At 46.2% G+C, this 57671-nt stretch carries 59 protein-coding genes (1 of these 59 running past the window's edge); 35 read left to right on the top strand and 24 right to left on the bottom strand.

The window, feature by feature from the left end; all coding sequences use genetic code 11:
* On the bottom strand, positions 1-1734 hold the 5' portion of the coding sequence (locus ACE1CM_RS10590; protein WP_374877379.1) for a tetratricopeptide repeat protein. The gene continues 87 nt to the left of window position 1, outside the view; 1734 of the gene's 1821 nt are visible here — the first part of the coding sequence; the start codon lies at positions 1732-1734; its stop codon lies beyond the left edge, outside the window.
* 108 nt (positions 1735-1842) lie between these two features.
* Here ACE1CM_RS10590 and rpiA point away from each other — a divergent pair, with 108 nt between their 5' ends.
* From rpiA to ACE1CM_RS10565, 5 genes are all read left to right on the top strand, one after another.
* Positions 1843-2556, top strand: coding sequence for a ribose-5-phosphate isomerase RpiA (rpiA, locus tag ACE1CM_RS10585; protein ID WP_374877378.1), 714 nt, complete (start codon positions 1843-1845; stop codon positions 2554-2556).
* A gap of 46 nt (positions 2557-2602) precedes the next feature.
* Positions 2603-3223, top strand: coding sequence for a hypothetical protein (locus ACE1CM_RS10580; protein WP_374877377.1), 621 nt, complete (start codon positions 2603-2605; stop codon positions 3221-3223).
* 273 nt (positions 3224-3496) lie between these two features.
* The gene (locus tag ACE1CM_RS10575) at positions 3497-7450 is read left to right on the top strand and encodes a beta strand repeat-containing protein (RefSeq protein WP_374877376.1); all 3954 of its coding nucleotides are present in this window, start codon (positions 3497-3499) and stop codon (positions 7448-7450) included.
* Positions 7451-7685: 235 nt separating this feature from the next.
* Positions 7686-8858 carry an aldo/keto reductase gene (locus ACE1CM_RS10570; RefSeq protein ID WP_374877375.1) on the top strand — a complete coding sequence of 391 codons (1173 nt, stop codon included), beginning with the start codon at positions 7686-7688 and terminating at the stop codon, positions 8856-8858.
* Between the two features lie 73 nt (positions 8859-8931).
* Positions 8932-9669, top strand: coding sequence for a superoxide dismutase (locus ACE1CM_RS10565; RefSeq protein WP_374877374.1), 738 nt, complete (start codon positions 8932-8934; stop codon positions 9667-9669).
* Positions 9670-9709: 40 nt separating this feature from the next.
* Here ACE1CM_RS10565 and ACE1CM_RS10560 read toward each other — a convergent pair whose 3' ends face one another.
* The 4 genes from ACE1CM_RS10560 to ACE1CM_RS10545 form a co-directional block, all read right to left on the bottom strand.
* The gene (locus tag ACE1CM_RS10560; RefSeq protein WP_374877373.1) at positions 9710-10018 is read right to left on the bottom strand and encodes a hypothetical protein; all 309 of its coding nucleotides are present in this window, start codon (positions 10016-10018) and stop codon (positions 9710-9712) included.
* Between the two features lie 286 nt (positions 10019-10304).
* A complete protein-coding gene (locus ACE1CM_RS10555; RefSeq protein WP_374877372.1) occupies positions 10305-10763 on the bottom strand; it encodes a tetratricopeptide repeat protein in 459 nt (152 codons plus the stop codon).
* 2 nt (positions 10764-10765) lie between these two features.
* Positions 10766-11488 (bottom strand): 16S rRNA (guanine(527)-N(7))-methyltransferase RsmG, encoded by a 723-nt coding sequence (gene rsmG, locus ACE1CM_RS10550; RefSeq protein WP_374877371.1) that lies wholly within the window; start codon positions 11486-11488, stop codon positions 10766-10768.
* A gap of 1 nt (position 11489) precedes the next feature.
* Entirely contained in the window at positions 11490-12164 is a 675-nt protein-coding gene (locus tag ACE1CM_RS10545; protein ID WP_374877397.1) for an ABC transporter ATP-binding protein, read from the bottom strand.
* Between the two features lie 93 nt (positions 12165-12257).
* Here ACE1CM_RS10545 and ACE1CM_RS10540 point away from each other — a divergent pair, with 93 nt between their 5' ends.
* The 14 genes from ACE1CM_RS10540 (at position 12258) to ACE1CM_RS10475 (ending at position 24281) form a co-directional block, all read left to right on the top strand.
* Positions 12258-12464 (top strand): hypothetical protein, encoded by a 207-nt coding sequence (locus ACE1CM_RS10540; RefSeq protein WP_374877370.1) that lies wholly within the window; start codon positions 12258-12260, stop codon positions 12462-12464.
* Positions 12461-13495 carry a Sll0314/Alr1548 family TPR repeat-containing protein gene (locus ACE1CM_RS10535; protein WP_374877369.1) on the top strand — a complete coding sequence of 345 codons (1035 nt, stop codon included), beginning with the start codon at positions 12461-12463 and terminating at the stop codon, positions 13493-13495. The genes ACE1CM_RS10540 and ACE1CM_RS10535 overlap by 4 nt, the downstream gene beginning before the upstream one ends.
* A 13-nt stretch (positions 13496-13508) precedes the next feature.
* Entirely contained in the window at positions 13509-13955 is a 447-nt protein-coding gene (locus ACE1CM_RS10530; protein WP_374877368.1) for a DUF3531 family protein, read from the top strand.
* 190 nt (positions 13956-14145) lie between these two features.
* Positions 14146-14499 (top strand): NUDIX domain-containing protein, encoded by a 354-nt coding sequence (locus tag ACE1CM_RS10525; protein WP_374877367.1) that lies wholly within the window; start codon positions 14146-14148, stop codon positions 14497-14499.
* A 160-nt stretch (positions 14500-14659) separates the two neighbouring features.
* Positions 14660-15169, top strand: a complete 510-nt coding sequence (locus ACE1CM_RS10520) for a dual specificity protein phosphatase family protein (protein WP_374877366.1) — start codon at positions 14660-14662, stop codon at positions 15167-15169.
* A 317-nt stretch (positions 15170-15486) separates the two neighbouring features.
* Entirely contained in the window at positions 15487-16044 is a 558-nt protein-coding gene (locus tag ACE1CM_RS10515) for a hypothetical protein (protein ID WP_374877365.1), read from the top strand.
* 92 nt (positions 16045-16136) lie between these two features.
* The gene (locus ACE1CM_RS10510; protein ID WP_374877364.1) at positions 16137-16712 is read left to right on the top strand and encodes a DUF4126 domain-containing protein; all 576 of its coding nucleotides are present in this window, start codon (positions 16137-16139) and stop codon (positions 16710-16712) included.
* Between the two features lie 191 nt (positions 16713-16903).
* The gene (locus ACE1CM_RS10505) at positions 16904-17491 is read left to right on the top strand and encodes a Uma2 family endonuclease (protein WP_374877363.1); all 588 of its coding nucleotides are present in this window, start codon (positions 16904-16906) and stop codon (positions 17489-17491) included.
* 561 nt (positions 17492-18052) lie between these two features.
* Positions 18053-20308, top strand: coding sequence for a DUF1796 family putative cysteine peptidase (locus ACE1CM_RS10500; RefSeq protein ID WP_374877362.1), 2256 nt, complete (start codon positions 18053-18055; stop codon positions 20306-20308).
* 103 nt (positions 20309-20411) lie between these two features.
* Entirely contained in the window at positions 20412-20615 is a 204-nt protein-coding gene (locus ACE1CM_RS10495) for a type II toxin-antitoxin system HicB family antitoxin (protein ID WP_374877361.1), read from the top strand.
* An 81-nt stretch (positions 20616-20696) separates the two neighbouring features.
* Positions 20697-21788 carry a hypothetical protein gene (locus tag ACE1CM_RS10490; protein WP_374877360.1) on the top strand — a complete coding sequence of 364 codons (1092 nt, stop codon included), beginning with the start codon at positions 20697-20699 and terminating at the stop codon, positions 21786-21788.
* 252 nt (positions 21789-22040) lie between these two features.
* Positions 22041-22298 carry a hypothetical protein gene (locus ACE1CM_RS10485; protein WP_374877359.1) on the top strand — a complete coding sequence of 86 codons (258 nt, stop codon included), beginning with the start codon at positions 22041-22043 and terminating at the stop codon, positions 22296-22298.
* The gene (locus tag ACE1CM_RS10480; protein ID WP_374877358.1) at positions 22288-22707 is read left to right on the top strand and encodes a type II toxin-antitoxin system VapC family toxin; all 420 of its coding nucleotides are present in this window, start codon (positions 22288-22290) and stop codon (positions 22705-22707) included. The genes ACE1CM_RS10485 and ACE1CM_RS10480 overlap by 11 nt, the downstream gene beginning before the upstream one ends.
* A gap of 77 nt (positions 22708-22784) precedes the next feature.
* On the top strand, positions 22785-24281 hold the full coding sequence (locus tag ACE1CM_RS10475; RefSeq protein WP_374877357.1) for an acyl-CoA synthetase: 1497 nt from the start codon (positions 22785-22787) through the stop codon (positions 24279-24281).
* A 163-nt stretch (positions 24282-24444) separates the two neighbouring features.
* Here ACE1CM_RS10475 and purQ read toward each other — a convergent pair whose 3' ends face one another.
* Together purQ and purS are read right to left on the bottom strand one after the other, a co-directional pair.
* Positions 24445-25119 carry a phosphoribosylformylglycinamidine synthase subunit PurQ gene (purQ, locus tag ACE1CM_RS10470; protein WP_374877356.1) on the bottom strand — a complete coding sequence of 225 codons (675 nt, stop codon included), beginning with the start codon at positions 25117-25119 and terminating at the stop codon, positions 24445-24447.
* The gene (gene purS, locus ACE1CM_RS10465; protein ID WP_374877396.1) at positions 25116-25391 is read right to left on the bottom strand and encodes a phosphoribosylformylglycinamidine synthase subunit PurS; all 276 of its coding nucleotides are present in this window, start codon (positions 25389-25391) and stop codon (positions 25116-25118) included. The genes purQ and purS overlap by 4 nt, the downstream gene beginning before the upstream one ends.
* Positions 25392-25914: 523 nt before the next feature.
* Here purS and ACE1CM_RS10460 point away from each other — a divergent pair.
* Positions 25915-26325, top strand: a complete 411-nt coding sequence (locus ACE1CM_RS10460) for a transcriptional repressor (protein WP_374877355.1) — start codon at positions 25915-25917, stop codon at positions 26323-26325.
* Positions 26326-26378: 53 nt separating this feature from the next.
* Here the strand turns inward: ACE1CM_RS10460 and ACE1CM_RS10455 are convergent, their stop codons facing one another.
* Together ACE1CM_RS10455 and ACE1CM_RS10450 are read right to left on the bottom strand one after the other, a co-directional pair.
* Complete coding sequence (locus ACE1CM_RS10455; RefSeq protein WP_374877354.1) at positions 26379-27341, bottom strand: SPFH domain-containing protein; 963 nt, start codon at positions 27339-27341, stop codon at positions 26379-26381.
* 85 nt (positions 27342-27426) lie between these two features.
* Complete coding sequence (locus ACE1CM_RS10450; protein ID WP_374877353.1) at positions 27427-27861, bottom strand: NfeD family protein; 435 nt, start codon at positions 27859-27861, stop codon at positions 27427-27429.
* Between the two features lie 283 nt (positions 27862-28144).
* On the opposite strand from ACE1CM_RS10450, the gene ACE1CM_RS10445 reads away from it, so the two are divergent.
* The 4 genes from ACE1CM_RS10445 (at position 28145) to ACE1CM_RS10430 (ending at position 31788) form a co-directional block, all read left to right on the top strand.
* Positions 28145-29317 (top strand): RNA-guided endonuclease InsQ/TnpB family protein, encoded by a 1173-nt coding sequence (locus tag ACE1CM_RS10445; protein ID WP_374877352.1) that lies wholly within the window; start codon positions 28145-28147, stop codon positions 29315-29317.
* A 47-nt stretch (positions 29318-29364) separates the two neighbouring features.
* Positions 29365-31233 (top strand): PP2C family protein-serine/threonine phosphatase, encoded by a 1869-nt coding sequence (locus ACE1CM_RS10440; RefSeq protein ID WP_374877351.1) that lies wholly within the window; start codon positions 29365-29367, stop codon positions 31231-31233.
* 37 nt (positions 31234-31270) lie between these two features.
* The gene (locus tag ACE1CM_RS10435) at positions 31271-31498 is read left to right on the top strand and encodes a hypothetical protein (protein ID WP_374877350.1); all 228 of its coding nucleotides are present in this window, start codon (positions 31271-31273) and stop codon (positions 31496-31498) included.
* A 65-nt stretch (positions 31499-31563) separates the two neighbouring features.
* Entirely contained in the window at positions 31564-31788 is a 225-nt protein-coding gene (locus tag ACE1CM_RS10430; protein ID WP_226590458.1) for a ferredoxin-thioredoxin reductase variable chain, read from the top strand.
* On the opposite strand, the gene ACE1CM_RS10425 is transcribed toward ACE1CM_RS10430, so the two are convergent.
* From ACE1CM_RS10425 to pdxA, 8 genes are all read right to left on the bottom strand, one after another.
* On the bottom strand, positions 31785-32012 hold the full coding sequence (locus ACE1CM_RS10425; RefSeq protein WP_374877349.1) for a hypothetical protein: 228 nt from the start codon (positions 32010-32012) through the stop codon (positions 31785-31787). The two genes, ACE1CM_RS10430 and ACE1CM_RS10425, sit on opposite strands and share 4 nt — an antisense overlap.
* A 215-nt stretch (positions 32013-32227) precedes the next feature.
* Entirely contained in the window at positions 32228-33019 is a 792-nt protein-coding gene (locus ACE1CM_RS10420) for a YdcF family protein (protein ID WP_374877348.1), read from the bottom strand.
* 97 nt (positions 33020-33116) lie between these two features.
* Positions 33117-33497: a hypothetical protein gene (locus ACE1CM_RS10415; RefSeq protein WP_374877347.1), complete on the bottom strand. Its 381-nt coding sequence runs from the start codon at positions 33495-33497 to the stop codon at positions 33117-33119.
* Between the two features lie 88 nt (positions 33498-33585).
* On the bottom strand, positions 33586-35133 hold the full coding sequence (locus ACE1CM_RS10410) for an AAA family ATPase (protein WP_374877346.1): 1548 nt from the start codon (positions 35131-35133) through the stop codon (positions 33586-33588).
* A 310-nt stretch (positions 35134-35443) separates the two neighbouring features.
* Positions 35444-36037: a 50S ribosomal protein L25/general stress protein Ctc gene (locus ACE1CM_RS10405; protein WP_374877345.1), complete on the bottom strand. Its 594-nt coding sequence runs from the start codon at positions 36035-36037 to the stop codon at positions 35444-35446.
* Positions 36038-36072: 35 nt separating this feature from the next.
* Complete coding sequence (locus ACE1CM_RS10400; RefSeq protein ID WP_374877344.1) at positions 36073-37407, bottom strand: adenylosuccinate synthase; 1335 nt, start codon at positions 37405-37407, stop codon at positions 36073-36075.
* A gap of 27 nt (positions 37408-37434) precedes the next feature.
* Positions 37435-37692 carry a hypothetical protein gene (locus ACE1CM_RS10395; protein WP_374877343.1) on the bottom strand — a complete coding sequence of 86 codons (258 nt, stop codon included), beginning with the start codon at positions 37690-37692 and terminating at the stop codon, positions 37435-37437.
* A 1464-nt stretch (positions 37693-39156) separates the two neighbouring features.
* Complete coding sequence (gene pdxA / locus ACE1CM_RS10390) at positions 39157-40263, bottom strand: 4-hydroxythreonine-4-phosphate dehydrogenase PdxA (RefSeq protein ID WP_374877342.1); 1107 nt, start codon at positions 40261-40263, stop codon at positions 39157-39159.
* Positions 40264-40565: 302 nt separating this feature from the next.
* On the opposite strand from pdxA, the gene ACE1CM_RS10385 reads away from it, so the two are divergent.
* The 7 genes from ACE1CM_RS10385 to ACE1CM_RS10355 all read left to right on the top strand — a co-directional run bounded on the left by ACE1CM_RS10385 (position 40566) and on the right by ACE1CM_RS10355 (position 46337).
* Positions 40566-40670, top strand: coding sequence for a PetM family cytochrome b6-f complex subunit 7 (locus ACE1CM_RS10385; RefSeq protein WP_226591005.1), 105 nt, complete (start codon positions 40566-40568; stop codon positions 40668-40670).
* A gap of 1176 nt (positions 40671-41846) precedes the next feature.
* The gene (locus ACE1CM_RS10380; protein WP_374877341.1) at positions 41847-42821 is read left to right on the top strand and encodes an NmrA family NAD(P)-binding protein; all 975 of its coding nucleotides are present in this window, start codon (positions 41847-41849) and stop codon (positions 42819-42821) included.
* Positions 42822-43190: 369 nt separating this feature from the next.
* On the top strand, positions 43191-44108 hold the full coding sequence (locus ACE1CM_RS10375) for an NAD(+) kinase (RefSeq protein WP_374877340.1): 918 nt from the start codon (positions 43191-43193) through the stop codon (positions 44106-44108).
* Between the two features lie 107 nt (positions 44109-44215).
* Positions 44216-44911 (top strand): response regulator transcription factor NblR, encoded by a 696-nt coding sequence (nblR, locus tag ACE1CM_RS10370; protein WP_374877339.1) that lies wholly within the window; start codon positions 44216-44218, stop codon positions 44909-44911.
* A gap of 28 nt (positions 44912-44939) precedes the next feature.
* Positions 44940-45479 carry a DUF192 domain-containing protein gene (locus tag ACE1CM_RS10365; protein WP_374877338.1) on the top strand — a complete coding sequence of 180 codons (540 nt, stop codon included), beginning with the start codon at positions 44940-44942 and terminating at the stop codon, positions 45477-45479.
* 388 nt (positions 45480-45867) lie between these two features.
* Positions 45868-46038 (top strand): hypothetical protein, encoded by a 171-nt coding sequence (locus ACE1CM_RS10360; RefSeq protein WP_374877337.1) that lies wholly within the window; start codon positions 45868-45870, stop codon positions 46036-46038.
* A 107-nt stretch (positions 46039-46145) separates the two neighbouring features.
* On the top strand, positions 46146-46337 hold the full coding sequence (locus ACE1CM_RS10355) for a DUF2949 domain-containing protein (RefSeq protein WP_226590993.1): 192 nt from the start codon (positions 46146-46148) through the stop codon (positions 46335-46337).
* Positions 46338-46523: 186 nt separating this feature from the next.
* On the opposite strand, the gene ACE1CM_RS10350 is transcribed toward ACE1CM_RS10355, so the two are convergent.
* Positions 46524-47471, bottom strand: coding sequence for an RsmB/NOP family class I SAM-dependent RNA methyltransferase (locus tag ACE1CM_RS10350; RefSeq protein ID WP_374877336.1), 948 nt, complete (start codon positions 47469-47471; stop codon positions 46524-46526).
* Between the two features lie 77 nt (positions 47472-47548).
* On the opposite strand from ACE1CM_RS10350, the gene ACE1CM_RS10345 reads away from it, so the two are divergent.
* Positions 47549-48922: a DUF2157 domain-containing protein gene (locus tag ACE1CM_RS10345; RefSeq protein WP_374877335.1), complete on the top strand. Its 1374-nt coding sequence runs from the start codon at positions 47549-47551 to the stop codon at positions 48920-48922.
* A gap of 22 nt (positions 48923-48944) precedes the next feature.
* Complete coding sequence (locus ACE1CM_RS10340; protein WP_374877334.1) at positions 48945-49565, top strand: GDYXXLXY domain-containing protein; 621 nt, start codon at positions 48945-48947, stop codon at positions 49563-49565.
* 166 nt (positions 49566-49731) lie between these two features.
* On the opposite strand, the gene ACE1CM_RS10335 is transcribed toward ACE1CM_RS10340, so the two are convergent.
* Positions 49732-49998, bottom strand: a complete 267-nt coding sequence (locus ACE1CM_RS10335; RefSeq protein ID WP_374877333.1) for a hypothetical protein — start codon at positions 49996-49998, stop codon at positions 49732-49734.
* 85 nt (positions 49999-50083) lie between these two features.
* Entirely contained in the window at positions 50084-50338 is a 255-nt protein-coding gene (locus ACE1CM_RS10330; RefSeq protein ID WP_374877332.1) for a helix-turn-helix domain-containing protein, read from the bottom strand.
* A gap of 196 nt (positions 50339-50534) precedes the next feature.
* Here ACE1CM_RS10330 and ACE1CM_RS10325 point away from each other — a divergent pair, with 196 nt between their 5' ends.
* Together ACE1CM_RS10325 and ACE1CM_RS10320 are read left to right on the top strand one after the other, a co-directional pair.
* Positions 50535-50750, top strand: a complete 216-nt coding sequence (locus ACE1CM_RS10325) for a hypothetical protein (RefSeq protein WP_374877331.1) — start codon at positions 50535-50537, stop codon at positions 50748-50750.
* 150 nt (positions 50751-50900) lie between these two features.
* The gene (locus ACE1CM_RS10320; RefSeq protein WP_374877330.1) at positions 50901-51554 is read left to right on the top strand and encodes a helix-turn-helix transcriptional regulator; all 654 of its coding nucleotides are present in this window, start codon (positions 50901-50903) and stop codon (positions 51552-51554) included.
* A gap of 361 nt (positions 51555-51915) precedes the next feature.
* Here ACE1CM_RS10320 and sppA read toward each other — a convergent pair whose 3' ends face one another.
* The 4 genes from sppA to dnaN form a co-directional block, all read right to left on the bottom strand.
* A complete protein-coding gene (gene sppA, locus ACE1CM_RS10315) occupies positions 51916-53745 on the bottom strand; it encodes a signal peptide peptidase SppA (RefSeq protein ID WP_374877329.1) in 1830 nt (609 codons plus the stop codon).
* A 94-nt stretch (positions 53746-53839) separates the two neighbouring features.
* Positions 53840-54886, bottom strand: coding sequence for a type 2 isopentenyl-diphosphate Delta-isomerase (gene fni / locus ACE1CM_RS10310; RefSeq protein WP_374877328.1), 1047 nt, complete (start codon positions 54884-54886; stop codon positions 53840-53842).
* Positions 54887-55104: 218 nt separating this feature from the next.
* The gene (gene pyrR / locus ACE1CM_RS10305; protein WP_374877327.1) at positions 55105-55641 is read right to left on the bottom strand and encodes a bifunctional pyr operon transcriptional regulator/uracil phosphoribosyltransferase PyrR; all 537 of its coding nucleotides are present in this window, start codon (positions 55639-55641) and stop codon (positions 55105-55107) included.
* 108 nt (positions 55642-55749) lie between these two features.
* On the bottom strand, positions 55750-56901 hold the full coding sequence (gene dnaN, locus ACE1CM_RS10300; protein ID WP_374877326.1) for a DNA polymerase III subunit beta: 1152 nt from the start codon (positions 56899-56901) through the stop codon (positions 55750-55752).
* Positions 56902-57671 lie beyond the last annotated feature (770 nt).

The raw sequence follows: 57671 nt of genomic DNA, 5'->3' as shown, positions 1-57671 counted from the left end.
TTGCGCCATTTTTTCATCGTTTGTTTGTTTTAAGTTCTTGTCGTGGATGTATTTATAACGGCAAGCAAATAGGAATCCAGGAATAATCAGTACAAATCCGGCGAAAATTGGAATTCCTACTAGAATGTGGACTAAGCCAAATTGCGTTGAACGTATTAATATTTGCTTCCAGGTGTTAGCTCCTTGGCGAAATATTTTTTCTTCAAAGTTAGCCCAGAATGGAACGAGTAACATTAAAACTATCCAAATTCCGACCGTTATAATCTGGGCATAGTCTATGTTAATTTCTGGGGATGTTTTATTTTGGTTAGCTTCTTTTACAGGTTGGACTTTGGTCGAATTTTCTGAGGGTGGTACGCTTTTAGGTGTGTTCGCTGCTTGCGGTTTTTTTTCTAAGGGTGGTGCTATTTTAGGTTTCTCCACCTCTTGGGATGGTTTAATCTTCTGGACTGTGGTTATTGGTTGAAATACTAAATTACCCGAATTACCAAAAACTGCGCTCGCCCATCCCCATCGCATAATTGGAGGAACAACTGAAGCTACTGCTACCAATGTACTGAGGGTGATAATTAGAATCAAAAATGCTCGTATGTAAGTAATAATTCCCCTTCTATAAATTTGCCAAACAAACTTTAAGTTAGTTCTGTTTAGCCATAGTTCCCACATAAATAAGCAAAGAATTCCCACGGAAAAGACTACAGACAATGTTTCTTGCAAGACCATCATCCCAGCCCCTTTGGCATATGTATTTATTATAATAATAGCCAAGAATCCGATTAAAAGGTATTTGACAGAATATAGAATCGTCTTCAAGTCCCGCCAGAGGGTTTGTCTTTTAGTTGGATGAGCAATGTGGTGGAAAAATTTGCCGCTTAGGATTAAGATAATCAGTTTGTACAAAGCAGGAGCAGGATAATCGGGTTGGAGTGACAAGGCTTTTTCAAAGCAAGCGATCGCTTCTTCGTATCGACGGAACTTCGCCAGCATATAACCCCGCCCATACCAAGCTTGAGAATGCCAAAATTCCTGAGAATTGGGTTTAATTTCTAATGCCTTTTGAAAACAATCAAGCGCCAGTTCGTTCTTGCCTAATCGAAACAACAAGAGGCCGCGATTATACCACGATTTTGCATAATCAGGTTGAATTTCCAAAGCTTTTTCAAAGCAAGCCAGTGCTGCTTGACGGCGATTTGATAGTAAACCGCGAACGTTCCAAGCTTCGTGGCTATCCGGTTTAAGTTCTAAAGCTTTGTCGCAGCTAGATAATGCTTGTTTGCGGCGGTTTAATCTACTGAGAATGTCAGCGCGACCGCACCAAGATTTATAATAATCGGGATTAATTTTAATCGCTTTGTCGCAACAAGCTAAGCCTTCTTTGTGGCGACCTAAAATACTCAAACAATAGCCTTTTTCGCTCCACGCTTCGTAGCAGTCTGGTTGCCAATCAATCGCTTTATTGTAAGATGCGATTGCATCTTTATAGCGGCCTAAATTAGACAAAGCAACGCCCTGATGATACCAAACTTCAAAAGCGTCGGGGATGAATTCTAGGGATCGATCGTACAATGCGATCGCTAACTGATAATTTCCCGAATTAGCCAAGTGTAAACCTTCGTGAAACAGCAACAGCGCTTTCAAAGCAACGGGGACATTTTCATCAACCAGTTGTGCTTGGCGTTCCTCTGGAGTCAGACGAGAGTAGGAAAATTCGGAAAAATCTTGATTTTGGCTCATGGCACGGGGCGGTCAGATAGTAAACTAACTTAGGCAGCGTAGGATGAACGACAACCTTTCGCCATCCTAGCCTATAGACCGTGGTTGTACCGCAACAGGAGTGTTTAAATGAGCGCAGAAGTGAACCCCACAACTTTGATGAAGCAACAAGTTGGCAAAGCCGCGAGCGATCGCGTCCAATCTGGTTCTATAGTGGGGTTAGGAACCGGGTCAACCACAGCTTATGCGATTCAGTACATAGGAGAACGCCTCAAGTCTGGGGAATTAAAAGACATTGTAGGCATCCCGACCTCGTTTCAAGCAGAAGTTTTGGCGAGACAATACGGGATTCCTTTAACGACTCTCGATGTCGTTGACCATATCGATATTGCCATCGATGGCGCCGACGAAGTAGACCCCCATCTCAATTTAATCAAAGGTGGCGGCGCCGCCCACACCCGCGAGAAAATAGTCGATTGTTTGGCAGAGCAGTTTATCGTTGTCGTAGATAGCTCTAAATTGGTAGACAAACTCGGTTCGGTTTTTGCCGTACCCATCGAAGTTTTGCCCTTAGCTTATGCACCCGTCATGCGTGCAATTGAAAAATTAGGCGGCAAACCAGAACTGCGAATGGGTGTGAAAAAAGCTGGGCCAGTAATTACCGATCAAGGTAATATGGTAATCGATGCCAAATTTGAGAACATCGACGACCCCGCTGGGTTAGAAAAGACGTTGAATAATATTCCCGGAGTGTTAGAAAACGGCTTATTTGTTGGCGTCACCAACTTAGTTTTAGTCGGCGAAGTCATAGACGGAAAACCCAACGTGCGCGAGATTTCCTAGTTTGAACCAACAAACCCGGTTTTTCTAAAAAACCGGGTTTGTTGAAATGAAAGTTTTATTGCCGATGAAAAAGCCAATCATTTACTCTTTAGCCTTCTTCACAACCATATCTGTACAAGCTAGCGAAATCAATCCTAATGGTTCCCCGCCAAGACAAGAGCAAGGTTGGAGTCTATGGCGACCCAATTATGAAATAGAAAAAGCCGGGTTTGATGCAGGATTTTCTAATATGGAATTGGGAGGATATTTAGACTTTGAAAACGCTTGTAAGACAAATCCAACAGTTGGTAATTCGTCTATTAGCTATTGGTTTAGACTGAGTAATTCAGTCGAGCGAATTGGCACGGGAAGAGTAGAATATAGCTGTTGGGCTAACGGGCGTAGGCTTCATACTTTTGATAGTACTGCAATTAAATCTGGCTTAGAAAACGTTAATTGTCTCCGGGTCAATTCGCCTACGGGTTTAACGATCCGATCCGAACCTAGAAATAATTCTAGAGGATTGGGCAGAGTTGCCCAGGGTCGCACGGTTAGACCTAACAGTTTTCCGGCTTCAATTGTAGAAGCTGATGGGGAAAATTGGATTGCTATTACTTCTCCCAGACCAGGATGGGTTTCTGATGGTAAACCCACCAGTCAGGGAAATTTCAGCTTGTGCAACCGTTAGGATATCGAACAACCCGCCCAATCCGCCAGTCATATGATGTCCGTTTGATTACCCATAGTTAGGACTGACACACCGGACGCGGAGATTTTTAATTAAGCGCTATTTGCCTGACATCATAACAATCACACCCCCCCGCATCGCACTTCAGTGATGTTACTGAGCGACTCCCACCATAACCCCTCAACTGATAACCTTTTTTCAGGGTTTATACTGAATAGAGATGCCATCTTTTCAGAGCAGCTCACACACTGTTGACCGGGGACAACCGCAAAAATGCCTATCTTTAACGGAACTATTGATGCCGATTTTTTAGATGGTACACCCGATGCCGACACCCTGATCGGATTTGCCGGCAACGATACCATTTTTGGTCGCGAAGCAAATGACCTGCTCAAAGGTGACGAAGGAGATGACCTGCTCAACGGTAACCAAAATCAAGATACGGTCAGTGGTGGTGAAGGAAACGACTGGGTGCGGGGAGGTAAAGACAACGATCAGCTATTTGGCGACGCCGGTAACGACACCCTCCACGGGGACAGGGGAAACGATACTGCGTTTGGCGGTGATGGGAATGATTTGTTATTTGGCGACACTGGAGTCGAAGCCAATTTTACCGGAAATGGTAACGATGTCCTTTATGGTCAATTGGGAATTGATACTCTGTTTGGGTTAGGAGGAAACGACCAGCTATTTGGTGGCGATCGCGACGATCTCTTGTCCGCTAACAAAGGCAATGATATCGTCTTTGCCGGGGATGGCAACGACTTAATCCGCGGAGGTCAAGACAACGACCTGTTATTTGGCGACGCCGGTAACGACACAATTTATGGTGACTTGGGTGCAGATACACTAACCGGCGGCGAAGGAAACGACACTTTTGTCATCGGCAGGCGTTTTGACGTTCCCGGTTTTCGCACCACAGGCGGTTTAAATATTGCCGACGCGGACGTGATTATAGACTTTACCAAAGGTCAGGACTCCTTTGAGTTAATTGGAGGTGTGACTTTTGAAGACCTGAATATTTTTAACGGCAGCGGCACACATACTGGCAATACAATTATTCAGGATAAATTTACCGGCGAGTATTTAGCAATTCTCAAAGGAATTAACGCCAGCACTTTTACCGAACCCGCTCCGATTCCACCCGTAAATACACCAACCTCGAACGGCATTGTACAATTTAGCGCCCCAACATTCAGCATCAATGAAGATGGCACGCCGGTTGCTGCGGTGACTATTACCCGCACAGATGGCAGCAGCGGCGCCATCTCCGTCCAGGTACTTGTTAACGGTGGCAGTTCCATAGGAGGCGCGCCTCCTTTAGCAGCGCCCAAAGATTACGATAATAGTTTTATTACCGTTAATTGGGCAGATGGAGATACATCTGCCAAAACCGTCACCGTTCCTATCTTTAACGATACAGAAGTTGAAGGTAATGAAACGGTTAATTTAACCTTGGAATCCCCTAGAGGCGGAGCAACAATTGGGACGCAAAATACTGCCGTTCTTACAATTTTAGATAACGACACCCAATCAAGGCTAATTCCAGATACTCTATCCTTTACTTCTGCTAACTATAGCGAGCGGGAAGGAAATAGCGGCACGACCAATAAAATTGTTGCCACAATTCAACGCACGGGTGCCAGCGATCGCCTTGTCACCGTACAAGTGCAACTCGCTGCAGGTAGCACGGCAACTTTGAATGATTTTACTAACAATTTGCCGATTACTGTTACCTTTAATCCAGGGGAAAACTCCAAAGATGTCGAACTGCCCATTATTGGGGATACGATTACGGAAGAAGATGAGACGATTAATTTGGAATTAATCAATCCTACAGGTGGGGCAAGTTTAGGAACTCAGCAAACGGCAACTTATACGATTATTGACGATGACATTGCTGCCACAGACCCAGAAATTGAGGTATTAGATGGAGAAGCTAACATTGCCGATGGTAAGGGGTCTGTTAACTTCGGCAGCACTACAGTTGGCAAAGATATTACCAAAACCTTTACTGTCAAGAATATCGGGAATGCTGACCTGAATTTGAGTACAATTAATTTACCGAATGGCTTTAGTTTGGCAAGTGGTTTTGCCAGTTCCACTTTAGCGGCAGAGACCCAAACTACTTTCTCAGTAAAACTCGATGCCAGTGCGACTGGAACCACCAGCGGTAAATTGTCATTTGGCAACAACGATAGCGATGAAAATCCTTTTGATTTTACGCTTCAAGGTACGGTAACTGACGTTACAGCGCCAGAAATTGAAGTTTTAGATGGGAAAAATAACATTACCGATGGCACAACCACAGCAATTGATTTCGGCATTACTAATGTTGGCACTGCGGTTACTAGAACCTTCACGGTGAGGAATATAGGTTCCGAAACTTTAAACCTCTTAGACCGCAATTTGCCCGATGGTTTCAGTTGGGGAGGAAACCTTCCTAGCAGTATTGCTCCTGGTGGTAGTGCTACGTTTGAAGTGCAACTGAATGCTACTAATGCTGGCACTTTCAATGGCACGCTACTATTTACTAACAATGACAAGGATGAAAGTCCGTTTGATTTTCCGATTGCAGGGATTGTTGAACCACCCCCAACGGTTAGCATCACCGCCACCGATGCAGAAGCAGCGGAAATTGGCGGGAATACCGGGAATTATCGCATTACGCGCACTGGTAATACGGGAAATGCTTTGACGGTAAATCTGGCAATTGATGACAGCAGTACTGTTACCAGTAATGCGGGTGGTGCTTTCGGTGTTGATTACAATTTCAGCGTTAGTGGTGGTGGCAGTATTTCCGGAACGGGTGCAAATCGAAGTTTAATTATTCCTGCTGGACAATCTTCGGTGGATGTGACTCTCTCGCCTGTAGATGACGAACATGCCGAGGCGGATGAGACGCTGAAATTGAATTTGGCATCTGGTAGTTACACGATTGATGCAACAAATAATAATGCGACGGTAACGATTGCTGCTAACGACACGCTGGTCATCAATACTAACGATTCTGTAGATAATTATGTCCGGCGAGAAGGGTCGTTGCGACAAGCAATGTTGAATGCGATCGCAAGTCCTGGTGCTGATACGATCGCTTTCGCTGGTGCAGGCGCATCCGGAACGATTAATCTGACAGCAGCACTGCCAGAAATTAGCGGTCCTAACGCTAATAACACCACGATTAATGGCGCGGGCGCAAACACCCTAACTGTGCGACGGGATACAGGGGGAGATTACCGGATTTTTACCGTCGGTAACGGCGTGAATGCTACTTTTTCTCAATTAAATATTGCCAATGGTCGTACAAACGATGGTGCTGGCATCCTCAACGATGGTGGCACAGTCACCATCACTAACAGCAACTTCTCCGGCAACATAGCAAATAATCAAGGTGGTGCCATCCTCAACCTTGGTGGCACAGTCAGCATCACTAATAGCAACCTCTCGGGCAACATGGCGGGAAACGTTGGTAGCGGCATCCTCAACGAAGGTGGCAGAGTCAGTGTTACTAACACCACTATTTCCACTAGCAACGCGCCAAACTTTTTCGGTAGCAGCATCACAAATTTCCGAGGGACATTCAGCATCGCTAACAGCGTTCTCTCTGGCAACCCAACCAGTCTTAACAGAGGCATTCATAATAATTTTGGCGCCACGTTAGATATTACCAACAGCACTATCTTTGGCAACCACGTGACATTCGATTCTGTCAACATCGATAGCGGCAAGGGTGCTGGCATCTTTAATTCCAACAACAGCAGCGTGAATATTAGTAACAGCACCATCTCCGGCAACAGTGCAACCGAAGGCGCTGGTGTCTTTAATTTAGCAGGTACGGTGAATGCCAAAAACACCATCATCGCTGGTAATACCGCCCCCAATCTCCCTGATTTGGGTGGCACCCTCACCTCACAAGGTTACAACCTGATTGGCAATCCCTCTACCGCTATCATCTCTGGGGATATTACTGGCAATATCCTCAATGTTGATGCCAAACTTGGCGCGTTGCAAGATAACGGTGGTACTACGCAGACAGTCGCACTACTTCCAGGCAGTCCGGCGATTAATGCAGGCGATCCTAACTTTGCGCCACCACCAGAAACAGATCAGCGGGGGACGGGATTTGCTCGCATCAGAGTTGGCAGGATTGATATCGGAGCATTTGAGTCTGACTTCTCTCCCATCGGCGACCCAACCTTAATGGGAATGTCATTTTTGCTGCCGTAGTCAAGTAATAACGCAGTTATAAACATTGCTACAGAACTTACCCACGACTATGCCAGAAACCCGGTTTCGACCGTCAATCTCTGGTTGCAAAACCAACGATTTTCCGGATCGCCCCTTGTTTCTTTGCGTCAGTCCTGTATATTAGCAATTAGCAATTAGCAATTAGCAACGCCAAAGTTTATAACTAGCAACTTGCGTTAACTTAAATATTGCCTAAGTCACTCAATAGCTAATCATGCAGTATCGACGCTTTGGACGCACAGAATTGCAAATGCCCATCTTCTCCTGCGGCGGTATGAGATATCAATTTAAATGGCAGGATGTCCCCCAATGGCAAATTCCACCCGACAATCAAAACAACCTGGAAGCAACTATCCGTCGCGCTATTGAAGTCGGCATCAATCATATCGAAACTGCACGCGGTTATGGCACTTCCGAGATGCAACTGGGACGAATTTTACCGAAGTTAGAGCGCGATCGCATCATCGTCCAAACTAAAATTGTCCCCTTTGCAGACCCCAAAGACTTTAAGCGCAATTTTGACCAATCTCTCGCTAATCTCAATCTCGATTACGTAGATTTGCTGAGTATTCATGGCATAAATACTACCAAAATTTTGGAAGATAGCATCCGGTGTCAGGAGATGGCGCAGCAGTGGCGCTCGCAAGGGAAAGTCCGTTTTATCGGCTTTTCTACCCACGCACCTACGGATGTAATCGTGCAGACAATGGCAACGAACCTGTTCGACTACGTAAACTTGCACTGGTATTACATTAACCAAAGCAATTGGGCGGCGATAGAAGCAGCAAGACGCCACGACATGGGGGTGTTTATTATCAGTCCTTCGGATAAAGGCGGAATGCTGTATAACCCGCCGCAAAAGTTGGTGGATCTGTGCTATCCTCTGAGTCCGATGGTGTTCAATGACTTATTTTGTTTGAGTCATCCCCAAGTGCATACTTTGAGTATAGGAGCGGCGCGACCGACGGATTTTGACGAACACCTGAAAACTTTGGCATTGTTAGACAAGGCAGATGAAATTTTACCGTCTATTTTGGCAAGGTTAGAGGCAGAAGCGATCCGCTGTTTGGGGGAAGATTGGGTAAAAACCTGGCAAGTCGGGTTACCTAGCTGGGATCGCACCCCCGGTAATATGAATATACCCACTATCTTATGGCTGAGAAATCTTGCTTTGGCCTACGATATGTACGACTATGCCAAAATGCGCTACAACCTGCTGGGTAATGGCAGTCACTGGTTCCCTGGTCAAAAGGCAGATCGAGTCAAAGAATTAAACTTGCGTCAGTGTCTTGCTAAAAGTCCCCACGCCGATCAGATACCCGCTGTTCTCGAACAAGCGCATCAAATGTTAGGCGGTGAATCAGTTAAACGTTTATCTCAAGAATGAATTTGAGATACCAAAACCCTGCAACAATGGAATACTGGCAACAAACTTACCAATTTCCCCAATCCAATCCAGTATGACTCTTACACGCCGAAGTTTTGTATATTTATTGGGAGCGAGTGTCGGTGCAGTCACTATCGGTGCTTGCAAAGCGTCTGGAGATAATTTAGGCGGGACTGATGTAGCGCAAAGCACAACTAATTATGTTGAACTACCCCCGTTACCCTACGCCTACGATGCTTTAGAACCCCACATTGATGCGCGGACGATGCAGTTCCACCATGACAAACATCATGCTGCATATGTTACCAATTTGAATGCCGCGATCGCCAAATATCCCCAACTCAAAACCCAAAGTCTAAAAGCGTTGCTAAAAGATATCAACACCGTACCGAAAGATATTCGCACCACGGTGCGAAACAATGGCGGCGGACACGATAACCACAGCATGTTTTGGAGTATTATGAAACCCAATGGAGGTGGGGAACCGACGGGTGCGATCGCATCTGCCATTCAACAATCTTTTGGCAGTTTTGACAACTTCAAGAAACAGTTTAACGCAGCAGGAACCAAGCGTTTCGGCAGCGGTTGGGTTTGGTTAGTTCGCACTAAAGATGGTAAGCTGCAAGTCACGAGTACCGCTAACCAAGATAGTCCCTTAATGGAAGGCAATTATCCCATTATGGGCAACGATGTTTGGGAACATGCCTATTATCTGAAGTACCAAAACCGCCGCGCCGAATATTTAGACGCCTGGTGGAATGTACTCAATTGGGATGAAATAAACAAGCGGTTTGCTCAAGCAAGCGCTTAATCAAGAAACCCGGTTTTTTCATAAAAACCGGGTTGATGATTTATTTTTCTTTGTAATAACCTTGATTTCCAGTAATTGGCTCAACAGTTTCATCCACTTTAGATTCTACATCACTCAAAAACTCTTTTGTACTTTCCGGAAGTGGTTCGTTTAAGTTGAGCTTTTCTACCACATTTTCCGTTGCTGCTTCAATTTTATCCTTGATAGTTTCCACCATTCGCTTACCCGCATAATTCGGTTCTACTTGGTAAGACTCTGCTTCAGGTGTTAAAGCTTTAGCAACCGCAATTTGATCGCAGCTAAAAAACAATGCAACCGCTAACATAAAACCTGCAATAATTCGCTTCATACCGCCACTCCATTGATTGACTTATATCATGTCCTCTTGCAACGGTTGTGTAACTGCTAATAGCTAATCGCTAATGGCTAAATAAAAAAGAAACAGTCAATAATTACCGAGCAGATCTGGAGGCAATTGACAAGCGAGCAATTAGCAAGCGAGCAATTAGCTATCCACACACTACCGATGCCTAAGGACATCATATTATAAGCAAATTACTGCATGGTAAAATTTTTCACATCGTCCCTAAGATTGATTCCAAATTCATCTCTTAGGGAGAAGAAAAATTTTCCGCCTAAAATCTAGGACAGATGGTTCTAAATTGGGAACCCGTAGCGGGTCGGTTTTTCTTAATACATTCTGCTTGCTCAATACGCCGGGTGGCATAGCGATCGTGCGGTCGTTCTCTTAAAGCCATTCTATAGTTTTGAATAGCCGTATCGTATTCGCCGTTATAGTAAGCTTCGTCAGCAATTCTGATATATCTTACATAGTTGGGATCGGTGGTTTGTAAACTTTGCAATCTTTCTGATAAAACTTCAAAGATTGCTTTATTAATATCAGGATCGTTTGGGCCATTGGGACTTTCATCGGCGGCGCGTTGATAATAAGATAAAGCCCCATCGTAATTGCCTCTGCTTCTAGCAGCAACAGCCATTCTCAACCAGCGTTGATAGGCTGTTTCTGCGAAAGCGGGATCCGCGGTACTGAGGCTGAATAATAGAGCGAGCGCAACTAGATTTTTCCTACTCATTATCAACCCGCCTTGCGTAAATACAGACAGTGACGCACGCTTTGACTCAGGGGAGTAGTAAATGCTTCAATTGATTCCAATTTACCACGAAGCTTCTCGATAACAGGTTGCAAATCTGCTGCTTCTTCATCTGTCCAATGACCTCGATAGAGGATAGCTAAACCGCCATCTTTTAGAAAAGGTAAGGCATATTCAGCACAAACTGAGGCCGAACCAACCGCTCTAATTAAAGCCAGATCGTAAGTTTTTCGATACTGGGATTGTTGGTTGATTTGTTCGGAACGACCGAGCAAAGTTGTAGCATTTGACAAGCCGATTTGATCCAAGAGAGTATCGATAAAAGCGATTTTTTTGCGGGTAGAATCGAGCAGGGTAACTTGCCAATGGGGGTGAGCGATCGCACAAGGCACCCCAGGAAAACCAGCACCCGTTCCAATATCGATAACTTGGGGATTGGTAATTGGTAATTGGTAATTGGTAATTGGTAATGTATTGCCCAGAAAGGGTGCAATTCCCCGCAAAGAATCCCAGAGATGTTTTTCCCAAAACTCAAAGGGTTCGGTAATGCGAGTTAAATTCAACTGGCGGTTCCCTGCTACAATCAATGAGTACAGTTGCTGGAACTGCCGCTGCTGTTTTTCATCGGGTTGCCAATTTAAAGTTTGCTGCCAAATATCGACCATTAAAGGCAGCATGGAATCGTTCTGAGTTGGTTGAGAATTCATTTCAAATAGCCGGAAGTGGCTGAGTTTGTTTAGCAGCTAGGGTAGCAGGATCGACGTACTCTAGTTCGCCGTGGTTTAATAACCAGCACCGATCGGCGATGCTGAGTAAATCCCCAGCATCGTGAGTCACTACAAATAAACTCCAGTGATTCTTGAGTTTCGCCAGTAAATTTACCAACTGACGCCGCATTGACCAGTCTAGCCCAGCCGTGGGTTCATCTAATAACAATAAGTGCGGCTGACGAATCAGTTGTACTGCTACACCCAAGCGTCGCTGTTGTCCCCCACTGAGTGAATGGGGTGAAGTTTGCAATGGCAGGTGTGCCAATCCCACTTCTGTTAAAGCTTCTTTGACTCGTTGGGAGCCTAATTCTGGATGTCCTAGCCGCAATTCTTCTAAAATAGTACCGCCGCAGAAATGCCTTTCGGGAAACTGAAACACCAACCCGCTTAGCTGTTGCAAGTGATCGGGAGTCAGTTCTTGATCGCGCCAGAACAGCTTACCGGATGTTTTTTCGCTCAATCCTGCCAGAATTTCCAGTAAAGTTGTTTTACCCGAACCACTAGGCCCGATTACAAGCCCCATCTGCTGGGGTGCTAATTCCAAGTTGATAGATTTTAAAATCGCTGTGGGGGTAGCTGGTGGATGATAAGTTAAGTCTCGGAGATAGAGCATTAAGACAAAAAAACGCATCTTACTGCAACCATTGTGGCAGACTTGTCGAGTTTGGGCATGAGGCAGGTGGGATCGAGGGGCAGGTGAGCACAGGTGCAGGTGAGCACAGGTACTCCAGGGGAATTTGAATGTATATTCTCCCCATCTCCCCATCTCCCCATCTCCCCATCTCCCCATCTCCCCATCTCCCCATCTCCCCTCATGGCGGAACTAGCTGCGATCAAAGGCGTCGAACAGCTAGCTAATTGTCCAAAGCTTTGGCATCATTCTCAATTGAGGCTATCAGGAACAAAGTTATGATCTCCCGCGTTCCTAGATCCAAACGGTTGGTGTCTGCTCTTGCAGGTGCTTTTGCCATTACGTTAGGCGCCTTTTCTCTGCCAACTTTGGCAGGCGATCCTTTTCGCGCCAATAGTCCCCGTCCGATTGGCGAAAAAACGCAACAGGCTTTTAATGCTATCTTCCTTGAAGGTAACTATCGCGAGGCCGCAGAAGGTCTGCTCCAACAAGCGGAAGTCATGGAGCCAAACGAACCTTTAGTTTATGCCATGCAGGCATCGATCGCTTATACGGATTGGCAAGCTAATAAAAAAAATACCGAAAAAAATACCGCTTTGTTGGAAACTGTCAAATCCTACGCGATTAAAACGGGGGAAACCGCTGAAAGACTCAAAACAACTGACTCGGTGCGGGGTAATCTTTATACCGCTGTCAGTCACGGTTTAGAGGCGGCTACTATCCTGGAGGAAGAGGGAAGCGTGCGGGGGGCGGCTAAAGCATTGGGCAAATTGCAGCAAGTGTATGGGTTTTTGGATGCGGCGGAAAAAGAAGCGCCGCAAGATCCAGAACTGAATTTAATTAAAGGGTGGATGGATTTGCTGATTGCGGTCAATTTACCATTTTCCGACCCGACAGGCGCGATCGCTCGCCTAGAGGTAGCCCGTCCCTCCTATCTTGCCGATCGAGGTATTGCCGTCGGTTACCGCGATCTGAAAAACTATGACGAGGCACTCAAACATGTCGATCGTGCCTTAGAAGCAGCGCCGAACAATCCAGAGTTACACTATCTAAAAGCCCAAATTCTAGTTAGACAGGCAGAGAAAAATAAGCTTCCAGACCAGCGCCATGCCGCTAAAGCTGCTTTCCAGGCAGCTTTGACCAAATCAAATCAACTCGCCAAGGGTTTAGTCGCCCAAATTTTCTTCGAGCATTGCAGAAATCAAAGACGCATCGACGATCGAGACCGCAATTGCGACGGGATGCGCGATCAAATTAGAGATGCTGCTTCTCGATGGGGGTCTGCCGCCAGCCAATTACCTGCTTTAGATTAGAGGGTGGATCGTTATGCAAGTACAGTTCCGCGAATTTAATCCGTTTGACCTCTGGATTTGGATCGAGTTCGATATGGTTCCCTCCAACGCAGAAAAACAGTACGTCGAGGAGGTGTTCGATTCCTGGTTTTACTTAGGCAAGTTGGGAGCATTCAACGCGGAAAATCTCCAGGTTCAGGATACAGGTTTAGATATCAGTTACATGGAGTACGACGAAGATGCAGCCGAAAATACCTTAATGGCGTTGATGCACAATATGAGCGATTTTGAGTATCAGGGGACTTGGGGGCGTTGCTGGTTTGACTTGGGAACCAGCGATGCGATCGCTATCGATATCCTGATCAACGCCCTCAAACAACTGAGCAAAGAATACGTCACAATTAAGCAAGTATTTGTTGGCGGTGAAAATGAGTCCTGGCCCGTTCAACAGCGACGCGAAGCGAAGATTTACGAGAATTAGCTTCTAAAAAATGGACAAATCTGGTAAAATACGCCTGCTTGCTTTGGGGCTAATTCGCTCAGGACTTAGGCAAAGAAACCGGGTTTCTATGAAAAGAGAGCTGCGCAGAAACTTTGGTGATAAGATCGTCGTGCGTAAGTCCTGTCGCTCAAGCAATCGCCTCTTCTGATCAGAAGGATACGACCCAATCTTGCAGCAAACGTTTGCTCGGGCATTGGGGGGCGGCGTTGATTTTGGCGAAACCAGTCACGCCGCTTTAGTGCGAGAATTTGAAGCGGAAATTCCAGCTGAATTAAGCAATATTCGCTATTTGGACTGTTGGGAAAATTTGTTTGTTTACAACGGTCAGCCTGGTGATGAAATTATTCAAGTTTACCACTGCGACTTTACCGACTCTAAATTTTATAAACCAGAACAATTATTTTATTTTACTGATGGGGAGGAGCAGCAAAAGGCGATGTGGGTAGAACTTAAACGCTTTACCTCTGGGGAATTAAAGCTAGTGCCAGAGGCATTTTTAGATTATGCCTTAAACTTGTCATAGCATAGAATAGCCAGTATTTTTCTCATGTACGGGCACGGCGCGATTATAAGTTATCTACTACATAGGAGATATTTTAGATGCCTTGCCCCTACTGACCCATGACTAACGTAAAGTTTGAGTGAAGCTTATACTAAAGCAAATTAAACGGTTTCTGAAACGAATGATCGGGCAAGTTAAACGATTTTTGGGCATTAAAGACCAATCTCCTTCTCGTCCAACTCAGCCTACTGTAAGTTGGGTACTTCCAGGAAAGTTAGCTGTAGGAGGGTTACCCCAAGCAGGTGACGCCGAACAACTGCTAAAAGGCAACGTCAAGGTTGTACTTTCCCTGTGTGCGGAATCAGAAGGAAGTTTGCCAGACGATATTACCGAGAATTTTCAATGTTTGCGTCTGGTGTTACCGGATCGGTATTATACAGCAAATCTAACCGCAGCGCAACTCGCACAAGCGGTGGATATTGTCCGCAAACATGTCGATAACGGCTTGCCCATATTCGTCCACTGCTTGGCAGGAGTTGAGCGATCGCCCACCGTTTGCATCGCCTACCTGTGTCGCTATCATAAACTCGAACTTTGGGAAGCGCTCAACTGGCTCAAACAAGTCCACCCCGGTTCGATGCCTTCCGCCTCTGAACTGCGCGCCATCCGCGAATATATCGATCCAGCATAGTTTCTATCACATTGAGGTCAAAAAGTCAAGGTATTAGATCGCACCCAGCCTGAAGTTATTTGAGCTAGTTTGAAGACCCAAGGATTGAGCCTGAGCGGGCGAAACTTTGGGTCTATTGCTTTCGATCGAGCTGGTGATGACGTTTCCGACTTTAGTTGGGAAAATTGCAGGTAAATATGGCAATTTTTGGATTGATATAGCAATAAATGGCACAAAATTAGCGAAATAGCTCGATATAAGCTTGTTATCTTCCCAAAGATAGACGGCACAACTGAAAGCAACAGATGGGTCCAGATAAAATTTCCAGGGTCAGTACCATGAAGACAAATTATTTAATAGCGGGAGTAGGCGCGAGTCTGTTGAAGACCGAGTTGTTGAGCTTGGGGGGTGCGCTGGCTCAAACCAGTATAAACAAAACGCTGCCAGCCCTTGGTAACGAGCAAGAAAGAATCGGGAAAAATTGCGTTCTACTTTGGCAAAATACTCAGATTCTGGAAAACATTGCCGCCAAAATAGGAATCCAAGTCAGCAATCATCCATTTGCAGCAGACAGCGATCTGCTTGAGGTGAAGCAGCAGCTGATCTGGCAAACTCGGTCTATATTGATCGGCATCGCCAAAAAGTTGGGAGTCCTGATACCGAGCTTACCAAATGCAGGTGGCAGCGACTTGGTGACGCAAAACCACCTGCTGCTGTTAGGAAACAAACTGATTTTTTGGGCGATCGCTTCATCATTGCGTATAAATATCCCAGTAGCGGAACCACTCCACGGCAGTATTATTGAGCAAGACTACCAGTTACTGTTAGCAAATCAAAAGATACTAGAAGCGATCGCCCGCCAACTCGGCGCAACAGCAGCCTTTAAGAAAAATTGATCCAAGTCTGTCGGGGGTTGGAGGTAGATCCGCTTTGGAACCTCTCCCCCTTACCCCCTCTCCTGCTAGGAGAGGGGGAAGAAGAAAAGACTATGGATATTTTGTTGGGTATTTGTATTGGTATTAGTTTGAGTGCCGCGTGTGGCTTTCGCATATTCGTGCCGCCTTTGGTGATGAGTATTGCGGCAATTTCGGGGCATTTAACCCTCGCACCGGGATTTGAATGGATGCGTAGTTATGAGGCGCTGACAGCGTTTGCGATCGCCACCTTAATTGAAGTTTTAGGCTACTACATTCCCTGGGTGGATCGCGTACTAGATTTTCTGGTTACACCAGTTGCCGTTTTATCTGGCACTGTAATGACAGCTTCCCTGTTATCTCATACCGCTCCTTTGGTGCAGTGGAGTGTAGCAGTCATTGCCGGTGGTGGTTCGGCGGGGATGATGAAAAGTCTGACAAATATCACCCGCTTGTTTTCTACTGGCACAACTGGAGGAATTGCCAATCCATTGCTAGCAACGATTGAATCTGTTGGTGCGGTTGTTTTGTCGGTATTGGGGATCTTTGTAGCGATATTTACTGTTGTTTTGCTATTTGTTTTACTGGGGTTTGCCATCGCCAGATTATCGCAAATTCGGGCAACAAAACAGCCGAGAACCTCTGCTTAACGCTATCAGCGATCGTAGCGCGATACGTCCCACCCGTGAATACGCAAAGAAACCGGGTTTCTAGGAGCGTAATGTGTAAGTCCTGAAGTTTAATCGCCATCGCGCAGCGTACCGTCAGGCGTATCGCGCTATCCTAGTTCGCTGAGGGCGATCGCCTGTACTAAACTTAGGTTAATCCTAGCTAAAAACTTATGAACGTAACAGCGATCGCATTGCCGCCTAAATTCAAATTAAACATCGACTTGACTGACGAACAGTTTTTCCAGTTATGTCAGAACAACCGCGATTTAAGATTTGAGCGCACGGCTAAAGCAGAATTAATCGTAATGGCACCTACAGGTAGCGACACCGGAAACTGTAACTTTGATGTCGCCGTCGAGCTGGGAATCTGGAACAAACAAACTAAACTAGGCAAAGGTTTTGACTCTTCCAGCGGCTTTAAACTGCCCAATGGAGCGGAGCGTTCCCCTGATGTATCTTGGATTAAGCAAGAGCGATGGGATGCTTTAACCCCGGAAGAACAAAAGAAATTTGCTCCCATTTGCCCTGATTTTGTAGTCGAGATCCGCTCTGCTAGCGATAGTTTAAAAGACTTACAGGAAAAAATGCAAGAATACATCGACAACGGTGCTAGATTGGGTTGGTTACTTGACCGAAAAAATCAGCGAGTGGAAATTTATCGCCCCCATGGAGATGTCGAAATTTTAGAAAATCCCGAAACGCTTTCAGGTGAAGATGTGTTGCCTGGATTTATCTTAGATTTAAAGCCAATTTTGTAGCCCCTTTCAGGGGAGTTGCTAGTTAATTGTGACATTGGTAATAGGTAATTGGTAATTGGTAATTGGATTCATTGGTAGTAGGGGCCGCTTTAACGAGAAAAGAAACCGGGTTTCGACCTAGACTCTTTCCTGGCTCAACAATTTTGCACACAAACCCGGTTTCTTTGATCGGAAACCGGGTTTCGACCACGATCTCTTTCCTGGCTCAACAATTTTGCACACAAACCCGGTTTCTGTTGGTAAAACCCGCCCCTACTCTTGACTATTACCCATTACCCATTACCTATTACCAGCGCGCAAACCGCTATATATCTAGGTGGTGCGATACTTCAAGTTTGCTGTTTGTGATTTTCCAGGTGATCTGTGAGACAGATATTGAGGGTCAAATATGATACCCTCAGTACAGCTTTGAATTACGCGCTCGCCTTGACACAAAGGACTATTGAGGTTACTGCTACCTCTGCTTGGCGCTGCCTAAGGTGAAGTTACCTTTCGACATCACAAGGTGTGATGAATCAAGCTTTCTGTCTGGCATCATATGCTTAAAGAGAGAAGAAATATATGTATCGATTTCAAGTAAGTGCAAACACGCAACCGGGAGAATGCATCGCCCTCGTCGGTTCGACTCCCCAATTGGGACTGTGGGACGTGAGCAAATGCATACATCTACGCACGAGTGGCGATCGCTACCCTTTATGGTGGGTAGACATCGAAATCGAGGTCGATCCGCCTTCGCCGCCATCCGACCGCCCAAGAATCGAATATAAGTATGTACTACTTGGTATTGATGGCAGCGTGCATTGGGAATCTTTGGGACGAAACCGTTGGGTAACCATCGAATCTGACAATATTATTGTGGAGGATGGTTGGTTCGGTCACGTGCAGCCTTGGCCTTACGGATACCTCAAAGAGGCTATTACCAAAACGCCTGTAAGTAAAGAATCTCAGGGTCTGAAAATCGCAGTCATCGGCAGTTCCGTAGCGTTGGGGTGCAGCGCCTGGTTGTTAAAAGGCTGGGCAAACCGTCTGGAGCAAGCATTGCATGAAAAATACGGGCATCAACTGGTAAATCTGTCGGCATTGGGTGCGAATGTCAGCACGACAATTGACAGGTTTCCCCGAGTTGTGGCGCCAGAACAACCGGATGTTGTGATTATTGCCCTTTCTCTGGGAAACGAGGGGCTAGCTTATTGTCCCCCTCACGAGCGAAAGGCGGTGCAGCGGCGTTTTGAAAGGGGATTGCAGCAACTGATAAAAATGACCAAGGAATTGGGAGCGATGCCGATTTTGGGCGGGGTATATCCCCACGGGGATTACTCCCAAGAACATCACCAGCTGCTGTGGGATACCCACAACCGAATGCTAAGCTGGGGCGTGCCGGTACTGGATTGGCTTGCTGCCTTGGATAATGGGGAGGGACGTTGGAAACCAGGTATATCCTTCGACCAAGGTCACCCCAACACGGCAGGACATCGCCTCATGTATGCCGCAATCGATCTGGGTCTGTTCGAGATCGACAAAAATGAGTTGGCGAAAGAAAAACAACTTTCCCCGCAGAAGCAGGAAGTACCCATCTACCGAGACGACTGGGGTTTCCATGTCTTTGCCTGTCCGGATGAGAAGAGTTTGCGTATCATCAATACATCAAAATCTAAATACACTATCAGCCCTTCCTGGGAGGAATTGCAAACAGCGCTGCAAAGCCAAGCAAAATTGATGCCCGGTGTGTATATTGCCAAGAATGCCGAGATGGGGACGCTCCCCTTCTTTTCCGTCCAAGAAGATGGAACGATCGAAACTACGGTGGATATCCCCCCTGCTACCGACTTGGAATATAGCGCCGCTTTCAATTTTTTGTCGGCGAAAGACTCGGAAAGTTTATACTACGACGGGCATCTAGCGCTGCTGAAAGAAAGCGAACGCACTCTTTGCGTCATCAACGAATCAGACCACGAATATAACATCCATCCCATGTGGAAGGAGGTTCGCAGCGCCCTCAAAGGAATGCCCTCTGGTGTATATGATGACCCGCTTTATCCCGACGAGCCATTTCGCACCATGATGATTGGCAAAAACGGGTTGGAAAGTCGAGTCAAAGTGCCGCCCAAGTCCTCGGTGCTGTTCCAATACAAATGTAAATTATCAGACATTAGCCGAGTGGCGATTATTCCCCTGGGCGATCGCTGTGCCGCTCGTATGCTTCTATATAAAATGCAGTACGATGGGCCAGCTTTTCCGTTTGACTTGACGCGAACCACCAATCTCGGCGATATCGCAGATATCATTGCGACTGGTTTTGATGACATGTGGAATCCCGCTTACTTGCATTACAATTATGACGCCGGAAGGATATATCACAGTAAGTGGACGGGGTTGTCCTTTGCCCATGAAGTAGAGGAAACAGACGACCCCATCAACAATATGTATCCCGTTTATGAACGAATGCGCGCCCGTTATACAGCACGTTCGGAACGGTTCTGGTACACGTTAAAAAATTGCGATAAGGCACTTTTCATTCGCACGGGACTTACTAACCGTGGGTATGTGATCGATTTGATGAGCAAACTTGAATCAAAATGCCAGGGGAAACCATTCCGCGTCCTGCTGATTTCGCCGCAACCTTCCAACGAGTTCTCAAATATTCCCAATGTGCTGCATTATAATTTGGAGTTCAATCCCGACCGGATGTACGAGGATTTGGGATATTGGATGCACTGTACAGATGTGATGCACGGAATTCTGGAATACCTTGGGGTGTCTAGTAAAAACCTGTTTTGGTGTCCGCCCAATCCACCCAAGGATGAAGCTAAAAAGTAAGAGATTGTGGCGATCGCTCCGTGCTATTAGCTGATAATGGTTGTGGAGCGATCGCGCCCCCTACGGAAATCGTCGCGTTCGGAATATAACAGGACGAGGATTCATGAGTCGATACAGCATGATTGTTCAATGGTCTGATGAAGATCGGCTTTTCCTAGTCACGATTCCAGAATTTAGCGATCGCGTTGTTATGCCTTGCACTCATGGCAAAACTCGTGAAGAAGTGATTGAAATGTACTTGGAAGCTTGGGAAGCAGAAGGCGAATCTATCCCTGAACCCTGTACACTTCAAATTGCCCGATCGTAATTCTAAAACCCACACCCTGGCAAACTCTATTACCCTCCTTTTAGCTATACTGAGTATTGTCACCAGACTTATAGAAGTCAAATGTCCTTAGAGTATCCTAGTTCATGGCGCTTTGAACCATCGAAAGATGTAATTGTTCCCGATTCCGCAATCGATGAATTTTTTAATATCATAGTAAAAATTGGGGCAAAGGGCGATCGTCGTTGGTGTTTAGAGCATTTCAAATGTTTTTTTGCTAGCGCGGCAGGAGAAAAAAGCTATGAGAGTTCTTCAGAAAGTTGGGCAGAGACAGACTTGAGGGGATATATGCTAATCTTAGCTACTAATCCACCTCTTTTTCTAGAGGCATTCTATGACGCATGTGAGTATCTTCAAAATAATCATACTCAGTACCATGTTCCTGGAGTGCAAATAATCAATAATATTTGTATTAGTAACAACATCAAATATAAAATTGATCCTCCAAATCTCATAGACTTAAGTGAAGGTAAGGCTTCTGTATCAGGCGTCCCCAGACCAATTAAAAACCTTATATTTGCTGCTGATGGCCCTAAACCCGATTTGGTTTTGTCTGATGCACTAGATAACACAATAGAAATTGTTGAAAATGCTGAATACTGCCTGGTGTATGATTTACCTATTCCACAAACAGGTTTATTGTGGACACATTTAGTGGAATGGTGGGCAAAGAAACATAATTTACCATTCCCTGAAAAGAGTACTGAACATAACTTATTCTTTAGGCTTGAAGAATCACTCTCTCCTAACTCTCCACCAGAAATTTTATTATTTGAAACTTATTTTAAGCATTTCCACAGAAAGTTAGGAGAGTGTTTACCAGCTTTAGTCCCTCAAGTATATCTACACTACGATCCAAAGCCTTTGAAGCAGTTAAAAGAAAGGAAGCCTCTGCCAAGACAAAGAATGAATTTTATAATACTATTCTCAAATAGTGAGCGAGTTGTGATTGAAGTAGATGGAAAGCATCATTATGCAGACGGTGATAAAGCGAGTCCTCAAAAATATTCAGAGATGGTTGCTGAGGATAGAAAGTTAAGGTTACAAGGATACGAAGTCTATCGCTTTGGTGGGTATGAGTTGAGGGAACCCAATGGTCAAGAATTGATTGCAAGTTTTTTTGAACAACTTTTTAAGAAGCATGGAGTGATGTAGTCGAACAAGTCTAGGATCTCAGGAAAGCTTATGGCTCAAAATATTCCTTCCTTGAAACCATAGAAGAGTTCGCTTAGCGTGCCGAGTTCATTACCTAATCGAGCATAAAATCTATGGTTTTGGGTGATAAATTGTCGCCCAAATGCTAAGCGCATCCGCCTCACTTCGCAAACGCGCCTACTAAAATACCAATCAGTTCAGAAAAAAGTGTTTTTGTGTTAAAATGATAACCAATATGTGAAAATTAGCATTATGAGCAAAACTTTAGCAATTCAACTACCGGACGAATTACAGGAACAGTTGTTGCAACGAGCCAACAAACTGAATATGTCCTTAGAAAGTTTAGTATTGCAGTCTCTAACTCAATTAGTCAGTTCGCCTGCTCCAGATGAATTCGATCCAATTTCACCCTTGTTGGGCACATTAACCGCAAAAGTTGATGACATTGGTGAAAACCACGAGCGCTATATCGGTAGTGCTTTACAACAGGAAATCGCAAGTGCCGAATAAAGTATTTATAGATACCTCTGGATGGGCTGAGCTATTTATAGCAACAGAATCCTATCATCAACAAGCAAAAGAATGGTTTACCAAAACACGAAAACAAAATATAGAACTCGTCACAAGTAACTATGTTGTTGCTGAATTAGTGGCGTTGCTCAACAGTCCTTTGCGCGTTCCTCGTTATCAACTATTTCAATATGTAGATGCTGTTAAAACTGCCTCTTATGTGGATATCATTTACATAGATACAGCCATAGAAACTGCCGCTTGGTCTTTACTTAAAAGTAGATCGGATAAAACCTGGTCTTTAGTGGATGCTACTTCTTTTATAATCATGCAGCAACTTGGTTTACAAGAAGCGCTTACGACAGATCATCATTTTGAACAAGCAGGATTTGTTCGTTTATTGAAATAAAATGGCTCTGTTTAGCTCCCTATGAGGCTAAAACCGTCACAATGGTATTCTTTTATTAACCAGATTGGTTAAGTAACGTGAATCTACCACTGATCGATCGCGCCAAACAAAACAAAGACAAAATCGCAATTGTCGCCACTGAAGGAGCCTTTACATATCATAATTTGCTCCAAACTTCTGCTCAAATTGCTACCAAGCTTCTGGATAATGTAGAAGATTTACAAGAGCAGCGAGTTGCCTTTCTCATTCCTTCAGGATTTCAGTACGTAGCCACGCAATGGGGGATTTGGCGTGCGGGTGGGATAGCTGTACCTTTGTGCGTCTCCCATCCAAAACCTGAGTTAGATTATGTTATTGCAGACTCAGGTGCATCAATTGTTATTGCTCATCCGGATTTTGAGGTTGTATTGCGTCCCATCGCTCAAGAACGAAATTTGCGATTTATTCTCACTTCAGAAACGCTGCCTGAAGCAGTTGGTTTGTTACCTGAAATTGATATTACCAGACGAGCATTAATCCTTTATACTAGCGGCACAACTGGTAAATCCAAAGGTGTAGTTACGACGCATCAAAATATTCAGGCGCAAGTGACTAGCTTGATTTCTGCTTGGGGGTGGACAGCGAGCGATCGCATTTTGCACGTCCTACCCCTGCACCACATTCACGGTATTATTAACGTGCTAACTTGCGCGCTGTGGTCGGGTGCCCAGTGCCATATGCTCGCCAAATTTGATGCTCAAAAAGTTTGGGATCGAATTAGCGATGGTGACTTAACTTTATTTATGGCTGTCCCGACGATTTATGTCAAGCTAATTGCTGCTTGGGAAAATGCAGATAGCGATCGCCAAAAAAGCATGTCCGATGGTTGTGCCAAAATGCGCCTAATCGTTTCAGGTTCGGCAGCTTTACCCGTCCAAGTATTGGAAAAATGGAGAAATATTAGCGGACATTTTCTACTGGAACGCTATGGCATGACCGAGATTGGCATGGCTTTATCTAATCCTTTACAAGGTGAAAGATTGGCGGGATATGTGGGCAAACCTTTACCTCAAGTGCAAGTTAGATTGGTCGATGAAAGCGGAGATTTAGTCGTTCCGGGAACACCGGGAGAAATCCAAGTCAAAGGACCAGGAGTTTTTCTAGAATATTGGCAAAAATCGGAAGCAACTGCCAAAGCATTTCGCGATGGTTGGTTTTGCACTGGCGATTTTGCAGTCGTGGAAAATGATAATTACCGCATCCTGGGTCGAATTAGTGCAGATATCATCAAAACTGGCGGTTATAAAGTTTCTGCTTTGGAAATTGAGGAAGTGCTGCGGACTCATTCACAGATTCAAGACTGTGCAGTTGTTGGGGTTGCCGATCCAGAATGGGGTGAGAGGGTTTGTGCAGCTTTGGTATTGAAAACAGCAAGTAATTTAACTTTAGAAACTCTCAGGAGTTGGGCAAAAGAGCGATTGGCTGTATATAAGGTTCCCACCCAAATTCTTGCTGTTGAAGAACTACCTCGCAACGCTATGGGTAAAGTGACTAAACCTAGCGTGGCTCAGCTTTTTTGCTCATCTTCATCTTAATTATTCCCAGGACTTACGCAACGACAGTAAATATGGTAGATGGTGCGTTACGCTATCGCTAACGCACCCTACATATAGATTCCGTCACGCAATTTGTCGGGACACGGGATTATCAATATTTCGCGTTTAATAACTAATTTTGCTGATGCCGTGTCCCTACTTTTTATAACGCCCCGACTGCGACTTTCAATAACCCCTTAAACAAGTGCAACCCATCGGTTCCTCCCAACATGGGATCGGATGCTCGCTCTGGGTGGGGCATCATTCCCAGCACATTTCCTGGTTTATTGCAAATACCTGCAATATTATTTAACGATCCGTTGGGATTTTCGCCTTCATAGCGGAACAGAACTTGACCGTTGTCTTCCAACTCTGCCAAGGTATCGGCATCGGCATAGTAGCGACCTTCGCCGTGGGCGATGGGAAGGGTGATAATTTCACCTTGTTGATACGCTTGCGTCCAAGGTAAGTTTGTGCGCTCGACTTTGAGGGGGACGCGATCGCAGATAAAATGCAAAGCTCGATTTCGCGTCAACGCCCCTGGTAATAGTCCCGCTTCCGTCAAAACTTGGAAACCGTTACAAATACCTAACACCAACTTCCCTTGTTTTGCGTGTTCCACGGTAGCTTTCATCACTGGGGAGAAACGAGCGATCGCGCCGCACCGCAGATAATCCCCGTAACTGAAACCGCCTGGAATTACGACTACATCTAAATCCGAAATATCCGTTTCCTCGTGCCAAACCATCCGCGTTGGCTGGTTTAATAAATCGCGGGTGACATAGGCGACATCGCGATCGCAATTGGAACCCGGAAAAACCACAACCCCAAATTTCATGCTTTCACTCCCGCAGACAGCGGCGTTAACTCAAATCGATAATTTTCAATCACTGGATTTGCCAGCATTTGGTCGCAGATGCTGTCTAACTGTTGCTTTGCGGTTGCTTCGTCAGCGGCGCTCAGCTTTAGTTCGATATACTTGCCAATTCGCACCTGTTCTACGTTGTCATATCCTAAGTGTTGCAAACCAGACTGCACCGCCGTACCAGCCGGGTCTAAAACCGAAGGGCGCAGAGTAACATAAATTCGAGCCTGATATTCGATCACGATTGTTTCCCAGTCGATAGTACTGTATAGCTCACAGCGTTATTATTTTAGTGCCCTAAAACCAATTGTTGCGTGCTTGACTAAGATAGCGTACAAAAGTGGGTCAGCACCCCGCTCTAAAGAGGCGGGGCATCATGCCTCAAATCTTTAGGTAAGGGAAGGTGCTGACAAGTCATAGTCCCGGCAACGGGGAAACGAAGTTATCGGTAAGCGTTAAAGTTCCTACCAAGGAATGCTTCCGCCAGGCAAGCAAGCTCATAGAACCTAATAGTTAAACAGTTTTACTCGGGGTAAGACAGTGCTATTGGGACAGTTACCGACCGATAACCTTGACGAAAGCGTTGCGGAACGCGCTAGCGTTCGGCTAACTTCACCCCAGCAATGGGAGTTTTGGGGACAACCATATCCCCACCAGGAGGGGCAACCATACCCCTCCCACCCGAAAGTATAGGCATTTAAAAATGCCGTGTCACGTTTCCTCCACCACTTAAAAGATGGTGGTTTCCACGTTAGAGTGAAGTTTTAGATGACAGTACAACGCACTCGCAGTCAAAAACGAATTTTAAACCTGCTCCAACTGCTGAATCGAGAGCTTTCGGCGCAGGATATATACATGGAACTACGTAGCCAGAACCAAGGCATGGGGCTAGCTACAGTTTACCGTGCCTTAGAAGCTTTAAAAAAAGAGGGTGCGCTTCAGGCGAGGATGTTGCCTAACGGGGAGTCTCTGTATAGTTCGGTACAACAGGACAAACACCACCTAACTTGCTTGCAATGCGGACTATCGATTCCGATTGAGGAATGCCCCGTTCACCAGCTAGAAACCCAGCTCAACAAGTCGCACCAGTTCAAGATTTATTATCACACCCTGGAGTTTTTTGGATTGTGCGAAGGCTGTCAGCAAGTCCCTGCTACTGCTGGCGATGGTGCAGGCTAGATCGAATCCAAAGAAACCCGGTTTTTCTAAAAAACCGGGTTTCTTTCAAAGGTTTAACGAGAATTATTATTACCAACCTCGCCTACAATCGATCGCATTCCTTCCAAGGTAGCAGGAATACTGCGCGGGTCCATAAACATTACCTTGCTGCTGTCGCTGCTGCCAATTTTCATCCCCATTTCCAGGTAATTTTGGGCTAGTAAAAACTGGAGGGCTTCGCGGGCGTTAGGATCGGTTTGCAGTATCTTAGCGACAATTTGTAGCGCCTCAGCGGTTGCTTGAGCTTTGAGGACTTGCTGTTGACGTTCTGCTTGGGCTTTAAGGATAATCGCCTTTTGTTGGGCTTCTGCCTCCAAAATAGCGGCTTTTTGACGCGCTTCTGCGTCCAGCACTTGCGCTTCGGCTTTGCCTCTGGCACTATTAATCGCAGACTCGCGATCGCCTTCGGAAGTCAGAATTGCCGCCCGCTTGCGACGTTCCGCAGACATTTGCAATTCCATCGATTCTTGCACTGCTTTGGAGGGGATAATATCTCGCAGTTCTACCCGCGTTACTTTGACGCCCCAAGGATCGGTTGCTTCATCTAATTCTCGCAGCAGAATTTCGTTAATTTGACTGCGGGCGGTAAAGGTTTCATCTAATTCTAATTTGCCCATTTCGGCGCGAATTTGAGTCAGCACTAAATTCACCATTGCGGCTTGGAGATTTTCTACTTTGTAGTAGGCTTTCTCTAAGTCTAAAATCCGCCAGTAAACGACTGCATCAGCGGTGATGGAAACGTTATCGCGGGTAATACAAGATTGGGGCGGAATATCTAAGACTCTTTCCCGGATGGTTTGTTGGTAAGCTACTCTTTCTAAGACGGGAATAATGTAATTCAGTCCTGGTTTGAGTTTTTTACCGTTGTATTTACCCAGCATTTCGACTAAGGCTTCGTTTCCCTGATTGATAATTTTGACGCCGGAAACAGCCGTGCTGCCAAGCATCAGCGCTAATATTAAACCAAATAAGTCCATTTTGAACCTCTTTTTGAATTTGCTAATTGCTAATTGCTAATTGCTAATTTTTATGTTCGATTAGCGATTAGCAATTAGCCATTACCTAAGAATGCAATAGGTGTTCTGGCATGACGAGCAGCGTGGTTCCTTGCCGTCCGATGACGTAAACTTTTTGGTTGGGAGCGATCGCGCATTTTTCATCCCCGCATCTCGCCCTCCAGGAGTTACCTTCGTACAGCACTCGCCCCGTTTGACCGGGTAGAATTTCAGTTAATGTCTGTGCTTCGGTGGCATCTTCAATCGCCGTGACCTTCCGCTTTGGCATCAGACGATGGGCGAGGTAGACACTAGCAACGGAAAATACCATCCACAACCCAACTTGTAAAGCCAGGAATGTGGGAAACAGCTTTGCGACCAATGCGACGAGGAAAGCACTTATACCCATCGCGAAGGCGGTAAAAGCCGTTGGTACAAATGCTTCTACCAAACACAGTAGCGTTCCTGCCACTAACCAAGCGATCGCCGGATTTAATACCATAATGAATATCCCCAGCCTTGGATTGATAGGCTTAGTACGTCTAGCCAGATACAATAAACGGACATCCTACCTATTGGATTACTACAACAGCCAATCGATAAATTTCCCCTGACATGACTGTAATTTTTTCATTCACCAAGAAATGTCACAAGGATGCCCACACTGTACCGCGCTTGTCAGTGTATCGAGGAGTTGCGCCCAACTAATAAATTGAGCGATAGGGAATCGGAGTTTCTTGGTATATAATCATTATAGTGAGTTTTTATAGGTTATGGAGCAAGTAATGACGCTAGTTATAAGAATCGATGTATCTCAAGACCAACAGAAATTGTTGGCGGATACATCAGAAGCTTTTGCGTCAGCTTGTAATTGGATTAATCAAACAGTTAACCCAAACATAACCAATAGAAACTCCATCCAAGCAGTTTGTTACCACGAAGCTAAGGAGAAATTCGGGTTAACCGCTAACCACGTTGTTAGGGCTTGCGCCAGGGTTGGTGCAAATAGGCTAGTAGCCAAACAAAAAGGGAAAAAAGTCAAAGGGTTTAGACCCACCAGCTTTGATTGCGATGCTAGGACATTCCGGTTTATCGAAAAAACTTGGAGCGTTAGCGTCAGTACAACAAGCAAGCGGGTAACTGCTCGCTTGGTAGCCAGTAACTATCATCGTGGTAAATTAACCGGGCAAAACCCAACCTCTGCTCAAGTTTGCTTACACAAAGATGGTAATTGGTACGTCCATATTCAACTAAAATATGAACCACCACAACCTAAAAAGGCTGACAAGGTAATTGGTGTAGATTTGCGAAGAAGAGATATTGCCGTTACCAGTAAGGGTAAATCGGGGTCAGGCAAGCATATCCAAGAAGTTAGGGATAGATACAGTCGGGCAAGAACTTATTTGCAAAAGAAAGCTTTCCAAGGCACAAGGTCAACACGGCGCAGATGTCGTCAAATCTGGCAACGGTTATCGGGAAGAGAAAGAAGGTATCAAGCATGGCTCAATCATAATATTAGCAAGGCAATCATTTTAGAGGCTAAAGAATCCCAATCCTTTGTAGCCATTGAAGATTTAACGGGAATTAGGGAACACACTAATTCAAAGCCAAGAAACAAAAGTGATTGGAGTTGGTCTAACTCTTGGGCTTTCTACCAGTTAAGGCTGTTTGTTGAGTACAAAGGTATCAAAGAGGGTGTGAAAGTAATAACAGTTCCCCCTGCTTATACAAGTCAAAGCTGCGATTGTTGCTGGCATATTGGAGTCAGAACTGAAAAAGGGTTTAAATGTAGCAACTATTTTTGTGGATGGATTGGGGATGCAGACGAGAATGGTTCTAAAATGATTGCCTTATTGGGGTTGAGTGTAAACCAACCTGGAGGTTCAAGGCTGTTGTCTTGCGACATTAGCTTTAGGGCTGCTGAAAGCCTACACGCTCACCGCGCAGTGAGTGTGTAGGTAGTTTACGCTTCGATATAAGATTTATCTTATAATTTTTTAAACTTATGACCAGTTCCGAAACGCCAATTTATCGCTATCTTTGGGCAGCCGATCGAGCCGTAGGTCAAATTTCAGCGGGACGGCTAATTCAAGGCAGATACGAGGTTGTCAGCCCCCAAATTTGGCGGGATACTCAACCGGAACAGCCACCTTACATTCTTGAAGAGTTACCAGACGAGATTATCCCCTACCTGCGTCTTTTCCCCCAACGCCTGCACGTTCCAGAGGTACATGGTTGGGCAGTTTTGGGCAAGGAACCAGAAACTGCTTTGGTGCCATTGTTGGAAAACGTGCCGATCGATGTTGATGGCGACCTTTATCCTTCTATTGTAGAGGCGTGGACTGGGGCATCGGCGACGCGGCAGGTTTATTGGTTGTGGCAAATTCTCCAATTGTGGACGCCTTTATCAGAACAAGGTGTAGCGTCGAGTCTACTCTTGGCCGATAATATCCGGGTTCAAGGTTGGCGGGTATGGCTGCGGGAACTTTACGGCGATGGAGTGGGAGAGGAAATCACCAGCGAACAGCTAACGTTTCTCACCCCGACTCTCAAAGATCTGGGCAGTTGTTGGATGCAGTTGAGCCAAGCTGCCGCAGCACCTGTGGCGGCGCAATTGCAAGCAATTGCCCTACAGATGACTAACGACGAGGTAGAGTTGGAAGCGATCGCTACTCAACTCAATCACCTATTGCTGTTGCAATCGGCGCAACTTCCCCTCCGCATCCACGTAGCGGGCGCAACTGATACGGGGCCTCAACGCGCTACCAATGAAGATGCTTGCTATCCTACCGCATCGGATCTGCAAGAGGCTACAACACAACCAAATGACTTGCTGATTCCCCACTTAACGCTAGTTTGCGATGGAATTGGGGGTCATGAAGGCGGCGAGGTAGCCAGTTCCCTGGCACTCCAGACGATCAAACTGCAACTGATCGCGCTGCTGTTGGAAATTGCCGAACAAACTGAAATTGTCCCACCCAAATTAATCGCCGATCAATTAGCTGCGATCGTGCGAATAGCCAACAATTTAATTTCCAACCAAAACGACGCCCAAGGGCGAGAGTCTAGGGCAAGAATGGGTACAACTTTGGTGATGGGACTCCAGTTACCGCAAAAAATTCGCTTTGCTAATGGGGAAGAACTCCGAAATGCCCACGAATTGTATATCGTCAGCGTAGGAGATAGCCGCGCCTATTGGATTACCGCCGATTATTGTCAGCAGCTAACCATCGATGATGATGTAGCCACGCGGGAAGTTCGTCTAGGGCGCAGTATATACCGGGAAGCACTGACTCGCACTGATGGCGGGGCATTAACCCAAGCGCTGGGGACGCGGGATGCTCAACAACTGCATCCTGCGATCAGGCGATTTATTCTAGAAGAAGACGGTCTGCTGCTGCTGTGTTCTGATGGGTTAAGCGATCGCTCTCTAGTCGAGCAATCTTGGAAAGATTACGCCAAGCCGGTACTTAAAGGCAAGTTATCTTTAGATGCAGCAGTTCAATCTTGGATTAACCGGGCTAACGAACAGAACGGTCACGATAACACTTCGGTGGTACTCTCCTGCTACTTCGTCTCGGAGGAACCTCCAGCACTATTCGATCCCAAGCAGGTAGAAACAACGATTCAATCTCCCAACACCCGCTTGCAGTCAGAACTCACGGCGGCATCCAGAGCGCTGTTGTACGATGAATCCGTAGCGATGCAAAAACAAGAACCCACGGCATCTCCAGGGCGACGCAACTTGCTAACTCTACTGGGAGTATTGGCTTTTCTTGTCATCGTCGGTGTGGGTGGCTATGCACTTTGGCTGACGTCCAAACCTCAAAATTCCCCACAACTCCAACAAGCTGCACCCTCTGCCCCTCAGTGAAAAGGGGCTCCAGGGGCACGAGGGGCACGAGGGGAATTTGAATGTACATTCTCCCCATCTCCCCATCTCCCCATCTCCCCATCTCCCCATCTCCCCATCTCCCCATCTCCCCATCTCCCCATCTCCCCATCTCCCCATCTCCCCATCTCCCCATCTCCCCATCTCCCCTGCTCCCCTGCTCAATCATGAATTTTGGGGTCGCTTCTGTGCAAAGATAAAAAGATTGTCAGAAGCTTCGAGCGAAGCTTTTGCAGAGAGTAACTAAAGTTACTCGCGTCGTATTCCTCCCTGGCTTAAAAGCGCAGGATTTCCACAGTTACTGAGATATTTATGAAGGTAGGCGATCGCGTCCGCGTTGTACAGTCTGTGATTGTGTACACTCATCCCGAACACCGCAATAAACCCTTGGATGTCAAGGGGATGGAAGGAGAAGTGATCGAGATTATGAAGGAGTGGCAAGGTAGACCTGTAAGCGCCAACCTTCCTTTCATAGTCAAGTTTGACAAGAAATTCAAAGCCCACTTTCGCGAGGGAGAACTTGAATTGTTAAACTAGCGGCGATTTCGGACAAACAAACCAAATATATTGAGTTCGCGCCGCATCTTTTGCAATTCTTGTCGATGCAGCGCTGCTGTCGCATAATACCACTCGCAGTAGCGCTGCAATTCTTGGCGATGCTGCACTTCTCGGTAAAATTCGCTGCTTACCTGCTGGGTAGCAAAAATTTTATCACCAGGCGGTGGCGGCGTTGGTATAATATTTCGCAATTCGTTGGACATTATATGTTTTTTGTCAAGATCTAACCTGGCCTTTTATAGGCTAGCGTGCTTTCCCATCCAAAATCTAAAATCTACAATAGACCTCTGGCAAAAATACCTGGGGCGGGCTTTCCGGCCCACCCCACAAAACAAAACAACTCTTGTGGGGTGGGCGTCCCGCCTGCCCACAAGTTGATGGAAAACGGACTTTTGCCAGCAGTCTAATCTAAAATTTCTCACAGCCAGCCCTTAAGGCGATAAATTGCTATGCCAACGTACTCTTTGATGGCGCTGGTGGTGTTGTCTAAATTCTCGATATCGGGCAAGAGATTGAAGATAATTGCTTGCCAGCTATCTAATGGCTTAAAATCCTTTTCGGTGACCAAAAAGTCCGTCGGTGCAGCGATCGCATCAATCCCTTGCCGCTTGAAAATTAGCAGCGACCGCGGCATGTGCATCGCCGATGTTATCAATAATACGCGCCGTTGCATCTTTTTATCATCGAGGATTTTTCCCACGTTGACTGCATTTTGGTAGGTATTGAGCGAAGTTGGCTCTTCCAAAATAGCCGATTGCGGAACCCCCATTGCTAAGGCAATTGCCGCCATATCTTTAGACTCGGACTCGTTATTGTCCTTCCAATCAATTCGCCCACCGCTGAGAACGAGCCAAGGCGCTTTGCCCTGCCGGTATAACTGGGCACCGTGGAGGATGCGATCGCCTCTATCTGATACATCTACCCAAGGACGCGGCGGCAGTTTGGGCTTAATCCCGCCGCCCAAAACGACGATAGCCGCAACTTGGGGCAATTCCCCCCTGGGGATGTGCTGCCATTCTAGACTTCGCACTAAATAGCGAGACACAGCGGCATTACTGGCTATCAGTAACACGAAAAGTGCGGTTGCGATCGCGCCTACTGCTATCCTGGGTCGTTTCCAGAAGGTTATCAACGCCACAACCATCAACAGACAGGCTAGCCCCAACGGGTAAAAGAATATAGGCAGCAGCTTGGACAAAAATAAAAACATATAGCTAATTGCTAATGGCTAATGGCTAGAAAAGCCAGTTTGACAAGCAGCCCACCTCACTTTTAGGAAAGTGACCGTGAGAAGTATAGCTTTTGTTTCAGCTACCCGCCTGTTCTTTTTTCTTCCTTTGAGCAGCTTCTCTTTCCAGTCGCCTCAACAGCCTATTTGAACGGGCATTCTTCCAAAAAAATGCGCTGGGACGGCGTTCGTAACGCTCCCTCTGCCATAGTTTGAACAGTTCCCTGGGACTCAAAGGCTTACCGTCTTTTTGAGCAGGTTCGGCAGGTTCTAGGGGTTCCTTGCCTGGTTTGGATTCATCTTGACTCGTCCAACCAGCAATAATCCAGCTGTTGGCGACTCCGCCCAATATGCCATAACACAGGGACAGGGTGAATGGCAGACCCAGCACCCAAAAAGCCAGGAACAAAAATAAACCCGAAATTACTCCAGCAATAACACCCGCTGATTTGGATAGCATTTTTCTTCTTTGATACTACCTATTGCAGAATACAGCCAGGATATTAGTCCTAAATCTGAATTCTGCAATCTGAAATCTAAAAATTGTATCATTCCATGCTGAGGATCTGTGCCACTAGAGTTTCTGGGTCTTGGGTGGTGTCTAGGGTTGTAACATAAGCAAGTTCTGCTTCTGTGAAGGGTTCGGCGGCGGCAATTTGGGACGCGAGTAGGTCGGCGGTGGCGTCGGTGATGTCGCCGCTGCGGGTATTGAGGCGATCGCGCAATACTGACTCTGGGGCGGTACAGTAGAGGATTTGTAGGGGTATCTGGTGGGATTGGGATTGAGACTTCGCATCCTGTCTCAACGCTTCTCGGTCATACTTAGCATCTAATATTACCGGGTAGCCCGTCGCTGCTAGTTTAATTCCCAATTCCAACAGGCGTCCGTAAGTTTTCTCGGTCATTTCTGGCGTGTATAAATCTTCTGCTCCCCGTTCGTACAAAGGTACGCCTCCCAAATGCTTCCGCACTGCATCGGAACGAATGTGAATTGCACCTATGCGCCGCGCTAACTTTTTGGCGATCGTACTTTTGCCAGAACCGGATATTCCCGACATTAAAATTAACTTTCCTTGGCGCGGTTTTGTGTATTGCCACGCCATTTTGTAATAGTGAGCGGCTGTTTCTTTGGCCTTTTCTTTTTCAGCCGCCGGTACTCCCGGATCGTCCAACAAAAACGAAGTTACTTTCGCTCGCACGTAGGATTGACGGTTTAGGTACAAAGGTAATACTTGCAACCCTTCCCAGTCGCCAGTCTGTTCGATGTAAGTATTCAAAAAAGCATTACCTAAATCTTGACGCCCCCTCGCCTCCAAATCCATTACGGTAAAGGCTACATCGTACATGACATCGACAAAGCGGAACGGTTCGTTGAATTCAATGCAGTCAAACAGCAGAATCTTGTCCTGTAACAGACAAATATTTCTTAAGTGCAAATCTCCATGGCATTCTCGAATCCAGTTATTTTTAATTCTCCTGGTCAATATTTCTCGGTACTCGCCGAAGAATCGGTCCGAATATTGTTTAGTTTCGTCGAACTGGGATTGAGTTTGAGCGCCACCTATATATTTCTCAGTTTGCTCGTAATTTTCATCAAAAGCCTTGCGAACTTGAAGGGGTTCCCCAAAGGTTTTAATGTATTCATTTGTTGGAGCTTTGGCGTGGAATTGAGCCACAACTCGCCCCAGTTCTTCCATCATGGTTTCTGTCAGCTTTCCGCGTTCAAATAAACTGAGGAATAGGGCATCTTGGGGAAATTGACGCATTTTTAACGCATATTCGACTGGTTCGCCAGTCCCCCCTATTTGCAATTGCGTATCGCTTTGGGTAATGGGCAAAACTTCTAGATAAATTTCACCAGCACCCTGCTGATTGAGCCGCAATTCTTCATTGCAGAAATGCTGGCGTAATTCCAAGGTTGAGTAATCCAAAAAACCAAAATTTACCGGCTTTTTGACTTTATAAGCATAATCGCCAGTTAGTAGCACGTAAGAAACGTGAGTTTGAATCATTTCAATGGGTTCTGTTACCGGATGGGGATAGAACCCAGGCTGCATCATCTGTTGAATTAAGGGGGGAAGAGAAGAATCAGTCATTTTAATAATCTGTAGGACAAATTTACCAACAAAAACAGGACTTAGGCAAAAAACCCGGTTTCTCCGCAAAATCGTCGGTTTCTAGTCGCGAGATTGACGCAAAAACCGGGTTTTTGGGACAATTTTACCAACAAAACCAGGACTTAGGCAAAAAGCCCTGTTTCTCCGCAAAATTGTGCGTTTCCAGTCGCGAGATTGACGCATCACCTTTGTTTTTGACCCCGCGTGGTAAGTCCTGAAAACAAAAAGCCAGGGGATATCCCCTGGTCTTTTATACAACAAGATCCAACATTTGTTGGTAACAAAATCATTAAGATTCTGCCGCTGTTGCCTTATCCTCATCGCTGCTGCGGGGCGCAACGACTGTTACGACTGTTTGTTCCCCATCGGTTAAAGCTGTAACGCCTTCAGGTAGAATAATGTCGCGGACATACAAGCTACTACCAACTTCCAGAGTCGAGACGTTAATTTCAATTGAGTCTACAATTTTGTCTGGGGCGCAGCGCACCTGAAGTTGGGTGATGACGGTGTCTAACACACCGCCGCTATTTTTGACACCTGTGGCTTCTCCGACAAAGTGCAGCCGCACTTCTACATCGATGGGACCGTGAGCGGCGATCGCAAAAAAGCTCAGGTGGTAGGGAAAACGTTTCCAGGGATGGATTTGCACTTCCCGCAGTAAGGTTTTACCGCTCCATCCCATGTCAGCCACGTTCAAATCAATTACGGTATTGTTAACCGAGGCTTTTTCTAACAGCCGTTCGGCTACTTTGGCGTCCACTGTCAGCGCCACTGACTCGACACCTTTGTGACCATATAGCACCGCAGGAATTAGCCCAGAACGACGGAGGGCATTTGGTTTGGTACCGGCTTCGCGCTTTTTAGATTCAACTGTGAGTTCCATCTTGGGATTTTGGATTGTAGGATCGAAATCGAATTTCAGACGGATACAGGCGTACCGTCTGCGTGTAACAGTGCCCGTTTGGGGCCGTGGATCGGGTCTTCCACGATAATAGTTTGGTCGCGGCTAGCGCCTAAGGAGACAATCGCAATCGGGACTTCCATCAATTCGGCAAGGAATTTAAGATAGTCCAAAGCTTGCTTTGGTAAGTCTTCTAGATTGCGACAGGAGGCGGTAGATTGTTGCCAACCTGGTAGAGTTTTATAAATAGGTTGGCAACGGGCAAAGACGCGGGCGCTACTGGGAAAGTTTTCGCAACGTTGACCGTCTATTTCGTAGGCAACGCAGACTTTAATTTCTTCTAGTTCGTCCAGAACGTCTAGTTTGGTGATGGCGAGGCAGTCCATCCCGTTGATTCGGACCGCGTAGCGACCGATGACGGCGTCAAACCAGCCACAGCGGCGCTTGCGTCCCGTCGTCGTGCCAAATTCCGCACCGCGATCGCACAGCAACTCTCCTAGTGTACCGTGCAGTTCCGTGGGAAATGGCCCTTCTCCCACCCGCGTCGTGTAAGCTTTGGCGACGCCGATGACGCGGTCTATCATTGTCGGCCCTACACCCGTTCCCACGCAAGCCCCACCCGCGACGGGATTGGATGAAGTGACGTAGGGATAAGTGCCGTGATCCAAGTCCAGCAGCGTGCCTTGCGCTCCTTCAAATAAGATATTGCGCTTGTGCAAGATCGCGTCGTAAATTCTCAACGAGCTATCCACCACATGAGGACGCAAGCGTTCGGCATATCCTAAATACTCCTCAATTACCGCTTCTGGATCTAAAGGCGGCAAGTTATAAAGTTTTTCCAGAATGACATTTTTGTAGTTAATTGACCAATTCAGCTGTTTACGCAGCCCTTTTGGGTTCATTAAGTCTAAAACCCGGATGCCCGTTCTTTCTGATTTATCCGCATAGGTGGGGCCAATACCCCGTCCCGTCGTACCAATTTTATGGTCTCCCCGTCGTTCTTCTGATGCCTTATCAATTAGGCGATGGTAAGGCATCGTCACGTGAGCTGTTTCCGATATCAGCAAATTCCGCGTCGAGATGTTAAGCGCTTCTAGCTGGTCGAGTTCTTCGATTAGGACTTTCGGGTCGATCACCGTGCCGCAACCGATGATGCACTCGGTGTCGGGATACAATATGCCAGATGGAATCAAGTGTAGTTTAAACGTCTGGCCTTGCACCACAACGGTGTGTCCGGCGTTGACACCCCCTTGGTAACGTACAACTACATCTGCTGATTTGCTGAGTAAGTCGGTGATTTTTCCTTTTCCTTCATCGCCCCACTGGGCACCGATCACAATTACGTTTGCCAAGGGTTTATCTTTATATAGCTACAGTTTTCACAAACTCTCATTATCACCATTTAGCACTGTAGTTGTCAACCCTTGAATGCGAGGCGGCTGGGGTTTTATCAACCAGCGAACGCGAGTGCGTGCGGTCGGCATATCGCATTTCACCCCATTCCATGTCCGCAGCGGGTATGGAAAACAATGCTCCCGCGCCAGTATTGGCGTCGCCATCCTCAAATTCTGCAAATTTTTAGCCTTTCTCAGGTTCCCTAAGTAATCATCCTCGTGCAAGACAGCATCTAGCCCCATTCAATTTTCCCAAGTAGGGATAATTGAATCAGGGGTAATGGTCCCAACCGTTAAGTCCTCAAGCCTCAGATTGACAAAGAACAACCCTCAACCAGTAGCAGTTGAAATTGTCAAAACTGGGGGTATCGAACCTCCAGTTTTTACCCGCATTCCTTCAGGCGGTTTCGCAAAGAGCGTCCGAAACACCAGCCGCCGTCTCACGCTCCCATCCCCCCTACCGTCTTTTTTAAGGGGGGTAGGGGGGATGGGAGGCTCCTGCGGGGATTAGCTGAGTTCGAGGAACTTGTTGAGACAGAACAACCCCTACCGGGCATTGGGTGGGGGGACTTATGCAAAAACCGAATTAGTATGATGTAAATCATCCGTGGCGATCGCATTTCGTATCCAGCATACTTGGTGTTTTTTTCCGGTTTCAGGTTCTGCTTAAGTATTGGGTTTGTCGCTCAACTGCTGACCCCTAGCAGCTTTTCTCCTGGTATCATTCCCCAATTTACTCGCGGCTTTGTGAAAATTTGTGAAATTCTCCGCGAAATTACGGATCGAAACCGCATAAGCGCTTTTTAAAGAAACTTTTTTTGCTCTGTAGTCTTGCTGAAAATAGGTAAAATTCCTCTCCCAAGCTTGACGGGAATTGAAAAATCAGGATATTATTTTATCCAAGGTTAATCAGAAAAGAGGTTGGCGATCGCTCTTAGCAATTTAGATGCTTGAATCCGAGCAAATCTCAGATTCTATTAACACTTTAGATGGGGCATTTTAAACATTAGTGAAAACTGCTAACCGGCAGTCTAAACCCTATTTCAAATTACGGGTTTACATAACAGTCAAATCAGTTTTTTGACTGCGCTTATCCAGGGAAAAGTATTACCAGCTACAAGCCAGACTCTCAAAAATTTAAAACAGATTGACGCTCGCTGGATATCCGGGTTGTAAAGACTTTGGTATCTGCCTAAAATCAGCTGGAGTTCAGGTTAATTTTTGGCTCTATTTTCGGGCATGAAAAACGATGGAAAGCCTTGTTTTTTAAGGTTTTTCAGGTGCTTGTCTACCCAAAGAATCTGCAAACGCACAGTTCCCAAAAAAATCACGACTCTCAGGCTATGATGCAAATAATTTTCGTGTGTTCTATCGGTTTTTACTTGATAATCGCGGGCAATTTGTTCGCAACCTGGTTCGGGTACTTCAAGAAATATACCAGCCCATTTGATCCGCAGAGGTTCTCCTATCTGATGACTTTGGTGGTAGGTGCTGTATTTTGGCCTGTGGTTGTTCCAATTGCTTACCTGTCACTTTTGAAACGTCGAGAAGCACAGGATTTATCCTAGTTTTTTTGGGTGGAGCAAAAAAGTCAGGACTTACGCACGACGAGGGCATCACCTTTGTTTCGACCTAGAGAAACTTTGGTGATTTGCGTAAGTCCTGTAAGTAAAAATCCACTGCTTTCGGTTAGGTATTTCCATGGTGTTATGGGGCTAGCCTCTGGGTAACGAGTTCGGCGGCTAGCCCCAACGCGGCTTTCATACTGGTAGCATCCGCAATTCCCTTACCCGCAATATCAAATGCCGTACCGTGATCGGGTGAAGTACGGACAAATGGCAAACCGATGGTAGTATTAACTGCGCGGTCAAACGCCATTAATTTGACTGGAATTAAACCCTGATCGTGGTAGAGTGCCAGATATCCATCTGCGGGATTTTGGTAGTGGTGTTTTTCCCCCTCTACCCCTGTGCCAAACCAGGCTTGACCGGGTTTAACCCACATCGTATCTGGGGGAATCGGACCTTCCAGGATAATCTCAGGTCTGCTATAGCGTTCTTGTTCCAAGAAGGGAATTAACCAATCTTTCTCCTCGCGTCCCAGCTGTCCCTGTTCGCCGCTGTGGGGATTTAAACCCGCGCAAGCTATCCTTGGTCTTTCTATCCTAAAATCTTGCTGCAAGCACTCTACCAACAAATCCAGTTTCCGCTTGATCAACGGGGGTGTCAGCGTATCTGCCACTTGACATAAAGGAATATGTGTGGTAGCGAGTAAGCTACGGAGAGTCCAGCCGGTGTGGGGCGATCGGGCGACGAATAACATGCCAAATCTTTCTACACCAGCTTTCTCGGCTAATAGTTCGGTTTGACCCGGATAATCGTATCCAGCAGCCTTCCAGGCGGATTTAGCAATCGGGCCGGTGACGATGGCGTCGAATTCGCCTGCTAGGGTGCGAGCGATCGCCGTTTCCATATAAGCAAAACTCGCCGCCCCGCTGGCAGCATTGCCAATTCCACTAATAATTCGATCTTCTATTTCTCTAGGCAGATTCACCTCTAGAATTGATAACCCTGCCGGATCTGCCAACAATTCCTGCTTCTCTTTGCGACGCAGATCCGAGTAAATCTTTTGCAACAGCGCCCGACTGCCGATTACAGTAATATCGCAATTTTGGCTAACTTCGGGGTCAGAGAGCGCCTTCAGCACAACCTCTGGCCCAATTGAGGCAGGATCGCCCAGGGTCACCGCCAACCTGCGCCGTCCGTCGCCCTGGTGAAGGGCAGCATTTGTAAAGAAAGCTTTCTGTGCTTTCATATTATCGCCTCGCCCCCATTCCTCCACTCGATGCCCGTCAGCAATACCTTTTATATGTAGATTGTTAGCTTAACTGTTTTATACTAACGTAAGTTGCTAGTTACATCGAGCGGTACTGGTAATGGTTAATGGGTAATGGGTAATTGTACTAAGGGCAAAAACCTGTTAATCCAATTACCAATTACCAATTACCAATTACCAATTACCGCTCTCACAAATTATAACTAGCAACTTGAGTTACTAACTTTTAGTTTTGACTGAATCTGCTGATAGTTTTGACTGAATTTAGGAGTGTCCAAATAATGAACGCTGAGTTTTTGAATGCGATGGTTTTGTCCTTCAGCCTGATTATTGTGGGTATGGGGATGGGCTTTTTGTTGCTAAAAATTCAAGGGGGCGAAGAATAGCGCCCTCTAACGGCGTTATTAGTGAGGACTCTTGTCCTCACCTTAAACCTCCGGGAGTATGGAGAGCCACCCATCTTTTAAGTGGGGGATGAAATAATTAACGAGCGGTTTTAACCGCCGTTCCCCAAAAAGGGGTGGGGGTATGGTTGCCTCCAAAGCTCCGTTAAACGGGTTAAGTTAGCTATGCCTCCTGCGTCGGCACGCTGCGCAAACGCCAATGTTATTTAGGCTTGTTAGGCTAGCAGCACCGTCTTACCGCTTGTAAAAATCTCCGCATATCTCGGCAATCATCCGCAAATATGGGTAGACGAAAGTCAACGGTTTATCTTTTGCCTATATCAAGCGCCAAAAGGCTTACCGATTGCTCAGTTTGACCTGATATTCCCAGTTAGAGACTGCACTGAAAGCAGAGGAATTGAAATATTTGGTTTTTTGATGATTAGTTTGTGTCAAGTGTTTCAAGGTTTTCAGGCCAAGTAAGCTTTAACAACCCGCACTAATCAAGCGTAATCTGATTATACAACCAATATCTCGGCATTTATGCAGATATTTGCCAAAATATGCCTAGATATTTTTATTCAGCTACCAACCCCTCGTAAAACTGTTTAACCACTAGCGACAGAGCAGGGGACTAGCGAGAGCATCCCAGGGTGTCGTGACCTAAATAACGTAGTCAAGTTTTGACTGAGGCTCGTCAGCTACCTGAAGTTTCTCGGCCGTGAGCCGCCGTCTCTTCAGAGCGGGGTGCTGACCCTCCTGCATCATTGCCACCGCCCCGGCAACCGATCTTAGCCTTTAATTAAGCGTATTAAAGTAATTTTGTCAATCCCCTGAAAGAAATCGCAAAATTCTGATAACATCTTAGAGAAAGTTTAAGATTCGTTACTAATCTGAGTCAGCACCCGGCTTTAAAGACACGGGGCAACTCCGTCTTAGAGCGAGGTGCTGACCAGCCGCGCGTCTTAATAAACCCGGTGGGGCAAAGGCGAGATATCTAATTAGATTGCGTCTTGGCTAACATCACGCTGTTATTAGCAGGCGTTTCCGGCTAATAACAGGAACGAGTAAGAACTGTACCTCTTCTGACTCTCCCCTTAAAGGGGCTAGCTTAAAAGCTAGAGTCGTTTTTCCTCCCCGGCCTAAAAGCACCGGGTTACAAAACTCCCGTGAGATTTTATGACTTTATTAGTGGTCGGTGCCACAGGCACCTTGGGAAGACAAGTGGCTCTCCACGCCCTGGAAAAGGGATACAAAGTCCGCTGTTTAGTAAGGAGTTACAAAAGGGCGGCTTTTTTGAAAGAAAAAGGCGCCCAACTGGTACCGGGAGACTTGTGCGAACCAGAAACCCTGCAACCAGCATTAGAAGGAGTAACCGCAGTGATTGATGCGGCAACCGCCCGCGCCACCGAGGCGAGCATCAAACAAGTAGACTGGTTCGGCAAGGTGGCACTGATACAAGCCGCCAAAGCCGCCGCCGTCGAGCGGTTTATCTTTTTTTCGATTCTCAACGCCGAAAAGTTTCCTCACGTACCGCTGATGGAAATCAAGCGGTGTAACGAGCTATTTTTAGCAGAATCCGGTTTAAATTACACGATTCTGCGACCCTGCGGCTTTATGCAAAACTTAATCGGCGAGTATGCCATCCCCATATTGGAGAAACAGGCGGTTTACGTCACGAGTAAATCCGCCCCCGTTGCCTATATGGATACGCAGGACATCGCTAAATTTGTCATTCGCGCCCTGGAAGTACCGGAAACTCAAAAACAAGCATTTCCCGTTGTAGGAACTCGTGCTTGGAGCGAAGATGAAATTATCCGCCTGTGCGAACGGTTGTCCGGGCAAGAAGCCAAGGTGACGCGCCTACCCCTAAATTTCCTCCGCACGGTGCGCCAAATGGCGCGGTTTTTCCAGTGGGGCTGGAATTTAGCCGACCGCATGGCTTATGCCGAAGTTGGCGCAACAGGGGAACCGATGAACGCGCCAATGGAGGAAGTTTATCGAGTATTCGGGCTAAACCCAGAAGAAACAATTACCTTAGAAGCTTACATGCAAGAGTACTTCAGCCGGATTATGAGAAGGCTCAAAGAAATTGATTACGAGCGCAACAAAGGTAAGAAAAAGCCACAGAAAAAAACCCAGATGTGGTTTTAAGCCGATCTAATTTCGCGGCATACCCCATCCGACGGGAGCGGTAGGGAGGATGTCAACAATGGTAAAATGCTCGAACCTACCAAGAACTACGTTGAGCAGCCCATCGTGCTTTAGCCGGGGGATGAAAACGGTACACATTGTTCGCCATAGCGGACCCTCTGGGGTGGGACGCATCCTGGAGATTAAACAAAATGCTTGTGGAGACGGTCTCTAGGGGACTGGCGACAGTCTAGTTAAGAGTCCGAGAAGCAAGAAGAAAGGTTACTCGGCGTGTCTTGGGAGCGCCTTTTAACAACCTTTTAAGAATCCCCTCGTCTTTAGACAGGGGAGTACGTCAATTACTCATAAGCAAAAACTGGATTTGCTCGCGTGCCAAAAGCCGGGATTATCTACAACGACATCAAACCAACTGCTTGCCGCGTCGCCACAGAGCTGAAAGACCAGTTAATCAATACTGGTTGGGAAGTTTGCCTGACAACGGGGGTGGGCGGTATTCTGGGTTATTCCGATTGCGAACGCCCCGTTTGTCATACACCCATCGAGCATTTAGTGCCTGCCGGTTTCGACTCGGAAATGGCTTTTGCCACCGTATTGGGGGGAGATGGGACGGTACTGGCAGCGTTTCGCCAGCTAGCGCCCTCTGGGGTTCCCTTGCTGACGGTTAATACTGGTCACATGGGTTTTCTGACGGAAACTTACGTCAACCAATTGCCGCAAGCAATGGAAAAGGTTATGGCAGGGGAATACGAAATTGAAGAGCGCACCATGCTATCAATTCGCCTATTCCAGGAAGATACCCTACTGTGGGAAGCGCTTTGCCTGAATGAAATGGTGATTCACCGGGAACCCCTCACCAGCATGTGCCATTTTGAAGTGAAAATCGGCAGGCACTCACCCGTGGATATTGCGGCAGATGGGGTGATTGTCTCGACGCCGACTGGTTCGACGGCGTATGCTTTGAGTGCGAATGGCCCGGTGATTACGCCGGGAATTCCCGTGTTGCAGCTAGTGCCGATTTGTCCTCATTCTTTGGCTTCGCGGGCGTTGGTGTTTGCCAATACCGAACCCGTGACGATTTTCCCCGCAACTCCGAATCGATTGGTCATGGTAGTTGATGGCAATGCGGCGTGCTACGTGTTGCCAGAAAATCGGGTACGGGTGGAGAAATCCCAATATCCTGCCCGCTTTATCCGCCTGCAACAGCCTGAGTTTTTCCGGATTTTACGGGAAAAATTAGGCTGGGGTTTACCTCATATTGCTAAACCGACTTCCGTGGAATTACCATGAATCGGTAATTGCTAATCGGTAATGGGTAATGGGTTGTGGAGTGTCAACCGCCTCACCCACAAGGGGACAGGGTTTCCAGGCGGGAAGACTTTTATGAATAGCATTTTATGAATACCATCGGGTCCAGCCACAGTCCCTGTGTCTTGGTGATTGAAACAGACGAAGCTTTGGCTCAAAATCTCAGTCTCGATCTGAGACAATCTGGCTATGACCCAGTGATAGCCGAGGATGTGCCTACGGGGCTTTATCAAGTCGAGGCACGCCACCCGGCTTTAATTGTGGTAGACCGGATGTTAGCAGGGGAATCAGGTCTGACATTGTGCCAGACTCTTAGGGGTGCTGGTCATAAAACGCCAGTACTATTATTGATGGCTCGCGATACTGTGGAAGATCGGATAGCTTGTTTAGAAGCAGGGGCGGATGATTACTTCCTCAAGCCATACCGCAGTGAAGCGTTTCTCAAGTTAGTACGCTTCTACCTTGAGCCCCATACTGATAGTTCACAACAGTTACGATTTGCCGATCTGATTTTAGATCTGGGGAGCCGCAAAGCCATCCGTAACGGACGATCTATCGACCTGACGATGAAGGAATACGAACTGCTAAAGTTTTTGATGGAAAATCCCCGCTTAGTCCTCACCCGCGAACAAATTCTGGAAAATGTCTGGGGCGATGATTTTATGGGCGAGTCGAATGTGATTGAAGTGTATATTCGCTATTTACGCCTCAAAATTGAAGATGAAGGCGAAAAGCGGTTGATTCAGACCGTGCGGGGTGTGGGGTACGTTCTCCGGGAAGCTTAGATCGGGGATATTGGGAGCGATCGCCATTATGCAGCGTTACATCATAAGTCTGGGAATAATCTTAGGCATCTGGCTTGCAGGTTGTTCGCCTTGGGTGTCAAATACTTCTGGTATCGGCAATGCGATCGCGCTTGGGGAAGCAACGCCGTCACCCACGTCCCAGTTTAGAGGTCAAATGCTGCCGATTTCAGCACAGGCGACGATCGCAGGTAAGACAATCAATTTAGAAGTGACTCGGACTCCAGAACAACAGGCGTTGGGGTTGATGTACCGCACTTCCTTACCCGATGACCGTGGCATGTTGTTTGAGTTTAACCCACCCCACCCGGTCAGTTTTTGGATGAAGAACGTTAAAATCCCCCTCGATATGATTTTTCTACGGCAGGGGGTTGTCAGAGCGATCGCAGCGAACGTTCCTCCCTGTAATGCTATCCCCTGTCCCACCTATGGCCCCAATACACCCATCGACCAAGTGATCGAACTGCGGGGCGGTAGGGCGTCCCAGTTGGGATTGAGAGTGGGCGATCGCATAACTGTCCAATTTTTACCCAACTCATCGCCACCATAATTTTTTAGTTAACAGTGTTAAGATTATTTACGAGCTTAGTACAAAACGCAAATGCTTTGCTAAGCTGTCCAAGCACCAATTGTTGGGACAACGGTTGGTGTTGGCGCTAGTAAAGCCAAGGGAAACCCCCGACGCTAAGAGTCTGTGCTACTTCCGAAAAGCGTCTTTGTACATTGTGGTGTGGGTGTGAGAAGAGTGAGATAAGCAAAAGTTATAGCAGGGATAACCCAAAGGCATAGTCTTGCCGTAGGGTAAAGCCAGTTTAGTTGCCAAAATCCCACGACCTTTAGGGGATTGATAGGGAACAAAAAGTATCAAAATATATTCCCTGCTGTAGGTGAGACTGATACCAGTAGCGAGGTAGAACAGAAACAATCAAAATGATTCTTTGTTAGCAAGCGCTGCGGTTAAAGAATTCCTGCCTTTAGGTTTTACTCAGGTAGCGAGTCTAATTCTCAAGCATTTCAAGCATTTTGATTTGCTCAATCAATCTACGGCAAGAAAGGCTTGGTGGAGTTCACCCGGTGCTATTTTTTTCTACGCTTGTTACTGGTGGTAAGAGAGGTGCTTATGCAGCGCAAAGACAACCTAAAAAGTGTCTACTTGATCTTCAAACTGGCGGGGTGGATCTCGCATATTGGTGTCTAAAAGAGGAGGTGAAACGCTATGGCACCTGCAACGTTTACGCGGTTTATTCGTTTCTTACAAGAAGAATTGGCAATTTCCAATGGTTCGATTAAAATTGCTTTACGGCATCGGGAGCAAGACCCGGGACCATTACCAATGATTCTTTGGCAGTACGGTTTGGTGACGTTGGAACAATTAGAGAAAATCTATGACTGGCTGGAATCAGCTTAGGATGGAGTTGATCGCTCAATATCTGGTAGTTATGTCAGCTCGATTATGTTTGGGGGTAATGGGCAAGTATAGGCGCATTCCCCTCAGATTCAGCTATTTTCCATACTTCACTCAAGCAAGCGGGTTTAATCAACAACCCGCTTTAAATTTTAGATTTTAGATTTTAGATTTTAGATTTAATTTTTTTTAGATAGCAATAAAATCTGCAATCTCCAATCTAAAATATGCAATTTTTTCCGTGGCTTCTTCTGTATTTTGAAACAAAACTGTGAAGGCTCCAGCACCTAGTTTTTCTTGAGGCCACATGCGGTAGCAAGGAATTTTAGCCAGATGGGATTGATAAGCCGATAAATGGGGAACTTCTACCGGCTGAAACTGGGGAAATTTTTGCAAAAACCACTCGCAAACCGCTTCATTTTCTGCGGGTGAATAAGTACAAGTCATATAAGCTAAATATCCTTGCGGTGCGACAATCTGAGCAGAATTTGCTATAATACGTTTTTGTCTATTTGAACATTGATTAATCGCAGATGGGTGAAAACATCCAGGTGCTTTCCCCCCTTTAGCTAGCAAAGATTGACCCGTACAAGGAGCATCTACAATAACCAACTGGCTAGTTTTAGCAAAGGTTTTCGCTAGAATGCTCGAATCTCGGTTAGCTACAAAAGAGGGATGAATCTGACAGCGTTTTAAATTAGAAATTAACATTCCGAGGCGTTTGCCAATGACTTCGTTAGCAATGAGTAAATCTGGGTGCAAGCTTCTCCAAGCAAAGATACTCTTACCGCCAGGGGCAGCACAGATATCTAAAATTAAAGGCAAAGGTGAAGATATAGTTAACAAAGTAGAAGCTGCAAAAACAGAAGAAAAGTCGAGGCAATAAAAATAACCGGCCTCGTGCAAAGGATGCTGACCAGGTTTAGTATCTAAAGATAAGCGGTCAACAAACGTGGGTTGCCAGGAAGTTGGCGATTGTACAGGGAACGGTAAAATATCTGGTTTCTCTTTACACCAAAGAATGCAGGGATGAAAAGTCTGAGGATGAATTAATGCTTCCACAAATCTTTCTCGCTCCCCTGAGTTGTCAAACAGACGCTGACTGAGCTTAAGTAGTAAATTAGAGGGTTTTTCCATACTTGTATTAATTGCATGTATTAGCCGCAAAAGACACAGTTTTTCAATCCAGTTTTATCCCAGACTGGGAGGTTTTGATGGTATCAGATAAGTTTCGTCATCAGTTACGCCAAGAAGCCGAGCAATGGAAAGCTGAGGGTTTAATTGATGCGTGGCTATACGAGCAATTATCAGAACGCTATCAATTTAATACCCTGGACACATCCACCCGCAACCGCTTTATCGTCATCTTAATCGGGTTGGGGAGTCTGCTTCTAGGTTTAGCAGTAATTACTCTGGTGGCGGCAAACTGGCAGGTATGGTCGCGGGAATTGAGGGTTACCTTGCTGCTGAGTTTGTTTATTGGGGTGAATGCCATCGGATTTTATCTCTGGCGGCGTCCTGCTGACGAATGGCAACACCGTATCGGTCATGGGGTGTTGCTGCTGGGAGCGTTGATTTTAGGGGCGAATATGGCGCTGATGGCGCAGATGTTCCACCAAAGCGGGTCGCCTGCTAGGCTGTTTTTAGTTTGGGGTTTAGGTGTCCTAGCAATGGCGTATAGCTTGCGCCTGACAGTGCTGGGGATGCTGTCGGTGTTGTTGATGGGGATAGGGTATTGGTGGGGATTTTTTGATTGGTTTCCTGAGATGGGATTTTCTTGGATGCATCTGATGCTGCAACACATGCCCATATTAGCGGGTTTGATGTTTGTACCGTTGGCGTATTGGTGTCGATCTCGATGGCTGTTTGGAATGGGAGCGATCGCTATCATCTCTTCTTTAGAGGCTAACCTGACGCGGGTGCAAATTCCAGGGTCATCGGTACAAGCTTTAGTCGCCGCGATCGCTTTTGCCCTCCCACCGGCTTTATTATGGGCTTACGATGACAGGTTGTGGCGAAGTTTTAACGTTACCCGTTGGGACAAACTGCGCTTTCAACCGATTGCTCGCAATTTAGCTTTGCTATGTTTGGGTATATTATTTTACCTGTTTTCTTTCCGGGGATTGTGGCCTTCACCCATCCAAGCGCCAGGGGGAAACGTTCCCCAAGTTGATTGGGTGCTGCTGCTGGATGCGGCAATTTTGGCTTGTTTAACGCTGTGGGAATGGGTACGCTTGGTATGGCGGATGGATTTAACTACGGCTGTTGTGGGTGGGTTGATTGCGATCGCGGCGATCGTTCCTTGGTGGCATATTAGCATTGCTGCGATTCAAGATTCTGCTGTCTGGATTTTTAATATCGCCTTGTTTATCTTAGCGGCTGGTTTAGTGCGCGAGGGACTAAGCTCAGGACAAAGGCGCGGTTTTTGGGGTGGGATGATATTGCTAACGCTGCAAATTTTTAGCAGAATGCTGGAATACGATACGGATTTGTTGTTTAAAGCGTTTATCTTATTTTTGTGCGGCGTTGGGGTGATTGTGGCTGGACTTTGGTTTGAACGTTACGTTAGAACGCTGCATCATAATTAACCCAATCAAATCTAAAATTGCTATGTCTTCTGATGCTAAATTTTCCCAATCGATGCCTTCTTGGCGACTTTGGCTACCTTTAGTGCTTCAAACAGCGCTAATTATTTCAGTGCCTGCTGGAGCTATTTTTATTCACCTTACCGGCAAAACGGCGATCCTGCAAACAGCGCCGGTAGACCCTTATGATTTATTGCGGGGTTACTCGCAAACCTTGAGCTATGATATTTCTCGCCGAGAAACGTTAGAAAAGCTACCGGGTTGGAAAGAGTTAACCAAAGATAAACGATATCAGGAACCGATCGCTCTTTACGTTATTTTAGAAGCACCGGAGACACAGATATCATCTGAGCGTCCTTTGGCTTGGAGAGCGGTCAAAGTTAGTCGCGATCGCCCCACCAATTTACCTTTCAATCAGGTGGTTCTCAAAGGTCTGCTGCGCTATAGTACCGTTACCTACGGCGTGGAAAGCTATTACTTTCCCGAACACCAAAGACAGCTGCTCAACGATGAGATTGAGCGCGCGCAATTGAATCGAGGACAGCAGGGAAAACGTCAGCCTTTCGTCGTCGAAGTCAAGGTAGACGCCGAAGGCAATGCTGTCCCTGTTAGCTTGTGGGTGCGCGATCGCAATTATCGATTTTAGGTAATTGCTAATTGCTAATTGCTAATTGCTAATTGCTAATTGCTAATTGCTAATGGGAAAGAAAGTACCTATTACCTAATCAATAATTGCTAATCGGTAATGGGAAAGAAAGTACCAATTACCAATTACCAATTACCCATTACCCATTACCCATTACCCATTACCACTATTCGTCTTTCTGCTTCATCTGCCAAGTTGCACCTATTGCAGCACTCGCACCAGCGATCAAGCCGGTACTCATTCCTTCCAGCGTTCTTAACTGGGGACTTTTTGTCAAGCATTCCGTTGTCGGATTCTCAGCTAGCCAGCACTGTTGACTATCTGCCCAGCTCGCAGTGCCTCCCAGTACCACACCAATGGCACTGCAAGCCAAAATATATAGCAAGAAGGGATTTCTTTTGTTAGCCGTGGGGCGAAGATTTTTTCTATCCATCGATAGATGACAAATGAGCGATTTTCAGCAAATTAGTCTCCAGTATACTGGGTTGGCGCGAGAATTGAAAGTTATTTTAGCTGCATCAGGACTCGGTTGAGGGCGGCTCTGTTGGCCCAAAAGTATCTGGCAAGTCGCTCACCCTTTCAATTCCTAGCTCGCGACAGATGGCTTTTAGCTGAACCAAGTTGGGACGGGTTTCTGTCTCTCCGGATACCCAACGTTGATAGGTTCGCAGTGGTATGCCGCATCGCACGGCAAATTCAACTTGGGATAGTTTGGTTTTCTCTATCCTGAGCGCTTCTATTGGAGAATTACTCTCTTGTCTGCTTTTTGTCATTATGACATATAGACACGCCGTATTGACACATATTGTTTGACACGTCATAAAGGCGTTATGCCAAACACAACAAAAGGACAGCCCTACCACCTGGTTAGGGTAGAGCGAGATAGTCCTTTTCTCAAAGTGTCTGTCCTAATTACCCGATGGTCAATTAGGCAGAACGAATTTGTTGAGATTGAATTTTGAGGTAATTATGACCAAAAGCTGCAACAGCGATCTGCGATCGCTACTTTTCTCATGGATAATTATCCGCCAATTACCCAATTTACAGCGGATTACGGTGGGAAAATTCCGTAACCGCAGCGACGCCGAGGGACATTTGCAGATTTTGCGGCGAATGATACCTCATGCTCGGTTTGAGGTAGTGTTTGATTTACCCGTGCGGCAATATCCTGGCAAGAATACTTAGGGCGGGCAAGATGTCCACCCCACAAGAAGTCGATCTTGGCTTTGTGGAGTGGGCGCGGGCAATAGGTCCCACCCCATAAGAAGTCGATCTTGGCTTTGTGGGGTGGGCGTCCCGCCCGCCTGTATTCGAGGTAAAAGCTAGATTAAAGTTATGGAGGGACAGCAAAGATCCAAAAATCAAATCCTGTATTTATTAAAAACCCAGGGAGCTAAAAGTGCGATCGCTCTCGCCGAGGAATTGCATCTATCTCCGATGGCGGTGCGGCAGCATTTACAGGCATTGCAGGCAGAAGGTTTAGTAAGCTATCTAGAAGAAAAGCGTCCTTTGGGGCGTCCGGTGAAACTTTGGCGTCTAACAGACCGTGCTGCTGCTATTTTTCCCGATAGTCATGCAGATTTGATGGTTGACTTATTGCAGAGTGTTGAAGCTGTATTTGGTGCGCCTGGACTGGAAAAACTGATAGCAGAGCGATCGCAACGACAAATCCAAGCATATACAGAAAAGATATCGGATGCTGAAGATTGGCGCAGTCGGGTATATGCGATCGCTCGCTTACGCACCCGCGAAGGTTACATGGCAGAAGCGATCGAGTTGCCAGATCATGGGATGTTATTGATAGAAAATCACTGTCCGATTCGCGCCGCTGCTGCTAGTTGCGGACTGTTGTGTAAAGCAGAATTAGAAGTATTTAAAACTTTATTAGGTTCGAGAGTAAAAATTGAAAGAGTTGAACATATTTTAGCAAGCGATCGCCGCTGTGCCTATCTAATTTTTCCTGTTGAGACTGCGGTTAATCAATGTTAAAAGCTGTTAATAACACCGCAATTTTTGCTGTAAAATTAACATAATAATTTTTAGCATATCAAAGCCCTAATCAATCAGACCGCCAAGTAGGGGCACGGCATCAGAGATATTTCGGTTCTTCATCCAAGATTTAATCATGCCGTGCCCCTACGATCGCGATCTAATCAATCCGGAAATTAAACGCGACGATTTTTGATAGAAACCCGCTTTCTTTGCGTAAGTCCTGTGACAGTGAAAGTCATAACTGTAATTAATGCTTTCCCAGTCCTTTTTAAAGGACTTTTGCTATTAGCCAGGGGTTTAAACCCCTGGCAGGTTGTCGGGCAAGCTATTAAATTAATCTAACTCGTGCAAAAAAAGACTAATCAATCCGGAAATTAAACGGCAACCGGGCATAAACACCCATCGGATCGTTCATTGATTTTAGCATGGTTAGCTCTTTTTGTAGTTGTTGATAAGCAACTGTAAGCGGATCGGATTGAGTCGCTTTCGGCGTAAAATCATCCCCATCAACGCTAGCAGAATCGCCGCCTAAATTCTTAAACAGCCGTTCTTCTAAACTGCGGGTTCGAGGATATTCTTGCAACTCCCAATCATCTGCCAACTTAGCTTCTTTGGCAGCAAATTCAACGGCTTTATCCAATCCGCCAATTTCATCCACCAAACCGATTTGCTTCGCCGCCAAACCCGACCAAACTCGTCCTTGGGCAATTTCTTGCACTTTGTTTGTTGATAGCTTGCGCGAGTTAGCAACTTTACCTAAAAATTGATAGTAAATACGGTTGACAGATTGCTGATAAATTGCCAATTCTTGGGGAGTTTTAGGACGAGAAATTGTTTGGGCATCGGCGTAGCGACCTGTTTTTACCCCATCCCAAGTAATGCCGTTGTTGTTGGCTAATTTTTGTACATCTAGCAGCAGTCCAAACACGCCTATAGAACCCGTAATCGTATTTGGTTCTGCAAAAATGCGGTTGGCATAGGTCGAGATCCAGTAACCGCCAGAAGCCGCTACATCGCCCATTGAAACGATTATCGGTTTTTTCTCGCGAATTAGCCTGACTTCGCGCTGGATTACTTCAGACGCTGTCGCACTACCGCCGGGACTGTTGACGCGGAGGACAACAGCTTTGACATCATCATCGAGACGCAGGCGGCGTAATTGACCCGCTAAGCGATCGCCTCCCACTTGTCTCAAACCACCTTGTCCGTTGACAATCTCTCCTTCGGCATAAATCACGGCTATTTTATGGCGAGATTGACGTTTAATGCCAACAGTTCTTGGGGAAACTCGCCCATAGGTGGGTAAGCTGATTTGTTTAAAAGTGCGATCGTCTTCTTTACTTTCGGTTAGTTGCTTGATCTCGGCGACAACTTGATCGAAATAGGCGACTTTATCGACGAGGCGACCTTTCTGTGCTTCCTCTGGATTTAGCACACCTTTATTGTCTGCGATCGCTTGCACTTGCTGCGGACTTAATTCGCGACTCTTTCCTACCGTAGTGCGGAATTCCCCCCAAATATCGTTTAACAATCTTTGGGTTTGTGCGCGATTTTCCTCACTCAACTTTTCCAGAATAAATGGTTCAACGGCTGACTTATATTTCCCAACTCGAATTACCTGAACGCCAATGCCGTATTTTTCCAAAGCGCCTGCCAAAAACATTTGCTCTGCGCGTAACCCGTTCATTTCCATCGCGCCCAACGGGTTTACTACAACCGTATCCGCTACCGAACCTAAATAATAGCTTCGTTCATCCCAATTAGCATCGTAGGCAATAATCTTTTTCCCAGATGCTTTAAACTTTTCCAACGCTTGCCTTACTTCTTTTAGAGTTGCATACCCAGCGCCAACACTGCCAGATTCTCCATTGCCATCTAAATAAATACCAACAATCCGCCGATCTTTAGTCGCTTTTTCGATAGCGTCCAGAACAGTACGGAGGGTAATCGAGTTATCTTCCTCACCCGATACAGCTTGTTGAATTAGTTCTCCCGTCCCCGAAGCGCGGCTTGAATCAGTAATATTGAGGGATAGATCGAAAACTAATACCGACTTATTCCTAACTTGTGGTTCAGTATCTCTAGTTGCAGCTGCAATCAGCAGAAAAATCAGTCCGCTGGCGGCAAGCGCACAGAAAACCAATTGCCCAACCAGACTAGCGAAGGTGTATTTCAGAAAGTCACGCATATTTTTTATTTTTCTGCTTTCAGTTATGTCGGGGCGAGTATAACAAGCATTTAAACCTGCCCCGATCGATCGACCCAACGCCGACCAATATCAACTATGCTAGCTTCTGCAACGCCAGAGAATGTTTTAAGTCTGATAAAGTCCCGTTGCCGGTGCAGAACAGTACTGTGGTGATTTCTGCTACTAGCATCTCGACTAAAGTGTCTAGCGCCGCTTCTGATTCAGCTGCTGCTTGTAAAAAAGGCAACGCTAAACCGGCGATATCAGCACCTAAAGCGATCGCTTTCCCCACCTCTAACCCATTCCGCAGTCCTCCAGAGGCAATTAGGGGGATGTTGGGTGCGATCGCTCTCACATTCGTAATACACTCTGCCGTGGGAATTCCCCAATCGGCAAATGTCGCCCCCAAACGCTGCTGCATCGGATCTTTTGCCCTTTCGCTTTCCACCTTCGCCCAGGAAGTTCCCCCAGCACCCGCCACGTCGATAGCAGCGACTCCCGCATCGATTAATTTTTCTGCCATCGTCGCCGAAATCCCATTTCCAACTTCTTTAGCTATTACCGGCACGGGCAATTTCATGCACAAAATAGCAATTTTGTCAAGCAAACCGCGAAAGTTTTTATCGCCTTTAGTTTGAACGGATTCTTGCAGGGGATTGAGATGTAAAATTAGGGCATCGGCTTGTAATAAATCGATAGCGCGCAGGCATTGATCTAGACCATATTGGTAATTGAGTTGTACAGCGCCCAAATTAGCGAAGAGGAGGATATCTGGGGCGAGCGATCGCACTGCAAAAGTCCCCCCCACTTCGGGATTTTCCACCGCTACCCTTTGAGAACCCACACCCATCGCCAGCTTATACTTTTGTGCAACTTTAGCCAAGCGCTGATTGATAATTCCGGCGAATTCCGTTCCACCAGTCATCGAAGAAATGAGCAGGGGCGCGCCCAATTGTTTCCCTAAAAAACTTGTGGATATATCAATTTCATTCCAATCTAATTCTGGCAAACAACAGTGGGTAAAGCGATAGCGTTCTAGACCTGTCGTTTGTTGAAATTGTACCGATTCTTCCAGACAGACGCGCAAATGATCTGCCTTGCGATTTTGAGTTTCTGTGGGTGAGGTTATTTTTGAATTCACGGCGATCTATTTAGTTACGTTTTTTCCTGGCTAGTTACGAACCTTGGGCGTTGCTAATGGCTAATGGCTAATTGTTAATTGCTAATTGCTATCAGCTCGTAATATAGCATTTCCCCTGATATTAGCCATTAGCCATTAGCCATTAGCCATTAGCCATTAGCGATTAGCGATTAGCGATTAGCCATTAGCAGCTATGCATGATATAATCGGGTACCCGATTATGGCTTGATTAACTCTACTGCATCTCGTCCATCCATATCTTGAAGGTAAACTTTAACTTGTTCTTCCTTAGCTGTCGGTAAATTTTTCCCGATAAAATCTGCTTGAATTGGCAATTCTCGATGACCCCGGTCAACTAGGACGGCTAACCAAATTACTTCGGGTCTACCATATTCATGGACTGCATTCAACGCCGCCCGCACCGTGCGACCTTTATAAATTACATCATCGACCAGTACTATAGTTTTATCGGAAATATCAAATGGAATATCTGTTTTTTCGGGAGTCCGCACCCCAATTTGATCGAGATCGTCTCGGTAGAAAGTAATATCCAACGCGCCTACGGGGACTTGGACTTGTTCTAGCAATTCAATCTGACGCGCCATCATTTTAGCGAGGGGAACACCCCTGCTATGAATTCCCAGCATCACCAGTTTAGACAAGTCGCGGGACTTTTCCACCACCTGGGAAGTCATGCGGTTAACCGTGCGGCGGACTTCTTCTGCTGATAAAATTTCGACAATTTGGGAAGGCATAGGGATTGAGTGGGTAATGAGTAATTGGTAATGGGTAATTGGTAATTGGTTTTTTACCCTCGTTCCCCAGGCGGTCGCCTGGGAACGCTATTACCTATTACCAAATTCCTAAGACCGAATCTGTACTGGCATAATGATGTGCGTTGCTTTTGCGCCTCCCAGAGGTTTCAGCACCACAGGACTAAGTGGATTACCTAATTCCATTTCGACTTCTGGAGTGTTTAAATTCTTGAGACTGTCCATCAAGTATTTGACATTAAATCCAATCTCAATATCGTCTCCAGAAAGCTGAATGGGAACCGACTCCCGTCCGCTGCCAATATCTTGAGCTTCTACAGCTAAAGCTAGTGTTTGCTTGTCGCTATCGAGTTTCGCCTTAACGATATTATTTTTCTGGTCTGTTAAAACGGAAACTCGCTCTAATGCACTCAAAAGTTGCTTGCGTTCGATGATTGCAGACCTGGTAAATTGACGGGGAATCAGTTGACTATAAGCTGGGTACTGTCCTTCTAACAAGCGGGTAGTTAAGCGCTGGTCGCCGATTTCAAAGATTACCAGAGAGCGATCGCAATGCAAAACCACCGAGGGGGTAGATTGGCGCGTCCCCAGCATCCGTTCTACTTCCCGCAACGCTCTTGCCGGAACAGTAACGTTCAATTCGGTCATCGGGAAGGCAGCAGTTTCTTCCTCACCACCGGGTGCAACTTCAGTTTGAACCACCGCGAGTCTATGACCATCCGTCGCGGCAAATTCTATACCATCGTCTTGGCTGGTAAAATGAACTCCTGTCAGTACCTGCTTGGTTTCGTCAGAACTGGTGGCAAATAAAGACCCGTGCAATCCTGCAATTAAAGCCTCAGATGGAATATAGATAGTTTGACCATCTTCTACCGTCGGTAGTTCTGGGAATTCTTCGGTTCCCATTCCCCGAATTTGGTAGCGTCCACCAGATACGGTTATGGTTACTAAATATTCTCCCGCTTCATCGTCGATAGTAATTTCCGCTTCTGGTAAACGGGAAACAATATCGTTGAGTAGCTTTGCCGGTAGGGTGAAAGTCCCGCCAGCTGCCACAGTTGCAGCAAAGCTGGTTCGGATACCCAAACTCAGGTCAAAAGCTGTTAAGCTTACCCGTTGTTGTTCTTCATCTGCGGTTAGCAGCACGTTACCTAACACGGGATGGGTAGGTTTTGAGGGAACTGCACGACTAACTAGCGACAGGTTGGCATTCAGGTCGTTCTGGGTACAAACCAGCTTCATGGGATGTGTGTCTGCCTTGAGTGACTTGACCGATCGTACTACCTGTATTGCCCATCGGGAAAACAACAAGACTTTGCGCCTCGTTATTTGATTAAAGCGGTGTCATTTTTCATATCGGCAGTAGTAGGGACTGTGGAAAATGTGGAAAAAGTCGGCTAATTCTTTCCCTATTGCGGTTTCCGGAACCGATAGCCTGTGGAAAACTTGTGGAAAACTCGGCTGGGTTTTCCACAGAGTATTTATACCGAGTCTGACGCCCCGCAACCGGGTTTCTATAAAAAATCATCGCTTTGTCACCAGAGATCCAGGCAGAAACAAAGGTAATAGATCGTCGTGCGTCAGTCCTGTATACTCTATGACCAAGAAGACTCTCTAGCGCCACTCTTCTTTTGAGCGCAGCACCCGGTCTAGCAACCCTCCTGAATTTATGCGTGTATAACAAGAAAATTCTTCCAAGCTGGAATCCCTTGGATCCTACCATGGGGTCTCCCCAAGTCCTGTGCAATTTTTCCGCTCAAAACGAGCATTTTTCCCCAAAATTTCCACCGTTGCTGATATTCTTTGCAATACTTTACCAGAAACAATCGGTTTAGAGCCTCCCCCTTTAAAGGGGAAAGGAAAAATTAATTTCCTATCCGATCACCTTTGTTTCTTCTGCGATTAGCGAGTTTTATAAAGTATTTTTCTGGTGAAACCCGGTTTCTTTCTCCGATCACCTTTGTTTCTTCTGCGATTAGCGAGTTTTATAAAGTATTTTTCTGGTGAAACCC

This window comes from Microseira sp. BLCC-F43, from assembly GCF_041929235.1.
Lineage (GTDB): Bacteria > Cyanobacteriota > Cyanobacteriia > Cyanobacteriales > Aerosakkonemataceae > Microseira.
This window is presented reverse-complemented; position numbering and strand designations above follow the sequence as displayed.

Excerpts from the sequence above, each read along its gene's own strand:
- rpiA (WP_374877378.1), top strand. The coding sequence starts at position 1,843 with ATGAGCGCAGAAGTGAACCCCACAACTTTGATGAAGCAACAAGTTGGC.
- ACE1CM_RS10580 (WP_374877377.1), top strand. The coding sequence starts at position 2,603 with ATGAAAGTTTTATTGCCGATGAAAAAGCCAATCATTTACTCTTTAGCC.
- ACE1CM_RS10575 (WP_374877376.1), top strand. The coding sequence starts at position 3,497 with ATGCCTATCTTTAACGGAACTATTGATGCCGATTTTTTAGATGGTACA.
- ACE1CM_RS10570 (WP_374877375.1), top strand. The coding sequence starts at position 7,686 with ATGCAGTATCGACGCTTTGGACGCACAGAATTGCAAATGCCCATCTTC.
- ACE1CM_RS10565 (WP_374877374.1), top strand. The coding sequence starts at position 8,932 with ATGACTCTTACACGCCGAAGTTTTGTATATTTATTGGGAGCGAGTGTC.
- ACE1CM_RS10560 (WP_374877373.1), bottom strand. The coding sequence starts at position 10,018 with ATGAAGCGAATTATTGCAGGTTTTATGTTAGCGGTTGCATTGTTTTTT.
- ACE1CM_RS10555 (WP_374877372.1), bottom strand. The coding sequence starts at position 10,763 with ATGAGTAGGAAAAATCTAGTTGCGCTCGCTCTATTATTCAGCCTCAGT.
- rsmG (WP_374877371.1), bottom strand. The coding sequence starts at position 11,488 with ATGAATTCTCAACCAACTCAGAACGATTCCATGCTGCCTTTAATGGTC.
- ACE1CM_RS10545 (WP_374877397.1), bottom strand. The coding sequence starts at position 12,164 with ATGCTCTATCTCCGAGACTTAACTTATCATCCACCAGCTACCCCCACA.
- ACE1CM_RS10535 (WP_374877369.1), top strand. The coding sequence starts at position 12,461 with ATGATCTCCCGCGTTCCTAGATCCAAACGGTTGGTGTCTGCTCTTGCA.
- ACE1CM_RS10530 (WP_374877368.1), top strand. The coding sequence starts at position 13,509 with ATGCAAGTACAGTTCCGCGAATTTAATCCGTTTGACCTCTGGATTTGG.
- ACE1CM_RS10520 (WP_374877366.1), top strand. The coding sequence starts at position 14,660 with ATGATCGGGCAAGTTAAACGATTTTTGGGCATTAAAGACCAATCTCCT.
- ACE1CM_RS10515 (WP_374877365.1), top strand. The coding sequence starts at position 15,487 with ATGAAGACAAATTATTTAATAGCGGGAGTAGGCGCGAGTCTGTTGAAG.
- ACE1CM_RS10510 (WP_374877364.1), top strand. The coding sequence starts at position 16,137 with ATGGATATTTTGTTGGGTATTTGTATTGGTATTAGTTTGAGTGCCGCG.
- ACE1CM_RS10505 (WP_374877363.1), top strand. The coding sequence starts at position 16,904 with ATGAACGTAACAGCGATCGCATTGCCGCCTAAATTCAAATTAAACATC.
- ACE1CM_RS10500 (WP_374877362.1), top strand. The coding sequence starts at position 18,053 with ATGTATCGATTTCAAGTAAGTGCAAACACGCAACCGGGAGAATGCATC.
- ACE1CM_RS10495 (WP_374877361.1), top strand. The coding sequence starts at position 20,412 with ATGAGTCGATACAGCATGATTGTTCAATGGTCTGATGAAGATCGGCTT.
- ACE1CM_RS10490 (WP_374877360.1), top strand. The coding sequence starts at position 20,697 with ATGTCCTTAGAGTATCCTAGTTCATGGCGCTTTGAACCATCGAAAGAT.
- ACE1CM_RS10485 (WP_374877359.1), top strand. The coding sequence starts at position 22,041 with ATGAGCAAAACTTTAGCAATTCAACTACCGGACGAATTACAGGAACAG.
- purQ (WP_374877356.1), bottom strand. The coding sequence starts at position 25,119 with ATGAAATTTGGGGTTGTGGTTTTTCCGGGTTCCAATTGCGATCGCGAT.
- ACE1CM_RS10460 (WP_374877355.1), top strand. The coding sequence starts at position 25,915 with ATGACAGTACAACGCACTCGCAGTCAAAAACGAATTTTAAACCTGCTC.
- ACE1CM_RS10455 (WP_374877354.1), bottom strand. The coding sequence starts at position 27,341 with ATGGACTTATTTGGTTTAATATTAGCGCTGATGCTTGGCAGCACGGCT.
- ACE1CM_RS10450 (WP_374877353.1), bottom strand. The coding sequence starts at position 27,861 with ATGGTATTAAATCCGGCGATCGCTTGGTTAGTGGCAGGAACGCTACTG.
- ACE1CM_RS10445 (WP_374877352.1), top strand. The coding sequence starts at position 28,145 with ATGACGCTAGTTATAAGAATCGATGTATCTCAAGACCAACAGAAATTG.
- ACE1CM_RS10440 (WP_374877351.1), top strand. The coding sequence starts at position 29,365 with ATGACCAGTTCCGAAACGCCAATTTATCGCTATCTTTGGGCAGCCGAT.
- ACE1CM_RS10430 (WP_226590458.1), top strand. The coding sequence starts at position 31,564 with ATGAAGGTAGGCGATCGCGTCCGCGTTGTACAGTCTGTGATTGTGTAC.
- ACE1CM_RS10425 (WP_374877349.1), bottom strand. The coding sequence starts at position 32,012 with ATGTCCAACGAATTGCGAAATATTATACCAACGCCGCCACCGCCTGGT.
- ACE1CM_RS10420 (WP_374877348.1), bottom strand. The coding sequence starts at position 33,019 with ATGTTTTTATTTTTGTCCAAGCTGCTGCCTATATTCTTTTACCCGTTG.
- ACE1CM_RS10415 (WP_374877347.1), bottom strand. The coding sequence starts at position 33,497 with ATGCTATCCAAATCAGCGGGTGTTATTGCTGGAGTAATTTCGGGTTTA.
- ACE1CM_RS10410 (WP_374877346.1), bottom strand. The coding sequence starts at position 35,133 with ATGACTGATTCTTCTCTTCCCCCCTTAATTCAACAGATGATGCAGCCT.
- ACE1CM_RS10405 (WP_374877345.1), bottom strand. The coding sequence starts at position 36,037 with ATGGAACTCACAGTTGAATCTAAAAAGCGCGAAGCCGGTACCAAACCA.
- ACE1CM_RS10395 (WP_374877343.1), bottom strand. The coding sequence starts at position 37,692 with ATGGGGCTAGATGCTGTCTTGCACGAGGATGATTACTTAGGGAACCTG.
- pdxA (WP_374877342.1), bottom strand. The coding sequence starts at position 40,263 with ATGAAAGCACAGAAAGCTTTCTTTACAAATGCTGCCCTTCACCAGGGC.
- ACE1CM_RS10385 (WP_226591005.1), top strand. The coding sequence starts at position 40,566 with ATGAACGCTGAGTTTTTGAATGCGATGGTTTTGTCCTTCAGCCTGATT.
- ACE1CM_RS10380 (WP_374877341.1), top strand. The coding sequence starts at position 41,847 with ATGACTTTATTAGTGGTCGGTGCCACAGGCACCTTGGGAAGACAAGTG.
- nblR (WP_374877339.1), top strand. The coding sequence starts at position 44,216 with ATGAATACCATCGGGTCCAGCCACAGTCCCTGTGTCTTGGTGATTGAA.
- ACE1CM_RS10365 (WP_374877338.1), top strand. The coding sequence starts at position 44,940 with ATGCAGCGTTACATCATAAGTCTGGGAATAATCTTAGGCATCTGGCTT.
- ACE1CM_RS10355 (WP_226590993.1), top strand. The coding sequence starts at position 46,146 with ATGGCACCTGCAACGTTTACGCGGTTTATTCGTTTCTTACAAGAAGAA.
- ACE1CM_RS10350 (WP_374877336.1), bottom strand. The coding sequence starts at position 47,471 with ATGGAAAAACCCTCTAATTTACTACTTAAGCTCAGTCAGCGTCTGTTT.
- ACE1CM_RS10345 (WP_374877335.1), top strand. The coding sequence starts at position 47,549 with ATGGTATCAGATAAGTTTCGTCATCAGTTACGCCAAGAAGCCGAGCAA.
- ACE1CM_RS10340 (WP_374877334.1), top strand. The coding sequence starts at position 48,945 with ATGTCTTCTGATGCTAAATTTTCCCAATCGATGCCTTCTTGGCGACTT.
- ACE1CM_RS10335 (WP_374877333.1), bottom strand. The coding sequence starts at position 49,998 with ATGGATAGAAAAAATCTTCGCCCCACGGCTAACAAAAGAAATCCCTTC.
- ACE1CM_RS10330 (WP_374877332.1), bottom strand. The coding sequence starts at position 50,338 with ATGACAAAAAGCAGACAAGAGAGTAATTCTCCAATAGAAGCGCTCAGG.
- ACE1CM_RS10325 (WP_374877331.1), top strand. The coding sequence starts at position 50,535 with ATGACCAAAAGCTGCAACAGCGATCTGCGATCGCTACTTTTCTCATGG.
- ACE1CM_RS10320 (WP_374877330.1), top strand. The coding sequence starts at position 50,901 with ATGGAGGGACAGCAAAGATCCAAAAATCAAATCCTGTATTTATTAAAA.
- sppA (WP_374877329.1), bottom strand. The coding sequence starts at position 53,745 with ATGCGTGACTTTCTGAAATACACCTTCGCTAGTCTGGTTGGGCAATTG.
- pyrR (WP_374877327.1), bottom strand. The coding sequence starts at position 55,641 with ATGCCTTCCCAAATTGTCGAAATTTTATCAGCAGAAGAAGTCCGCCGC.
- dnaN (WP_374877326.1), bottom strand. The coding sequence starts at position 56,901 with ATGAAGCTGGTTTGTACCCAGAACGACCTGAATGCCAACCTGTCGCTA.